A 57,671-nucleotide genomic window follows, 5' to 3' on the forward strand; every position below is an offset into this window, starting at 1 on the left:
CATAGGTCATAGCTTGGATAGTCGCGTTATCAGGATTGTACTTCTGAATCGCTTCTAACATGCTTAAACGTGCGTATGGGCCGCCGAAATCGACTGTGTGCTCGCCGTATGGCATTTGCGCACTGCCAAGCAGTTCGATAGCAATCGAGCTGAGCATTTCTTCAGTTAAGTCCATCAGATCTTTGTAGTCTGCATAAGCCATATAGAATTCCATCATAGTGAATTCTGGGTTATGACGTGGCGACAGACCTTCGTTACGGAAGTTACGGTTGATTTCGAACACACGCTCAAAACCACCTACCACTAAACGCTTCAGATATAATTCTGGCGCAATACGCAGGTACATTGGCATGTCTAAAGCGTTGTGATGAGTGATGAAAGGACGGGCCGAAGCACCACCAGGGATCACGTGCATCATAGGGGTTTCAACTTCCATGAACTCTTTTTTGATCATGAAGTTACGGATTGCAGAAACCACTTTAGAACGCATGATGAAGGCATTGCGCGAATCTTCGTTAACGATGAGATCCACGTAACGTTGACGGTAGCGCATTTCTTGATCGGCAAGACCATAATAGTCCGCAGGCAATGGGCGCAGTGCCTTGGTCAGTAGCTCGTACTGTTCCATGTTGACGTATAAGTCACCTTTGCCAGACAAATGCAACTGACCGGTTACACCGATAATGTCACCGATATCCAGACCTTGAAAACGCTCTTTCAAATCAGCTTGTACGCTTTTCTCAGCATAGGCTTGAATACGGCCAGACACGTCTTGGATCACTAAGAAAGGACCACGTTTTGCCATGATGCGGCCAGCAATGCTGGTCTTAAAACCTAAGGCTTCGAGTTCTTCTTTAGTGTTTTGACCATACTTTGCTTGCAGTTCAGCCGCTTTATGGGTGCGACGGAAGGTATTTGGATGCGCATTAGCACTACAGTTTGGGCGGATGCTTTCTAGCTTGGCACGGCGCTCGGCGATCAGTTTGTTCTCATCAATTACTTGTTCAGTCATCTTATTTCTCGTCTATACCTTGAATTAATTACAGCCCAGATTTCAAACTGGCTTCGATAAACTTATCCAGATCGCCATCGAGTACCGCTTGAGTGCTACGGTTTTCAACGCCTGTGCGTAAGTCTTTAATGCGGGCATCGTCTAATACATAAGAGCGAATTTGACTGCCCCAGCCGATATCAGACTTAGCGTCTTCAGCGGCCTGTTTGTCGGCATTTTGCTTGAGCATTTCTAACTCAAACAGTTTTGCTTTCAGCTGCTTCATCGCAGCATCTTTGTTCTTGTGCTGTGAACGGTCGTTCTGACACTGCACGACTGTGTTAGTCGGTAAGTGGGTAATACGAATCGCCGATTCTGTTTTGTTAACGTGCTGACCACCCGCGCCCGATGCGCGGTAAGTGTCGATACGCAGATCCGATGGGTTGATATCGATAGTGATATCGTCGTCGATTTCTGGGTAAACGAACACAGAGCAGAATGACGTATGACGACGACCCGATGAGTCGAATGGCGACTTACGCACTAAGCGGTGCACGCCAGTCTCGGTACGTAACCAACCGAACGCATATTCACCAGTGAACTTAATGGTCGCGCCTTTAATACCGGCCACGTCACCATCAGTCACTTCCATCAACTCTGGGCTAAAACCATGGGCTTCGCCCCAACGCAGGTACATACGCAGCACCATGTTGGCCCAATCTTGGGCTTCGGTTCCACCACTGCCAGACTGAATGTCTAAATAACAGTTTGACGCATCTTGCGGGCCGGAGAACATACGGCGGAATTCGAGATCGGCAAGTCGGCTTTCGAGATAATCCAGCTCTTTACTGGTTTCGTTGAACGTGTCTTCGTCTTCCTCTTCAATAGCCAACTCGAGTAAGCCTTCAACATCTTCAAGACCTGAGTCCATATCGTCTATGGTTTTGACCACAGCTTCTAGGCTGGCGCGCTCTTTGCCTAAGGCTTGGGCACGCTCTGGGTCATTCCACACTTCTGAACTTTCAAGCTCACGGGTAACTTCTTCTAGACGCTCATTTTTGGCATCGTAGTCAAAGATACCCCCTAAGAAGCTGCGTGCGCTCGGCAAGCTCCTTAATTTTGAATTTTACTGGATTAACTTCAAACATGAATTTTCAACTTTCTTTTATTTGGCCGCTTTAATTGATCTTCCACTAAAAGAGGCGATGATTAACAGTATTTGCAACCGCGCATTTTAACCTAACCAGGCTGGTAAACCTAGGGGGGCACTGTTCATTAAATGGGATAACAAGGATTAATTTCCGGCCTAAAAGACCACATTGCCACAGCCGAGACTAACAAAAAGCGCAGAGTTAAGACTGTGATCTTACTTAAATTTAGCCAAGCTAAGTGATTCAGTAGGCCAAACGCGACCCAAAGTACCACTTACCTGCCAAGAAAACATTCGTAATATCAATGAAATTACCACTAAAAAGCCCAAATACCGCCAACCTAATCACGGCTCAATTCGAACAAACATTCATCAGCGCACAGTCTGCACTAGGTTTGTGATTCAAGCTGCAATTCTGCTGCAAACTTCCCTCGCCCATAAGCGTCTTCTAAAGCTGTCTAGGTATACTCGAAGCAACCTAAGCCTGCAGCCCCGCGCTATAGCAGCTAAGCACCCTACATATAAAAAAGGCCATGGGATGATAGAACTTCGAATTGATGACCAAGTGTTGTCGGTTAACCCGACCGATAACCTACTGCAAGCGGCACATGCCGCGGGCATAGCCATACCCAGCTTATGTGATCCCAGCGCGGCCTCGCAGCAATTAGGCTCTCATGCACACTCTCATGCAGACGCAGATAAGCAAGCCTGCAATTTGTGTGTCATCCAAATTGAAAATGCCGACGCCAGTTTGCGCTGCGTACGCGCCTGTGAAACGTCCGTCACCGTCGGCATGCGAGTCATAACTCAGTCTGAATTCTTAAGCCAAACACGCAAACAAGCGCTGACTGAAATCTTGAGTGATCACTTCGCCGATTGCGAAGCCCCGTGCCAACAGGCATGCCCTGCGGGCGTCGATGTGCAGAGTTACCTGTATCACATCGCCCAAGGAAACCATACTGAAGCCGTTAAAGTCATTAAACAAACCTTGCCACTGCCGCTATCTATTGGCCGAGTTTGCCCTGCTTTTTGTGAGGCACAATGTCGCCGCGGACTGGTCGATGAGCCCATCGCTATTCGCCAACTCAAACGCCACGCCGCCGATCTCGATCTCGCCGATGGCGAAAAAGGCGGCACGAGTTATGTGCCGCCGCGCCAAGCCGACACGGGCAAAAAAGTCGCGATTATCGGGGCGGGCCCAGCAGGGTTAAGTGCCGGATATTACTTATCAAACCAAGGCCATAGCGTTGAGATATTCGAGGCCATGCCACTGGCGGGTGGTTGGCTGCGCTATGGCATTCCTGAATATCGTTTACCTAAGGCGATACTCGATAAAGAAATCGCACTCTTGTGCCATAACGGCTTAACCATACACACAGAAATGCGCCTCGGCCATGAGGTGCATTTAAATCAATTAGTTGAAGATTTCGATGCCGTCTGCCTTGCGATCGGCGCCCAAAAAGCCGTGCCTATGGATTATCCCGGCAGCACGCTCAAAGGTTGTTACTTAGGTGTCGATTACTTGAAAGATCATTGCCTCGACCAGACAATCGTACTGGGCAAAAAAGTCGCCGTCATTGGCGGCGGCAATACCGCTATCGATTGCGCCCGCACTGCGGTGCGTGAAGGTTGCGATGTCACCTTAATTTACCGCCGCACCCGCGCAGAAATGCCCGCCGAAGCTTACGAAGTACACGAGGCCGAAGTCGAAGGGGTGAAGTTTCATTTTTTAACCAATCCGCTTGAAAACCATAGCGATGCTCACGGCAGAGTCCATTCAGTCACCTTCGCGAAGATGGCACTCGGCGAAGCCGATGCCTCTGGCAGACGCGCTCCCGTTGATACCGGTGAAACCTTTACCCAAGATTTTGATACTGTAATAGCCGCAGTATCACAAACTCCCGACATGAGTTTTATGCAAGATCCCGCCAGTCCTTTAAGCCAAGGCACACTTGCCCTTAGCCGCTGGAATACCTTTATTGGCTGCGAGCACACTATGTCATCTGGGGTTGAAAAGCTCTTTGTGGTGGGGGATGCGCGCCGCGGTCCTGCCACCGCAGTTGCCGCCATAGGTGATGGCCATAAAGCCGCCATCGCCATAGATAAATTACTCAAACAAGGTCTAAGTTGCGAGCTGCATGCCAATGCATTTAATTCCGCTAAAGCCATCAGCAAAGCGGTAACACAAGGCTTGCCCGCAACCGATCTTTATCCCGCCGTACCGCGTAAAGCCCGTTTAACCATGCCCGAGCTGAGTGCGGTGCAGCGTTTACTGAACTACGGCGAAGTCGAGCTAGGCTTTGCTCCCGATGCCGCCATGCAAGAAGCCGCGCGCTGCCTTGAATGCGCCTGCCAAGCTAATACGGATTGTAAATTAAGGGGCTATGCGACCGACTACCATGTCGAACCTAAGTCACTCAACACTCAAAGCGCGCGTAAGTTTTCGGTCGATAAATCGAGTCCATTCATTCAATTTGATGCGAATCGCTGTATTAGCTGCGGTAATTGCGTTGATGTGTGCCAGTTGCAGAGTGGCCATTGTGCGATTCAATTTGCCCATGATTCCTATCAAGCACTGCCGCAAGACCTAAGCGAAACCATCGAACGCCGCGCACCGAGAGTCGGCTTTAGCGCCAGCATGGCCGACAGCAAATGTGTGCAATGCGGCAACTGTGTGCAGGTTTGCCCAACGGGCGCGCTCGTCGATGCGCGGGATAAACGCCAAGGCGATGAAACGCCACTCAAAACCGCCTCAACGATTTGTACCTATTGCGGCGTAGGCTGTCGGCTCGACCTTAAAATCGATACCAGCACGAATCAGATCCGACATATCGAAGGCAATAAAGAGTCTGTGGTAAATCAAGGCATGTTATGTGTGAAAGGCCGGTTTGGTTTCGATTTTATTCACAGTGAAAAACGCCTCACCACGCCACTCATTCGTAAAAATGGCCAGCTCACGCCAAGTAGTTGGCCTGAAGCCATCGCCTATGTGGCCGAACATTTACAGCAAATAAAACAGCAACATGGCAGTAATGCACTGGCAAGTTTGGCCTCGGCAAAAGCCACCAATGAAGAAAACTTCCTCCTGCAAAAATTTGTCAGAAGCATACTCGGCACCAATAACATCGACCACTGCGCCCGTCTGTGTCATTCATCTACGGTAACAGGCCTGCAGCAAAGTATTGGTAGTGGCGCTATGACCAATGACATTCCGAGCATTCAAGCATCGGATGTGATTTTTATCATAGGCTCAGACACCAGCAGTGCTCACCCGATCATCGCCTCGAAAATTAAGCAAGCCGTGGCTTTGCATGGCGCAAGATTAATGGTGGCCGACCCTAAACGTGTCACCATTGCCGACAGTGCACAGCTTTATGTCGCCCACAGACCCGGCACTGACGTCATGTTACTCAATGCGATTATGGCGGAAATCATCCGCAACGACTGGCAGGATAAAAGCTACATTACCGCACGCACCGAAGGCGTGGATGCCCTCTACGCTGAACTCGCAAAAGCAGATTACAGTCTAAAAAACGCGGCCTTGATCACTGGCGTTACAGCCGAAGATATCGCCTGTATCGCCCGCACCATAGGCACGGCTGAGAAAACCGCAATCTACTATGCCATGGGCATTACCCAGCACACGACGGGACACGACAATGTCACCGCCATATCTAATCTACAACTTCTATGCGGCAATATTGGGGTTGAAGGTGCGGGAATTAACCCGCTTCGTGGACAGAGTAATGTGCAAGGTGCCTGCGACATGGGCGCACTGCCTAACTTCTTCAGTGGCTACCAAAAAGTCACCGACATTCATGCCAGAATGCGTTTCGAGGCACACTGGCAAACGCCGTTATCGGCGGAGATTGGCGTAACCGCAACCCACATGATGCATGATATTTCCAAAGGAAAAATCAAAGCTTTGTATGTCATGGGCGAAAACCCCGTATTGAGCGATCCTGACCAAGCCCACGTACTTAGGGCGCTTAATGCAATCGACTTTTTAGTGGTGCAGGACATCTTCCTCACCGAAACCGCCGAGCTTGCCGATGTGGTTCTGCCCGCCGCCGCCTTTGTCGAAAAACGTGGTCATTTCACCAATACTGAACGACGAGTGCAGCGACTCGAACAAGCTCTGTTACCGCCAGGCGAAGCCCTGCCCGATTGGCAAATTGTCCAAGCCATTGCCAATGCGATGGGTGCCGCTTGGGATTACCCCAATGAAGAAGCGATTTGGCAGGAGATCAATGAGCTAACACCACAATATCGCGGCATTACTTGGCAACGATTAAGCACTGGAGTTGACGGTAAAATCCCCCAAGGTATTCAATGGCCATGTCCAGATGAACCCCATCCTGGTACTCCCATTATGCACCAAGGGCAATTCACCCGCGGCTTAGGTAAGTTCACGCCAGTGAGTTATCGCTTACCCGCAGAAATGCCCTGCAGTGAGTACCCGCTCACTCTCTCAACCGGACGTTTACTGGAACAGTTCCACACAGGCACCTTAACCCGTAAAACGGCCGGACTCGACTTACTCGGCTCGCCTAAGGTAATGATTTCAGTCTATGACGCCGAGCAACTCGGCATAGGCAATGGCGATAAAATCAAACTCACTACCCGTCGCGGTGAAATTGAAATCGACGCCTTTGTGACGAAAAGAGCTCAAGCTGGCGTACTATTCCTGCCCTTCCACTTTGTGGAAGCGGCGGCGAATAAACTCACCATCAATGCACTCGATCCTGTAGCTTTTATCCCAGAATATAAGGTCTGCTCTGTGAGGGCAGAACGGCTTGCCGAGAAGATGGATTAAGGTGACGTACATTGACTAGAGTGAATTGACTTACTTGAATTGTCTAAAGTGAATGAGCTTGGATGAATTCACTAAGCTGAATTAACGGTTAACGCTTTTAAAAAATATATGATCCAAATAAAACGGGAGACCTTAAGTCTCCCGTTTTTAATCAAGATTACTGCAATTAAATCCTAAACTGTCCCACTAAATCTTAAACTGGCCCACTAACTTGCCCAAGTTAATGCCTTCTTCCGAGACTGTCATACTGATCCTAGCCGCATCTTCGCTGGAATGAAGTAGCTCATTCACAATCTCTTGGATGGCATACACGTTACGGTTAATTTCTTCGGTTACTGAGCTTTGCTCTGTCGCCGCGGCCGCGATTTGGGTACTCATGTCGTTAATCGCAGTCACAGCCGAAGTCACTGAACCCAGACTGTCGGAAATCGTGCGAGAAGAATCCACCGAACGCACGCAGCTTTGTTGACTCTCTTCCATCGCTTTCACGGCTTGGGTCACTAGCTTATGTAATGCCGATAACATCTCATTGATTTCTAACGTACTGGCTTGAGTGCGGCTGGCTAAGTTACGCACCTCATCGGCGACCACAGCAAAACCTCGGCCCTGTTCACCGGCACGGGCCGCTTCGATGGCGGCGTTTAATGCCAACAGGTTGGTCTGCTCGGCAATACCACCAATCACTGACAGTACGCTGTTGATTTTCTGGGATTGCTCGCTGAGTGATTTGATACTGCCCGCCGCATTATTGATTTGCGACATTAAAGAGGCAATTTCTTCAAGTGAAGCATCAACACAGCGCTGTGCATTCGCCACATCACCAGTAGCAGCGTGAGTCGCTTCGGCTACTTGAGTGGTATTCTTAGCCACTTCGTTCGCAGTGGAGGACATCTCAGTGATTGCAGTCACCACCTGATCGGTTTCATTGTTATGACTCACCAACTGGCTCGACATGACTTTAGTTTGATCATGAATCGCATTGGCTGCCGTTTTTACTTTTGCCGTCGCTGTCGCAACATCGCCGATAATATGCTGAAGTTTATCGACAAAGAGGTTAAAGGAGCGCCCAAGTTGAGCGATTTCGTCCTCCCCTTTTACGGCGAGTCGCTTGGTTAAGTCCCCTTCGCCCTTAGCAATATCATTTAAGTTATCGGCCATATTCTTGATTGGCACGACCATACGGTGGGCGGCAATCATAATGATAAAGCCAGTAATACCCGTAAGGAAAAGCGCTATCAGCAAAATCGCGAAGGATTTTTCTGCCATTTGCTCAGTCACTGTCTCGCGATAATCTTCAACAACAGCTTCAATATCATCGATATATGCCCCAGTACCTAACATCCAGTCAGTACCAGGGATCATCATGGCGTAGCTGATCTTCTCAATCTGCTCATTGGTATTAGGTTTTTGATAGTAGTAGGAAAAACTACCATCACCACGTTTAGCTGCATCGAGCAGACCGACAATAATTTTAGTGCCTCGGGGATCTGTCATATCTATTTTATTTTGCCCTTCTAAGCTAGGAAGTAGGGCATGAAAAATATTTTTCCCTTGAGAGTCATACATGAAGAAGTAACCCGCACTGCCAAAACGTATGTCTCTTAGCGCTTGATTCACATTCCCTTGTTCTTTTAACGATAATTGATAATTCACTATGCCTGCGGCAATTTCGGTGGCTTCTTTAATTTGTTGTTTACGCTCATCGACGAGCTTAGTTTTAAAAGTGACCACTTCAGCGGCAAGTGCATCTTGTTCGACATAATAGGAAACCGACATCAATATGAGTAATGCGAGGATCAAAGGGAACAGCGATAGCAATAGTAATTTATTGCGTAAACTCAACTTAGACATGCTTGAATGCTCCAAAGGAATACAACTTGTATCTTTGGAGTATAGCTAACATTGTTATTTCTCTATGCGCTTAAAGTAACAAAATCTTAATCTTGCTCAATAAAACTTCAATTAATCGCCCCTCAGTTCACAGCAGATTTAGCAAGATCCCACACAAGCTAAAGCCTAAAACCAGCACCAGCATGGGTGGTTTAAATAACTTTAATGCACCAAAACCGAGCAATACCAAGGCCATATCTTTGCCCGAGAATACCGCCTGAGAAAAAACAGGTTGATAAAGCGCGGCCGCGAGTAAGCCAACAACGCAGGCATTGACGCCAGCAATCGCACCAGCAATTTTCGGTCTTGCCGCAATCGCATGCCAACTCTTCAGGCCCACCAGCATAAGGAGAAATCCGGGTAAAAAAATGGCAGCAGTCGCGATGCAAGCCCCCATAAAGGGCTTATCTAGCATGACTTCGGCGCCTAAAAAGGTCGCGAATGTGAACATAGGCCCAGGCACAGCTTGGGCAAAGGCATAACCCGTCAGAAAACGATCGCCGCCTATGGTATCGCCCACTGCTGTTTCTAGCAGAGGTAGTACAACATGACCGCCACCGAACACTAAACTCCCTACGCGGTAAAACTCGCTGAAGATCCAAGCCTCAGGTCCGAAATCCACCATAAAAAAACTGCCGATGAGTAACACAAAAAAGAGCAGTAAATACAGATAATTCAAGCGGATCGGTGCAAGCGGCGCAGTGTCATCTTGCGTCGCACTCAATTTATAAATACCGATAGTCGCAGCGCCGAGTAACAGGAGGATTTGCGTCCACATAAATGGCGCAATCAAAATCGCCGCAGCACTGATGAGCATTAACAAACGGGCGGATTTGCGTTGGCAGAACTGCTTAAACATGGCAAGAACGGCATCGGCAACCACAACGACGGCCATTAATTTAAGCCCATAAATCATCCCTTGAACATAATGATTCGCGAGCCATGCCGACGTTGTTACCGCCAGTAAGTACATCAAAATAAAGGAAGGTAGTGTAAAACCGGCAAAAGCTGCAAGCGCGCCAACAAGCCCGCCTCTTTGATAACCAATGGCAAAGCCCACTTGGCTCGACCCTGGCCCCGGCATAAATTGGCTTAAGGCAACCAGACTGGCGTAACGCTTATCATCGAGCCAACCGAGTTCATTTACGAAGGTCTGGCGAAAATAACCAATGTGCGCCGCAGGCCCGCCAAAACTCATCAAGCCCAAGGTAAAAAAGCGTAGGAAAATCTGTAGCATAAATCGCCGCCCATCAATGCATAAAGTGCTGAAGATTATGCCACTAAAAAGACATTATGATGAAGTTTCACGCGTGCAACGCAGATAAAAGCATAACAAGGGCTCCACACAGCAGAGTCCTTAAGATAGTTTGAGCGGATTTCAAGAATCGTAAAACGAATAAGTACAAATGCTTAGTGATAAATTGATGAGCTAAAAAATTAATCCTTCACCAACATGACTAGTACTTCGAAGTGATCCGTGTGGGGGAATAAATCAAATAGCTGCACTTTGGTTAAGTGATAGCCTTGAATATGTTCGAGATCTTTCGCTAAGGTTTGCGGATTACAGCTTGAATAGAGAATGGCCTTAGGGGCAAACTCGCTTAATGACTGGCATAAAGCCTCGCCAATACCGCGCCTCGGCGGATTAACTATGATCAAATCCGGCTTATCGGCAGCGCTTTTACCCTTAGCAAAGTCGGTGGAATCGAGCGCCATAAATTGCACGTTTTCGAGCCCCATCATCTGCGCTGACATTTGCGCGCAGGCAATCGCTTCAGCTTCAATTTCAATCCCTGTGAGGGTAATGTCATTGGATGCGCAGTGCAGTCCGAAACCGCCTACACCACAGAAGAGATCCCATAACGAATGAGGTGAAAACTCGGCAACCCATTCACGGGCGGTTTGATATAACTGAGCCGCAACGTGTGGATTGGTTTGGAAAAAGCTTTTAGGCCGAATGAACAAAGGCACATGATTAAAACGTTCTTCAAGCCTAGTATTCTCAGTTAAAAAAATCTCTTCATCACCCTCAAGTATTGCCATATGAACCGGTTGGATATTGACTGACACCACTTTTATTTGCGGATATTCCGCTAGTAATGCAGGTAATTCACGTTCGATACGTTCGATACTATTGGTGGACCGCAGTACAAACCGCAGTAGATATTCACCACGCACTTGACTGCGGGTCAGCAGAATAAATTTAAGTTCACCCTTGGCTCTATCTACCCGATAAGGAGGAAGTCCAGCCTGCTGCACAAAGCGTGTTAAGCGATGTAATAAATCTTGCATATCAGATGGATATAAAAGGCAGTCACAAAGATCTACCGCCTCGCCACTTGGGCTCATAATCCCCAGCACAGGCGCATGGGCGGCGCCTAAGGCTACCATTTTAGCTTTATTACGAAAGCCGCTGTCCTCGCCAATTACCGGCGGCTGAAAAATATCGGGTAAATTAGCTGGGATAAAAGGCGCAAGTAGTTGCTGTAAAGTTTGAGTCTTAACCGCCACTTGCTGCACCATAGGCTGTTGTATATGCCGGCAAGAAAGACACAAACCTTGGTTAAAATAACCACATTGCTTGATGGAATTTACAATAGCAGCACTCACGGCAGATCCTAGATATCAGTAAAAAAGCGCCACACTGTAGCGGTTTTACAGGTAAAAATCACCTTGAAGCATATTCAAATCAGCATCAAGTGCATAATTCACGGCGCACTCAAGATAGGGTGAGTTTATCAACATCAGCAATAGACTGCCGCTTACCGAGGGCCTTTTCAATCCATTCAAGTACTTCTGCCGAGGTACTGCGAAACGTCGTTAACTTACCGCCGTATAAACTGAGTATTCGCGGATGGGAAATTGATGTTTTCATCAAGGTATCCCGCGGTCGCTCAAAGGCTTGGCTATTTTGCTTAGGTAAAACCCGAATACCGCAGAAAGTTTTGGTTATTAGCGCCTTGAGCTCATCAATCTCCGGCGTTAGCGGGAAGTAATGCTTATAAATACCAAGCAGATAATTAATTTCAGATTCGGTCGCCTCGGGCGGCTTATCTAAAGAAGTTAATTCAGTTTCTGTGGTACCGACTAAGGTTTGTCCGTACCAAGGCATCACAAAAATTACCCGTTTATCGAAGCATGACTCTAAGTACAAGATGCCATCGGGCGCGGGAATATTCAGCAACACATGAGCACCTTGTACCCAATCGAGTTCAACACCCGCAAGTGGGGGCAAGACTTTGCTTAAAACAGCATTTACCCAAGGACCTGCAGCATTAATCACAAGCTTCGCCTCGGCTTTATGGATTTCGCCCCTGTGGCTAAAACTCAGCTCACAGGTCTCGCGCTTGTGTTCCAACTCAAGAAATTCAGCCTCGGCATACACTTCAGCGCCCAGTGCCTGCGCGCTGCGCGCCACCGCTTGAGTGAGCAATTTATCGTCGGTCTGCGCATCCCAGTACTGAAATACGGCTTTTAATCCAGAGAGTTTTAATCCCTTGAAACGATGCCAATGCACGGCAGGCACTGACACAAATTGGCCTAAAGGATCAAATTCACTCAGCAGTGCATACATGCTTAAGCCTGCGCGAATGGTCCAAGGACTGCGCTGACTGTTGTCGTACACGGGAATATAAAAAGGCACAGCTTTAACCAGAGTGGGCGCAAGATTGAGTAAATGGCGCCGTTCAAGCAAGGACTTGCGGACTAAATTGATTTGCCCGGTTTCTAAATAACGCAAGCCGCCGTGGATAAGTTTGCTGGAATTAGCCGAGGTTTGGCCGCCAATTTCCCCCTTTTCAATCAGCAAGGTGGAATAGCCCGCCGCTGCCGCATATTGGGCAATGCCGACACCGCTGATCCCACCGCCAATAATGGCTATATCGAAACTGGCCATAACTCACTCTCGCTAACCTTCCATAGACGACCGACCTACTGAGCCTCAAACATTCAATCAAGCTCAGTCGAACAGCTAATAAGCGTTAATATGTCAATAAGTTAGTCTTAGATCAAATCTCGACGATAAGAGTTTAATCAATACTGGCATGTAATTGTTTAAGTGCTTGATCACACATGGCCTTTAAGGCTTGTAACTCGCTCGCCTCACCGCCGACTTTGCAACGCATTAAATGGGGAATTTCACTGGCCTGCGCTTTAAGGGCAAGCCCTGCTGGCGTTAAGGCGAGCACTCTCACACGCTCATCCTGTTCGCTACGACCACGAGTCACTAATCCTTTAGATTCTAGCCGCTTCAGCAATGGCGTTAACGTGCCTGAATCGAGGAAAAGTTTATCGCCTAAGGTTTTGACACTAATGCCCTGCTCTTCCCATAGCACTAGCATGACCAAGTACTGCGGATAGGTTAGATCTAATTTGTCCAACAAAGGGCGATAGGCACGCACCATAGCATTTGCAGCACTATAAAGAGAGAAGCACACTTGATTCTCAAGACATAAGGCATTCTCTGTGCTGGTATTTTCGGCCATATCGACAGTATTAACACGGGTGTTGGGTTGAGTTGTTGCCATAGGAAGATCCGACAAATTAAATATATTGCGCACAATATACTTGCATTCACACCAAAGATCGAATTATAGTTTATCACAATTGAATTGCGCACAATTTAAATCGATTTACTTAATCCTTAACCTCAGAAGGTCTAATACTATGAAAACACTTTATGAAACACGTGCCACAGCAAAAGCGGGTCGTCAAGGTCAAGTCAGCACTGATGATGGTTTACTGGATGTCGCTTTAGCCTATCCAAAAGCCATGGGCGGTAGCGGTCTCGCCACGAATCCTGAACAACTGTTTGCCGCAGGTTATGCCGCCTGTTTCTCAAACGCCATTCTGCATGTCGCTAAAATCGGCAAAGTGGATATTACACAAGCGCCAGTCAGTGCGATTGTCGGCATAGGTGCCAATGATGCTGGCGGTTTTGCATTAGCGGTTGCTTTAGAAGTCAGCTTAGATTTACCGCAAGAAGCCGCAGAAGCCCTAGTGCGTCATGCGCATCAAGTTTGTCCTTACTCTAACGCCACTCGCAATAATATCGACGTGAAACTCAGCGTAAATGGTGTTGCGTTAGGCTAACCATAATCCATCATAGACACTTGTTGATAACGTCAGAAATAGAGCACCCTCGGGTGCTCTATTCTTATTAGCCATTAACGACTCAAGCTGAGAGTGAATGTGCATCACACCATTTAACAGGGAGATAAACTGGTTTCAGTTCCCAAAAAATGGTTATTCGCGAGTTAACTAACACTTCTTAATATCTAATTTAATCAAAATGATTGATTTAAGTAGAGTAAGAGCTAATCGAACCGTTTGACGATACTTAAACCCACTCTCAGTGGGAGGCGCTATGACAAAATATCTATCGAAATTATCTCTGTTTTGCTCGCTATTATTCCTCTTTGCCTTTTCAATCCCTAGCTGGGCCGAGACAACACCAGCAAGCTCAGCGGATCGAACGTGGCATTATATAAATGGTCAGGGTGAGCTCAAAATTAAGCTGTATTTCTTCTGGTCTAAAACTTGCCCACACTGTGCAGAGGCCCATCCTTTCATCGATTCATTGCCGCAAAAATACCCTTGGATAGAACTTGAATCTCATATGGTGTCCGCACCAGGTGTGCAGGATATTTGGCAAAATATCGCCGCAAAAACTAATACAGAAGCACGTTCTGTACCCTATATGGCCAGTTGTGAAAAGGCCGTGGTGGGCTATTCGAGCGAAGCGGTCACGGGCGAGTTTCTCGTTAATCGACTGAAGAATTGTTATTTATCCCTTGGCGGTCAACTCAGCGAAGCGGACATGCCCACCAAAGGCGTTATCAGTACGAGCGCGAGTACAGAAACTAATGCGCCGCTCTTTGGCACTTGTGGCACAGATACTGGCGAAGGCACCTGTGATGCCACCAACTTAAAGGAGTCCGTTGCAGAGCCAGAAGTTCAACCCGTTGAATTACCTTTAGTAGGCGTAGTGACTCCCGAGACAATGTCTTTGCCGCTGCTCACCTTAGTGCTCGCAGGCGTGGATGCCTTTAACCCCTGCGCCTTCTTCGTTTTACTGTTTTTATTGTCGATCATGGTTAATGCCAAGAGTCGCAGCCGCATGTTGCTCGTCGGCGGGATTTTCGTGTTCTTCTCTGGCTTTATCTATTTCCTATTTATGACCGCATGGCTGAACATCTTCCAGCTGTTGGGCGCAGGCAGTGATGGCGGCATGATCATCTTAGCGGCGGGTTGTTTAGCCTTAATCGCTGGAGTCATCAACATCAAAGATTACTTCTTTACTAAGGGGGAAGTGACGCTGTCGATGTCGGCGGAAAATCGGACGAGTTTGATAAAGCGCATGGGGAAACTGTCAAATTCGAGTAGCTTAGGCGCCTTACTTATTGGCTCTACCGTACTAGCAGTCCTCGCCAACGCCTATGAACTGCTCTGCACCGCGGGCTTCCCGATGATCTACACCAGCGTGCTTTCTATGCACAATCTGCCAGACATTGAACGCTATATGTATCTGGTTTTATATAACATTGTGTATGTTATCCCGCTGGCGATTATCGTTATCGTCTTCAGCGCGACCTTAGGTAAACGTAAACTGACTGAAAAAGAAGGCCAAGCCCTAAAACTCATGTCAGGGGTGATGATGTTGGGTATGGGTATCGCGCTGGTTATCGACCCTACCGCACTTCAAAATGTGGCGCTGGCACTGGGGCTGATCTTAGGCTCATTGGGGATCACAGCCATTATTATTATCGGCCGCAAACTGTTTTCGGCTAAGGCCAAGTAATTGACGAAACAATCGACTAAATAATTAACAAAATAATGGATGATTGGCAAATTCATGGCTAACGGCTAAAGTTAACCTTGGGTTTGCCGATAAAGGGATCCAGCTTACAATCGAGGTTAGTTATGTCAATTTCACTGAATACCCAAGCTATCGCACCTAATCTAGAAAATGGTGCAATTGGCGTTAAGGTTGCTCAGTTAGCCAAAGAGCAGCAAAAAGCCGAAGGTCAAATAGCGGTAGATTTAATTGCAGCTGCGGCGCCAAAACCAGTAGGTAACGCAGGCCACAACATCAACACTACGGCCTAATTGTTAGCAATACAGCATTTAAAAAAGCGCCTCTGATTATCAAGGCGCTTTTTATTTTCTGTAACGGAAACGTCAGGCGAATTTAAGAAAAAGCGTTGCCATTCACATGCATAATCGTAAATGTCCACACCACGAACGCCAGCGGGATATGCACTAAGGCATAGAAAAACTGATCGAGTCGCCCCATTCCTTTTGCTAACCAAATCAAATACAAGTGCAATCCAATCACCAAAGGGAACAAAACTAACAGCGGATACAGAGCGACAGGGCTGGCATCGGAAAACAGGCTATGACTGAATAAAGCCCAAGCCACCATGACAGCGGTCGTAAGCGGCGGTGTTGCAATGCGATATTGCTCTGGATAGGGAAACATCCTACAACCTCTTGAGTCTCAATCGATAAACTTACGTTTTAGGTTTTCGTGCAATCAACTGTGCTTTATAACTGCTTTGAGTGGATTGCGGATCACATAATCGACCTTCAAAGTAATGTAAAGGTTGCCAGTTAGCAAATGCTGATTTGAGTTCATTTTCAGTCAGCAAGAAATTGGGGTTACGCGGCCGCCCACTCTCAGCCTGTTGTGTGGTAAAGGTTTCATAGACGATAAGGCCTGTAGCCTTAACCGCCTTGGCAATTTGCGGCAATAATGGCCGATGCAGATAATTGAACACTAAGACAATGTCGTACTCTTCAATCGGTAGCGATGGCGCAGCCTCGGCTTCTAAATCCCATTGATATTTGTGGGCGTTCACATGCTCAATGTGCGACATGGCAGACAAGTCCCTGTCGATAAACGTCACCTCAGCCCCTTGCGCTAGAAACCACAAGCCATTACGCCCAGAGCCGCAGGCAAGATCGAGCACTTTAAGTCCATCGAAGCGAGAAACAGGCCAAGCAAACTCAGTGATTAAGGCTGCGGGTGTCACGATTGGCGCATGGATTACAGACATTAGCATTAGCCCTTAATTTCTTTTTTCGAGTCGATTTGCCGACGATGCACAATAGAATAATGCCTCAGTCCAGCAGGACCATGGGACACAATCACGGACAAAAAGAGTATCACGATTAACAGCTCAGGCTTGAAATTAGCCAAGGGTACAAACAGACCAAGTAAGCCTACTTTTACTAAGGTTAACACACCCTTAAGCTGAATTAACCAACGCCAATCACGCACAATTTCCCACAACATTAATATGCTGCCCGTCGTCATGGCGAGATACCAATAATTCAGCCATTGCGTTTTATCTACACTTAATAAAATGCCACCGCCAACACCGACTATTCCTAAAATATGCAATGCCCTTAAACTGGTTTTACTCAAACGTTGAATCCAAAAACGTTTTTCTGATATGCCTTGTTTCTGCATTACATCCCCTTAAGAATCAACTACGTAACATTTAGTTAAACTAACAACATAATTCCATACAATAAAGGCTGGATAAATAACATTATTTATAGAATACTCAAAAATAAATAATTGAAATTATTAATATGCAAAGTCACATTATAATATCTATAAAATACAAATAGATAAAATACCTCGCAAAACCCACAATCAATACCACTTTTATTTCATAAAGTTAAATCCAATCCATTCAACATGTTAACTCGCGCAAGTTATACCGCATTCAATCAGTGATTAGCTTCAACTTGATTCATATTTTCCGCACTATTGCACATTTTAAATATGTTATTTCCGTTGTAACAAAGGTTATGTGACCTGAACACATATATACCTCTTTAGATAGTGATAAATTTGCAAATGGAGAATGCTCTAACAGTGCGTGAATGACGTAAAAAATAAATATCACGCCACGATGAATAACCCTTATTAAGTAGATGAATGTACGGCGGAGGAACTACCATGTTCACAAGAAAGATTCAAAAAACAGCACTAGCCATGCTGATCTCTGGCGCAATGGCAGGAACTGCCTATGCTGCACCAGAAGTGCTAGCCGATTTTCACGGTGAAATGGGCAGTTGCGACAGCTGCCACGTCTCAGACAAAGGTGGCGTCAGCGATGACAACCTTAGCCATGAAAATGCCCAATGCGTTAGCTGCCACGGCGATTTAAAAGAACTGGCCGCCGCCGCACCTAAAGACAAAGTCTCACCCCATAAATCTCACTTGATTGGCGAAATTGCTTGTACAAGCTGCCATAAAGGCCATGAGAAATCAGTCACTTATTGCGATGCTTGCCACAGCTTCGGCTTCGATATGCCTTACGGCGGTAAATGGGAACGTAAGTTTGTTCCTGTTGATGCAGACAAAGCGGCACAGGATAAAGCCATTGCTGCTGGCGTAAAAGAAACCACTGATGTGGTTGTTATCGGTTCAGGTGGTGCAGGCCTTGCTGCTGCAGTATCAGCCCGTGATGCTGGCGCAAAAGTAATCCTGCTCGAAAAAGAACCTGTCCCAGGTGGTAACACTAAGTTGGCCGCTGGCGGTATGAACGCTGCCGAAACGAAGGCGCAAACTAAGTTAGGTATTGAAGATAAGAAACAAATCATGATCGACGACACCATGAAAGGTGGCCGTAACATTAACGATCCTGAATTAGTGAAAGTGCTTGCAAATAACTCATCTGACTCTATCGATTGGTTAACCTCTATGGGTGCCGACATGACTGACGTGGGCCGTATGGGTGGTGCAAGTGTTAACCGTAGTCACCGCCCAACCGGTGGTGCTGGCGTAGGTGCACACGTAGCGCAAGTACTGTGGGACAACGCAGTAAAACGTGGTACTGACATCCGCTTAAACAGCCGTGTTGTCCGTATTCTTGAAGATGCGAAAGGCAATGTGACTGGCGTACTCGTTAAAGGCGAATACACTGGTTATTACATTATTAAAGCCGATGCTGTGGTTATTGCTGCCGGTGGTTTTGCGAAAAACAACGACCGCGTTGCTAAGTACGATCCTAAGTTAAAAGGCTTTAAAGCCACTAACCACCCAGGTGCAACCGGTGACGGCTTAGACGTGGCACTGCAAGCAGGCGCAGCTACTCGCGATTTAGAGTTCATTCAAGCTCACCCAACATACTCACCAGCGGGTGGTGTAATGATCACCGAAGCGGTACGTGGCAACGGTGCTATCGTGGTTAACCGTGAAGGTAACCGCTTTATGAACGAAATCACTACCCGTGATAAAGCGTCTGCCGCGATCCTGCAACAAAAAGGCGAAAGCGCTTATTTGGTATTCGATGACTCAATCCGTAAGAGCTTAAAAGCGATTGAAGGATATGTGCATCTGAACATTGTTAAAGAAGGCAAAACCGTCGAAGAGTTAGCAAAACAAATCGATGTGCCTGCCGCTGAACTGGCGAAAACCATCACGGCATACAACGGCTTCGTGAAATCAGGTAAAGATGCGCAATTTGAACGTCCAAACCTACCACGCGAATTAGCAGTAGCGCCTTTCTACGCATTAGAAATCGCACCTGCTGTTCACCACACTATGGGTGGTGTTGTGATTGATACTAAAGCCGAAGTGAAGAGCGAAAAAACCGGTAAACCAATCCAAGGCTTATATGCTGCCGGTGAAGTGACTGGCGGGGTTCACGGTGCTAACCGCCTTGGCGGTAACGCAGTATCTGACATTGTGACCTACGGCCGTATCGCCGGTGCTGAAGCGGCTAAATTCGCTAAAGATCACTAGTCACAAACCGTATAAGGGTTAACGGACTAACCCTTGGCTCTCAAAGCACGGTTTTAAATATGAGAGCCCTAGCTTGAATAACTCAAGCACTGCTAGTCAATCCATAAGCGAGCCATCAGGGCTCGCTTTTTTTATCAAGCGTTTTAGCTAATTGATGACAAAGCTCACTCTTTTAATAGTCAATTTTCTAAGGCTAAGGACAAAAAGCCCTAACTCACTTACACTCTTTGGCTGATAACTACATCACAATCCGTTAGGTGACTGAAATGAGAATTGGATTCTTTAGCGCAAAACATTACGACATGCAGCATTTTAACCGCACAAATGCCGCGTTTGGTGCACAAATTGAGTATTTCGATTATCGCCTCTGCATGCAAACGGTGAAACTTGCTGAAGGGTTTGAAATCGTCTGCGCCTTCGTTAACGATTCACTCTGCGAAGAAGTCCTCGTTGAACTCGCCAATGGCGGTACGAAAATCATCGCCATGCGCTGCGCAGGTTTTAACAATGTCGACTTAGTCGCCGCTAAACGCTTAGGCATGCAAGTCGTTAACGTACCAGCTTATTCTCCTGAATCCGTGGCCGAACATACAGTCGCACTGATGTTGACACTGAATCGAAAAATCCACAAAGCTTACCAACGCACCCGCGATGCCAATTTCTCCCTCGAAGGTTTAGTCGGTTTTAACATGTTCGGCAAAACCGTCGGCGTGATTGGTACAGGTAAAATCGGCGTAGCCACCATTAAAGTCTTGCTCGGTTTTGGCTGTAAAGTCATCGCCTACGATCCCTTTATCAATCCAGCGGTTGTTGCGCTAGATGTTGAATATCAAGATCTCGATGCGATTTATGCCAACAGCGATATCATCAGTTTGCATTGCCCGCTCACGGCCGATAACCGCCATTTGCTCAACCAAGCCAGCTTCGCCAAGATGAAACCCGGTGTCATGGTGATCAACACCAGTCGCGGTGGCTTACTCAATGCCTTCGATGCGATGGAAGCCTTAAAACTCGGCCAAATCGGTTCACTCGGTCTCGATGTGTATGAAAACGAGAAGGGCTTATTCTTTGAAGATAAATCGAATGAGATCATTCAAGACGATGTATTCCGTCGATTATCTGCCTGCCATAACGTGATCTTTACTGGCCACCAAGCCTTCCTCACTGAAGAAGCCTTAGGCGCCATCGCCCAAACAACCTTGAACAACGTAAAAGCGTTATGTGCAGGGGAACTCTCAGGTAACGAATTGTTTTAACTGACAGATAAAATCCTGACTGCTACAGTGAGGCTTCAACGTTTGAAGCCTCACAGAGAGAACCTCAATATGCTAGTCACTCAGGAAACTCAGGATATCTCCACGCCTTCAGGGCTAATGCGCACTTATATCTACCGCCCAGAAGCACAGGGGCAATTCCCAAGCATCATCTTTTATTCCGAAATTTTTCAGCAAACGGCACCTATTGCACGCGCTGCAACAATTCTTGCTGGCCACGGTTTTGTGGTATTTGTGCCGGAAGTATTCCATGAACTCAATCCTTTAGGCACAGTGCTCGCCTACGATGAACCGGGTAAAGACAAAGGCAACGCCGATAAGTTTGCTAAACCTTTAGAACACCACGACAGCGACACCCAAGCATTAGTCGACTTTGCCCATCAACAAGCTTACTGCAATGGCAAAGTGGGCAGTATGGGCGTGTGTATCGGCGGCCACTTGGCCTACCGCGCCGCACTCAACCCCGCTATTTTAGGTGCATTTTGCCTCTATCCAACCGACATTCACTCCAACACCCTGCCCTGCGCCTACGGCAATGACTCTCTGAGCCGCAGCGGTGATATTCAAGGGGAATTAGTGTTAGTGTTTGGTAAGCAAGATCCCCATGTATCGGCGGAAGGCCGAGTGTTAATCCACCAGCAATTAATGGCGCTGAACCGTAATTTCACTTGGCTTGAAGTCAACGCTCAACACGCCTTTATGCGTGATGAAGGCGATAGATACGATCCTGCACTCGCACTGCAAATGTACTTACAAGCGACGGCATTTTTTCAGCGAGTGTTGCGATAGAAGAGTTAAATAAACAACAAGGAAGTGAATATGAGAGAGCGTATTTTTAGATGACTAGCTGGAATACTCAGTGTAAGCCTGTTGCTTGCGACTGGCCAACAAATCAATTCTGCGATGCTTTCAGCCATTGATATTGGGATATATTTCGCGATTTGTGCTGTGTTGTTATATTTTTCAATCAAAGGTAACGCTGGATTTAACTATCCAAGACTGCAATTTTTTGTCAAATCAATCGACAAAAAATAAGTCTGCTTCGTTACCGCAAACAGGTAGCACCTTAACTAAGATTTAGGTGCTACAGCTTCTGTCAAGTTGGTTCCCAGTCGGTTTACGCACCTAACAAAGGTAGATGTTTGATACTTTTGTATTTCAACGATAATTCAATACATTGAGAAATTGCGGTTATTGGCAAGGGATCATGGATACTTAACACTATGGCTCGATTCCCTTCAAACTGCAGCGCATGGGAATGTAGCTCTCGAAATGTATCAACCAGCTTGGTTTTACAATTAAAGAATAGGTAGTATTGTTCGGGATATTTTGGCTTCCAGTCAAATCTTACTGTACTGCCATTTTTAACTGAATAACTCGGCTCGCCCCATTTTAAACTCTCTTCCACCGCGCCTAAATCCTGCGCTGCGGCAATTGTAAAAATCAAGGTTCGGATCCGTAATAGCAAGGGTGTTATATGCTCAGGATAGCGTTCAAACTTGTTCTGCACTTGCGCTTGCATGCTCTTATCCTCCCATTTACACCATGCCGAATCATCATATCTGTAAAACAAAAAACCAGGCTGCGGGCCCACATGGTTGAACTTCCAAACCTTTAGTGAGCGGCGATTATATCAGCACTTTATTATAAACTGCGCATTAGGGGTGTGACACAGTGTCGCAGGTCGTTGAGTTTTTATTGAGATACCCGCTTAATCCTTTATAAAACATACCATTATTTAAACAGACCTTTCATAGGCTTATTATGACCCGCTCCGCAGTAATGACTTCAATGGCGATATCCCTAGCCAGCATGGCCACGTTTTCAGGGATAGCAGCCGAAGCCGAAACTGAAGCAATGTTTCCAGCATCTGCAATTAAACCTCAAGTATCGACTCCCACTACCATCGAAAGAATTGCCATTACAGGGAGCCGAATTCAAAGGGAAGAGATGGCCTCCACCGCGCCTATGACCGTTTTTACCGCGCAAGATATCGAGAAAACCGGTGCCACCTCAGTTGAGATATTACTGCAAAGAATGACAGCCTCTGCGGGGTTTGCGGGTAATCAAACGAATGCCTATTGGACTGAAGGTGGCTATGGTTCAACCCAAGTTAACCTGCGCGGATTAGGGGTGAATCGCACACTCGTACTGCTCAATGGTCGACGTATGCTGAACAGTGGCACAGGGGCAAACTCCTCCGTTGATCTTAATACTATTCCCATTAGCGTGGTTGAACGAATCGAGGTCTTAAAAGATGGCGCATCCGCCATTTATGGTGCCGACGCGGTTGCAGGCGTGGTCAATATTATCACTCGGCAACAAATCGAAGGGGTTGAGTTTCAAGCACGAACGGGCATAACCGAGCAAAATGATGGTGAACAGTACAAGCTCGACCTTGCCATCGGTCATATAGGTGAGCGTGGCAGTGCATATGTGGCGATGAGTTACGATAAAACCCAAGCCGTCGATATGCTGAGTCGCGCACCTTGTCCGCTTGAGGAGGTTAATGGTGAGCTAGTGTGTGGCGGTAGCTCGGCGCTGCCGGGAGGCAGAGGCCATTTCATTGATACCAATGGTAATCCAATCGGCGATCCGTTAATGCTGTTGCCAACGGGAAGCGCCCCATACACAAGTAGCCATAAAGATAATACTTATCAGTATTTTAATGCGGTTCAACCTAACGAGCGAGTCAATCTGTTTGCCTACGGTGAATATGACTTAACGGCGAGCAGCCAAGTGTTTGCTGAAGCTATGTACACTCACCGTAGCTCACAATTACCCGCTACCCCGCAATCGGTGTCTGGAATAGTCATTCCTGCTTGGCATGAGTCAAACCCGACCGATGCAGACTTTCTACTCCAGAGTCGTAGACTGGCAGAAGCGCCCCGACAATTTAATATTCAAGCGGATACTTGGCGCTTAGTGACAGGTTTTAGAGGGGATTTAGACAACGGTTGGCAATGGGATACTGCGGTTAACTTCGGCAGTAACCGTGGTTCCTATGAAGTAACCAATGTCATTAATAAGGCTCGTCTTGCCGAGGCGACAGACTATAGCAGTTGTAATATTGATCCTAATGTCCCTTGCGCAAACTTTTGGGGAGCAGGCTCACTCACACCTGAAATGCTGGACTATTTCCTGTTTAATATGCGTGATAGCGGCGGTAATGAGCAGTTTAGTCTCACAACGAATATCACAGGCGATCTATGGCAGTTACCCGCGGGCATGATGAGTTTTGCCGCAGGACTAGAACACAGAAACGAGAAAGGATGGAATAATCCTGACCCACTTAAAATCAGTGGTGAAGCAAACACTGCCCAGCAAGATCCGATTGATGGTCGTTATACTGCCGACGAAATCTATCTTGAAACCTTGTTACCTATTTTAAGCGGCCTGCCCTTTGCCAAGTCGGTCGAATTAACTGCGGCGTTGCGATATTCCTATTTTGATACCTTTGGTGGTGATACCAATTATAAAATGGGGCTGCTGTGGGTCGTCAATGACGCAGTGACGCTGCGGGCCACGCAATCTACGGCATTCAGAGTACCGAATATTCCTGAGTTGTTTGGCGGCATAGATCAAGGCTCCATGAATACCACAGATCCTTGTAGCGAGTGGGTTAAGCTCGACCCTAGCTCGAATCGATACGCTAATTGTATGGCATCAAACGTGCCAACGAATTATAAGCAAGAAGGCACAATATTAACCGACCGTGGTGGCAATGCTGAACTTGAACCAGAAGAAGCCAATACCTTTACTGCGGGTATTGTTTGGGATCTGGGGTTTATTGAAGGGCTCAATATCACGCTCGATTACTACAAAATTGAGATTGATAACGCCATTAACTCAGTCAATGGTTCGAGCAAATTAGCCGCCTGTTACGACAGCAAAGGGATGACACATCCTTTCTGTAGCGACGAACATTTTGTGCGAGACGCAATGACAGGCAACATCACCTATTTACAAACACAACTGGGCAACGCCGCCAACGAAGTGGTTTCAGGTGTTGATATGGCGATGTTTTACCAGAAAGAGATGGGCAACGTTGTGACAAATACGACTTGGGAGCTGAGCTATTTAGATCAATACGATCTGCAAACCTACGCCGGCGCCCCCGTTGAGTCTCGAGCAGGCACCATAGGTTATGATGGTAGCTACACCAAATGGCGCTCAAACCTCTATTTTGATGTCACTAATGACAATTGGCGCTTTAGCTACAACATTCAGTATATTGGCGCGGCGGATGATCAATATGCCAATGCCGCAGAGATAGGTGACTCAGTTGATGCGCTCACTTACCATAACGCACAGGTTCATTATCAAATGGACAACAATATTGCTTTCACAGCAGGTATCGATAATCTGTTCGACAAGCAAGCGCCATATCATCAAAGCTATACCGACGGTAATACCAACACTATGACGTACGACCTAATGGGACGTCGTTACTATGTCGGGATGAAATGGGTTCTGTAATGCTTTGGGCTTAAGGGGGCAATCCCCTTAAGCAAGCTGGCTAAATTAAATAAAAGGTGAGTCATCAATTTGAAGCGGGTTAACACACTTAAACGAGTCTCATCGGCACACTTTCTGCACCGATGGTTGATGCTATTGCTGGTACTGCCGATTGGGATCTGGTCAGTCACCGGCAGCTATTTTGTCTTAATGGATCTTGGGTTTATCCGTGGCGATCATATTAAAGTGCAAGACATAAAGCATATCGATCCCAGCCAGATCCATTACCCAATGGCAGCGGTTTATGAACGTTTCCCTAAGGCTCAAGCAATCGCGTTAACCTCAGTCACTGATACCCTATACTACCGGATTAAACTGAGCGATAAGTCCATTCTCGTGAACGCAGATTCGGGTGAGTTATTGCCTTCAATAACGGAGAAACAAGCCCGAATGATAGCTTCAAACTATCAGCATCACGGGTCTTTAGCCGTCGAGGCTAAGCTTATTAGTGCAACCCTGTACACCGATATCGCCCCTGCGGAATTAGCGCCGCGATACTTGCCCGTTTGGAGAATGGATTTTAACGATAGCGCAGCTACAAGCCTTTACCTATCAGCGACAACGGGAGAGTTAGTCACGCGTAGACATGACTATTGGCGTTTATTCGATCTCTTTTGGAAATGGCACATTATGGATTACGACGAAGGTGAAGCCATCGACAATCTTCTGCTGCTGACCACGGCTCTAATCTCTATTGTGGCTGTGTTAGCCGGCTTTGTTTTACTGTGGCAACGCAGAAGGAAGTATCTGAGATGATGCCGAAACTTAAATCTAAACATAAACCTAAACCTCAAAGCAAACGCTTCAAACGCTGGGTCAAAATCGCCCACTATTGGCTCGGTGCCATAGTTAGCATTCAACTGCTACTTTGGCTGGTTACTGGGGTCTATTTCAATTTAACGCCCCATGATGAACTCAAGGGAATGGAGTACCAGCTGAGCCATCATCCTGAGCCGCAAAGGCAAGCGTTTGAGACACAAAAGCTCGTGGATATCGCCCCCTTGCTGGCGAAGCACACTCAGGTTGAAAGCCTGACATTAGTGGCGCTCGCAGGTCAACCCGTATATGTACTCGATGCCAAGGTGCAGCGCTATGCACACCAGTGCCAGCAGCAAACCTTGATTGATGCTTATACAGGCAATGTCTTACTCATTGATAAACAAAGCGCACAACAACTGGCGCTTGAAAGTTACACAGGGCCAGGCAAGATTACCCAAGTTAAGCAAATCTCAGCCCCCATTAGCGAGTGGCCAACTCAGTGCAATTCACTGTGGCAAATAGGTATGGATGATGAGCTGTCGACGCGGATTTACATCAATGCGGTTAATGGTGAATTAGTTGGCCATAAAAATGACCACACAGACATCGCCGACTTGATGTTTAAATTGCACTTTATGGATTACCTCAATCAAGGCAGCTTCAACAACCCCTTTAGCTGGCTGTTTGGCATACTGACCTTATTGTTATCCCTATCAGGCCTGTATTGGGTTGTTGAGAATCTGGTACTCAAGCGCTATCGAATTAGTATTGGTTAAATGGCTAAATACGGTCTTACATCGGCCTATGGAGAATAAAGCCCCTATTGAGGGGCTGGAATAAATTCGCTAATTTTGATACCCAATAACAAATTGGGCTTCAGCTAATCGCCTTATGCTGCAGGGTTTACCTCAGCATCCAGCAAACGACTTTCGCTATAGGCAACTAATTCTTGATTGCTAACACGGGCAATAAAAATATCATCAAGAAAGAAATCTACATCATCACCGGATTTACGGCCCGCTAATAACTGGGTGCTGCCGTCTTCATAGGCTAAGGTCATAACGACGGTTTGTTCATCAGGATAGGTAATTTGTGCCTGTGTGAGTTTTACAGGGGCTGACTTTAGCTCATCACTTACATGGGAGTTAAGCTTGAAAATAGCATCGACGGGCATATCTACCACGGCAGGAGATTTATCGGTAATGGGATTTTTACCCGTCCAAAACTCGATAGTATTCACGATAAACAAATCGCCTGTAGCCGCAATGCCATAAATCGGGCTCAATAGAATAAACAGCCCAGCACGACCATAACGGTTATCCACTGCACTTAAATTTCCCTTAGTCACCATTTGGCTTAAACCCATTTGCCCCATACAGGCCGTTAATTGAGTCGTTAACACCGCCGCGATAGTCACAGCTAGAAGTTTAGATTTCATTGAATTATCCCTTAAAAACAAAAGGGCGAAGTCTAAGCAGAGTGAATAACTAAACCGTGCGTTCAAGCACAGTATGAGGTAAAAAAACAGCGTGGCATGTAATAAAACCCCCTGTATTTGTTAGTAAACACTCAGTAAGCAAGCAAACATAATGAGAAGATAATAGGATTAAGAGCCCCGGCAATCACTCACAACAGTTTGATAATCAATGTAGCGCTGCGCAGCTAGCCAAACTACTCAGGATCAAACTTCTTCTTGCCTTCGAGTAACGCCTGACGTTCGGCTAAGGGCGTTTGATCGGCCAGCTTTAACACTGCCTTTTGCAGCATTAAGTTATTGGGATAAGTAATGGTATCGCCGTTATCGCGGTGGATTAGCACATGGAATAACGCGATTTCGATAATCACACCGCTAATATCTTCATCCTTATCCACGACTCGAATGCGCTCGCCGATACGATAAGGAAACACGAAAAAGATCAGCACGCCTGCAGTTAAGTTACTCAATATCGACCACTGAGCCACTAATGCTACACCCATCACAGCGAAGGCGGATGACACAAATAGCGACACATCCTGATAGCCCAGCCCGAGCGAGACCGCCATCAATGACAGAGTAATAAAAAACATCACATAAGAGATAAAACGAGTGACTAAACTGGTCCGCGCCACACTCACTTGCTTCATTTGCGCCAGTTTTCTCACCCAATGGGTTAAGGCGCGCTGTAAAAAGAGAAACACTGCAAGATAAATACAGGCAAGCAGGATTTGATTTGTCATAATAGCGGCTCAATTAACTAAAACTGTCTGAATTCTAACTTTTTTGCGCGAGCAGTTATAGCCTGTGCAAGCGAGCCAAGCAGCGAAACCGAGTAATAAACCCAATATGGCCGATTCTACCCTCTTACATGAAACCCAAGACGCACTAGGCCCAATCCGCGTAATCGATTACGACGACTCACGGATCCTGTCCTTTGGGGATAACGACGAGCAGAGTAAAATCCTCAAGGCTGCGCCCCATATTCCCCAGCACACTTATGTGCAAGCCATGTTGTTGGTTTTGCTGTTTTGTAAGCCAAAGAGCGCCATCGTTTTAGGTTTAGGTGGCGGCTCGATTATTCACTCTCTACGTAATTTCGACGCGGCAATAAAGTTAACGGCAGTGGAATTACGCCCCGCGGTGATTGAGTTAGCTAAGCGCTATTTTCAGCTACCGATAGGTAAAAAGCTCAATCTTATCAATGATGATGCCATCGCCTTTTTGGCCGCAGGCGATCATAAAAAAGTCGATGTAATTTTTGCCGATATCTACACAGCCAAAGGTGTTGAAACCGGGCAGCTTTCACCAGTATTCCTTGAGCAATGCACTAACCTTATCAAACCCAACGGTTATTTAGTGCTGAACTGCTGGAAAGAACATAGCCAAAATCGCGAGTTGTTGGCTGACTTACAACAGCACTTTGCCCATGTGAATGCTTGCCTCACTGGTGGCGGTAATTGGGTGATATTTGCCAGCCAATCGCCACAACTTTTAGGCACCTCGGCCCTTAAAAGTCAGGCTCAAACTTTGTCGCAACAATTGGATTTTGCCCTTGAGCGATCACTGACACGCTTTGGGCCTTGGATTTAATATTAATATCAGCAAAATAGCTTAAATTAGTTAACCCTAAGGCTGAGCTTTGATATTCTTCTCACACTCCCATGATATGAGCTGTCACCATGAAAAATAAGCACAAATTTATGTTAAGCGTTATGGCTCTGGCGTGCCTTAACTCTCTCAATGCTAACGCCGAGATTTTTAGTTTTGACACTCGTAGCTCACTGAATTCAGATACATTAGTGCTATTCCAAAGCGCTGATGCTACCACCTATGGGATCGATTTTTTACCTCAGTCGACCCAAGACCAGTTAAACCTTGCGACGGCTGATAACAGCTTTTCCGGTAAGCAAGGTGAAATCCTTGAGATTTTAGTACCCAGCGAAATCGATGCTAAGCGGGTTTTATTGGTCGGTATTGGCGATGCAAAAACCTTAACACCCGGCGACATTAATACAATCGGTGGCAATGTTGCAGCCAAACTCGATACGGTTCCCCAAGCCACAGTGCGTGTGCTTACCCAAGGTTTAACGGCCGCGCCGTTATTTGCCTCAGAGCTAGCCCACGGTATTGAACTGCGCAGCTATCGTTACACTCAGTTCAAGGCGAATACCCGCACCGAGAAGAACTACCAAATCGCCGTTGATGATTTAAGTGGCAACCAGAAACATCATAAAAATCTGCAAGCGGTTGAAGCAGGTGTGTTTTTAGCACGCGATCTCACCAATGCGCCCGCGGGCATTATGTATCCCGACAGCTTTGCCAATGAGGCGAGAAAACTCAAATCCCTCGGCGTTAAAGTCACAGTATTAGAAGCCAAAGATATTGAACGCCTACAACTTGGCGCCTTAGCAGCAGTCGGTAAAGGCAGCGAACGCCCACCTAAATTAGTGGTGGCCCATTGGCCGGGCAGCAAAGACGCGCCAATCGCACTGGTCGGTAAAGGTATCACCTTCGACTCAGGCGGTTACAACATTAAGGCGACGGGCACTTCAATCGCGCGAATGAAGTCAGATATGGCGGGCGCAGCCACTGTGCTTGGCACAGTTAAAGCCATGGCACTGCAAAAGGCGCCAATCAACCTAGTGGCGATTATGCCGATGGCGGAGAACATGGTCTCTGGCCACGCGATGATCCCAGGGGATGTGATTAAAACAGCCCAAGGGCTCACCGTTGAAGTGCTTAATACCGATGCCGAAGGTCGCTTAGTGCTGGCCGATGGGCTCTGGTACGCCAGAGAAAACTATAAACCTTCTATTATTGTCGATGTCGCGACCTTAACGGGCTCCAAAGTCGGTGCACTCGGCAGCGTGTATGCGGGATTATTTACCGACTCTGAGACCTTGGTTCAACAGTTAACCTATGCGGGACAACAAGTTGGCGAGAAAGTGTGGCGTCTTCCCTTAGATCAAGCCTACGATGATGAGCTTAAGTCTACGATCGCGGATCTGAAAAATACGGGTAAAGAAGGTAGCGCAGGCGCTTCCTCTGCGGCCATGTTCCTAAAACGCTTTGCGGGCGAACAGCCTTGGGCGCATCTCGATATCGCGGGTAATGCCTTAACCGCCACCGATACCGCCGTTGTGCCTGCGGGCGCCACAGGTTACGGCGTGCGCTTGCTCAGCACTTGGTTAACTCAGCCTAAGAAAAACTAGGTTCTAGGTTCTAGGTTCTAGGTTCTAGGTTCTAGGTTCTAGGTTCTAGGTTCTAGGTTCTCTAAAATTTTGTTTTAACTGAGTTTATGCTTAAAGGGATATCACTGATATCCCTTTTTTATGCCCGAAATTTAGCTCAATCCATTCACCGAAAAGTCATCACCTACAATCCAGCCCCAATCCCAATCACGCCAAACCCGCAGCTGCCGTGGAAAAAACGATTGGGTCTGATCTTCTCGCATTACAGTTCGATTAAATCGATTAGGATAATAGTTTTTATCCGTTATCTTAATTTAATGCGAATCGGTAATATGCTTCACATCGACAGGACGCAAGCAAATGTCCTGTTATGAACTTAAGCAATCATCAACTCAATGGAAGCATAAAATGACTCAATCAATTATCAACAGCACAATCAGACCATTCAAAGCCACTGCCTATCACAATGGTGAGTTCGTTCCAGTAACGGAACAAGACCTGTTAGGTAAATGGTCAGTTGTGTTCTTCTACCCAGCAGATTTTACCTTTGTTTGCCCAACTGAATTAGGCGACATGGCTGATCACTATGAAAAACTGCAAGGTATGGGCGTTGAAGTTTACTCAGTATCAACTGACACACACTTCACTCACAAAGCATGGCATGACACGTCAGACACCATCAAGAAGATCAACTTCCCAATGCTGGCTGACCCAACAGGCACTATCAGCCGTAACTTCGGCGTGATGATTGAAGAAGACGGTTTAGCACTGCGTGGTACTTTCGTGATTAACCCAGAAGGCCAAATCAAGGTCAGCGAAGTTCACGATTTAGGCATCGGCCGTAGCGCTCAAGAGCTAGTTCGTAAAATTCAAGCAGCTCAATATGTTGCTACTCACGATGGCGAAGTTTGCCCAGCTAAATGGCAACCAGGTGACGAAACATTAGCACCGTCTTTAGACCTCGTTGGCAAAATCTAATTTAGCCTGCAAAGCGTCAACCCCGCCAGTCTAGCGTCCCAAGCTGATTGGCGTTACAGCCAACACAGTTGTAGCGCCACGCAGCAAAGGATTAAGCCCGCCCCTGCAAGGGCCTAGACTGGCCCCCTTTTTCTCCCTTTTAAGCTATTTTGGAGTCATCACATGTTAGATGCGAATTTAAAAAATCAACTGCAAACCTATCTGCAAAACCTCAAGAGACCAGTTGAACTTGTCGTGTCTGCAGATGAGAGTAGAAAGTCTCAAGAATTAAAAAGCTTAGCGCAAGATATTGTCAGCCTATCTTCTCTGGTGAGCCTGAAAGAAGTTCAGGGCGAACGCACCCCGGCAATGACAGTGATTAACCCAGAGCTTAATACGCAAATCAGCTTTGCTGGTCTGCCTATGGGTCACGAATTTACCTCACTCGTGCTGGCATTACTGCACACGGGTGGACACCCAATCAAACTCAGCGATGATATTATTGAGCAGATCCGCAATCTGCCAGGCAAATATGCCTTTGAAACTTACGTCTCACTGACCTGCCAAAACTGCCCAGACGTAGTACAGGCACTGAACATGATGGCGGCTATTAACCCGAATATCACCAACGTGATGATCGACGGTGCCCTGTTCCAAGAAGAAGTAACCAGCAAAAACATTATGGCTGTGCCTTCTGTCTACTTAAATGGCGAAGTGTTTGCAGCCGGCCGTATCAGCATTGGCGAGATCCTCAATAAACTGGATACCAATGCCGCAAGCCGTAAGGCCGATGAAATTAATGAAAAAGCGCCATTCGAAGTCTTAGTCGTTGGCGGTGGCCCAGCCGGCGCAGCAGCAGCCATTTATGCAGCACGTAAAGGACTTCGCACCGGTATTGTTGCCGACAAGTTTGGCGGACAAGTGGCTGAAACCGTTGGTATCGAGAACTTTATTTCGGTCAAAGCGACCGAAGGTCCAAAGCTAGTGGCAAACCTTGAAGCCCATGTACGAGACTACGAAGTTGACATCATGGACAACCAAAAAGCCGTGTCATTGACGACTGACGGTTTATTCGAGCTTGAACTGGCAAGCGGCGCTAAATTACGTAGCCGTACCGTATTGTTAGCCACAGGTGCCCGCTGGCGTGAAATGAACGTCCCCGGCGAGAAAGAATACCGCGGCAAAGGCGTCGCATACTGCCCACATTGTGATGGCCCGTTATTTAAGGGCAAGCGTGTGGCGGTGATCGGCGGCGGTAACTCAGGTATCGAAGCGGCTATCGATCTTGCGAACATAGTAGAACATGTGACTGTGCTGGAATTTGATAAAACCCTGCGCGCTGACGATGTACTGCAACGTAAAGCAGCTTCTATGGGTAACATTAAAATCATTACCCAAGCCATGACCACTGAAGTCACTGGCGATGGTACTCGGGTTAATGGCCTGAACTACACAGACAGAGCCACTGGCGAGAGTCACCATGTCGCACTTGCAGGTATCTTCGTGCAGATTGGGCTAGTACCGAATGCGGAATGGTTAAAGGGCACTATCGATTTAACCCCAAGGGGCGAGATCATAGTCGATGAGCGAGGCCAAACCTCAGTCCCTGGTATTTTTGCCGCAGGTGATGTCACTAACTCACCTTTCAAGCAAATTATCATTGCCATGGGCAGCGGCGCGACCGCATCACTGGGCGCATTTGATTACTTAATTCGCCACAGCGATGAAGAAACCGCCGCGACCAAAGCAGCTTAAGGCTTAACTCGTCAACAGACATCAAAGCTAACGCAAAAAAATAGCCAGCATTTGCTGGCTATTTTTTAGATGTTAACTAAGGCATTGATAAGGCTTAGCGGGCCTAATTTGCATGAGCATTTCAGGGGTGTCGACCGCTTTAAATCCAAACTGCGCATAGAGTCCATGGGCATCGCGGGTGGCTAACATTATCCGTCTTAAACCTTGTAATTCAGGATGTTCAAGAATCGCTGTTATCATCAACTTGCTTAAACCTAAGCCACGGTGCGACTCAAGTACAAACACATCGGCAAGATAGGCAAAAGTGGCTTTATCTGTGATTAAGCGGCCAAAAGCCACTTGTTGATTGTCCTTATCAAATACCCCAAAACACAGGCTATTGGCTAACGCATTTTGTAGCAGCGCCTTTGGCATGCCCTGCGCCCAATAGCTATTACTAATAAAGCCATGGATAACCTCAAGATTCATTTCAGCTTGATCTGTACTGACTCTGTATCCTGTTTCCTGCTGCATTTCCTTTCTCCGAAATTTTCCGTTAACGTCAGTTCAGGTGTTATTGGCACTCATAAATATCATAAATGCCATCGCCAATAACACCACTTTAGCTAACGAATACAAAGCCCCCGCTAAAGTGCCACCGCCATGATAACTAAAGGCTAAGTGGCGATTGATTTCATACTTAAAGGATTTAGCTAAATAACGGTAAGTGAGAAAGTAAAACAAGGAGGCTGCGGGCCAAATCCCCATAAGTAGCATTTGCCCCTGAGCCTTAGTAGTGAGTAAGGTTGAGATAAACGGAATGCTTAAGCAGACAACATATATCCAAGCAAAACGTTTAAGTAGCTGGCGGATTTTTTTATCGGATAATGATTTCAACTTCACTCCTTGTCATCTTACATAGCTTCGATTTGCTCAACCATAAGTTGCAGCGAAAAATTGCCGCGATACTCATTCACATCGAGTTTATACACAACACGAGCATGATTAATCGTCGCATCTGGCCAAGTGTGCAAATCCACATTAAAGGCAATGGCATCGAGCATCACAGTGCCGCATTGGGTTTCGAGTACGAGCTTAAGGTGGCGCTCACCGACAAGACGTTGTTGCACTATCGTAAAGTAACCATCGAATAACGGCTCTTCGAAAGCTTGTCCCCAAGGTCCCGCATTACGCAGTAACTGAGCCATTTCAAGATTCAACTCTGCTGGAGTGAGTTCGCCATCGGACCAAAGCTCGCCCGTTAACAACTCAGGTTTAAGCTGCTCACGCACTGCATCATCATAGGCTTTAGCAAATATCGCAAAACTGCCCGCTTTGAGCGATAAACCCGCCGCCATTGCATGACCACCAAATTTGATAATCAGTCCCGGATGGCGCGTGTTGACCAGCTCGAGCAAGTCGCGCATGTGCAAGCCTTTGATTGAACGCGCCGAGCCTTTAATTTGACCATTGCCGGCATCGGCAAAGGCGATCACGGGTCTGTGGTATTTGTCTTTAATGCGCGAGGCCAAAATACCAATGACGCCTTGGTGCCAATCTTCTTGAAATAGCGCGATACCCCAAGGTAACTCGTCTTCGTTGAGCTTTAAGTGCTCAAGGCTTTTTAAGGCTTCCTGCTGCATGCCGACTTCCAGCTCACGGCGCTCTTGGTTTAACCCATCGAGCTCGGCCGCCATACGCCGCGCGTACATCATGTCTTCACAGAGTAAGGTTTCGACCCCAAGCGCCATTTCATCCAGCCGGCCTGCGGCGTTGAGCCTTGGGCCCACCGCAAAACCAAAGTCTGATGCAACGATACGCGCCGGATTTCGCTTCGCCACTTCAAGCAGTGCGGTAATGCCCACACGGCAGCGGCCCGCTCGCACGCGCTGCAAACCCGCTTCGACTAAAATGCGGTTATTAGCATCCAGCGATACCACATCGGCAACGGTGCCGAGGGCGACGATATCGAGCAGCGTCCCTAGATTAGGCTCAGCAATACCGCGCGTTTGATACCAGTTTCGCGTTCGCAGTTCAGCCCTTAATGCTGTCATCAAATAAAAGGCGACACCGACACCGGCAATCGATTTACTCGCGAATGGGCAATCGGGTTGATTCGGGTTCACTATCGCATCGGCAGCAGGCAATTCGTGTCCTGGTAAATGGTGGTCAGTAATCACCACTTGCATACCAAAGGCTTTGGCTGCGGCAACGCCATCAATCGATGAAATGCCATTATCGACAGTGATCAGCATTTCAGCCTGTTTAGAGGCCGCAACCGCAACAATTTCAGGGCTTAAGCCGTAGCCGTAATCGAAGCGATTGGGGATCAAATAATCCACTTTTACCGCCCCCATCATCCGTAGCGCCAGCATACATACGCTGGTCGATGTGGCGCCGTCTGCGTCAAAATCACCGACGATCAGAATCGACTTATTCGCCTGCATGGCATCGGCAATAAGCGCCGCAGCTTCGGGCAAGCCTTTCATGGTTTCAGGCCTTAATAGACCCTTAAGGACAAGTTCGCATTCGTGGGTGAGCGCACCGCGGCGAGCGTAAAGCTGCTTCAATAGCGGCGAAAGATGAGCAGGTAAATGGCTATCATCAACGGTTGGGCGACGGACTATCTTATGGATCAAGGGACTCAAACTCTCATGAAATCGTGGCGATAAGATAACAAAAAGGTGAGCCTTAAGCTCACCTTTAGTGGGATAAATTTGATTATTTTGACTGTTACTGACGTGCTTCTAAGGTGCGTAATAAGTCCGCAGGAGGTTGATAACCTGGGATCATATTGCCATCTTCTAACACGATTGCCGGCGTACCATTCACCCCAAAGGTGGTGCCTAAAGCATATTGCTCAGCAATTTTTGCATCACAGGTGGCGGCAGATACTTTTTGGCCAGCTTTAGCTTCTGTCATGGCTTTTAATGGATCTTTAGCACACCAGATGGCTTGCATTTCGTCGGCATTGGCTGACGGCACGCCCGCACGTGGGAAGGCTAAGTAACGCACGGTAATGCCAAGCTTGTTGTAATCGGCCATTTGGCTGTGCAATTTACGGCAATAACCACAGCTGACATCGGTAAATACAGTGACCACGTGTTTTTCATTTTTGGCTTTGTAAACCAACATATGGTCTTCAAGCGGCTTCATCATTTCTAAACGTGGGCCAGCTAATGCCGCTTCCGTTAAGTTTTTCATGCCTTTATCTAGGTCATACAAACTGCCGTGGAACAGTTTTGAACCATCACGACTAATATAGAGCACGCCGCGGTTGGTCATGGCTTGATACAAACCCTCAATCGGCGAATCCTGCATAGAAATGACTTCAACATCCAACATCTCAGTCAGTTTTTGCTTAATAGCAGCGGTATCTGGCGAGGTCGCTGTTGCGGCGTGAGCAAGAGGAGCTACAACAAGGGCAAAAATTAAAGATAATGCTCGGGTTAACTTCATGGGACATCCTATAAATTGGGTCTCGACGAGGAGATTTTGAGGTCGTTCAAACGCGATATACTTAATAGACCCCGTATGGTGGCAAAAAGTTACAGACAAGCCGCGCGGAAAGCAAATTTATGCTGTAACTAAATCCTTTTTCAGCCTCTTGGATGATGCTGTTGATGCAATTCCTGCAACCTTGCCCGCGCCACATGGGTATAAATCTGCGTGGTCGACAGATCGCTATGGCCTAACAGCAATTGCACCACCCGCAGATCGGCACCGTGATTGAGCAAATGGGTAGCAAAAGCATGGCGCAATGTGTGCGGTGATAATGCGATTTCAATCCCCGCACGCAGGGCATACAACTTAATTCGATGCCAAAAGGTTTGCCGCGTCATCATCTGCCCGCGCTTTGACGGAAACACCACATCGGATTGCTTATTACCTAGCAGCTCTTGGCGGGCAAACTTCAAATAGCTCTCGACCTCAGTAACGGCTAATTCACCCAGCGGCACAAGGCGTTCTTTGCCGCCCTTACCCACAATGCGCACTAAGCCTTGGCGCAGGCTCATCTGCTCCATCGTTAGGCCAACGAGTTCACTCACCCGTAAACCTGTGGCGTACAAAAGCTCTAGCATGGCTTTGTCGCGACATTCGACCGCATCTTCCACATTGGGCTCAGACAATAAGCGATCGACCTGTGATTCACTCAATGAATCGGGTAAATGGCGGGTTAATTTGGGCGACTCAACTAGGGCCATTGGATCGGCTGAAATCTGTTTGGTCTGCACTAAATAGGTATAGAAACGCCGTAAACTGCTGAGCAGCCGAGCGCTACTGGTGCGCGCAAAATCCTGCTCGACTCTAAAGGCTAAGTACGCTCTGACATCGGCCTGTGAAACCGCGAGCAGCGTTACCCCTTGCTGAGCTTGATAACGATCAAAATGGCGCAGATCGGTGCGATAGGCCGATAAGGTGTTGTCACTCAGTCCCTTGCTCGACCAGAGATCATCAAGAAAAACATCAATGAGCGGATCGGGCTGATATGTCTTAGGCACAAATACTCCATAAAAAAACGGCGTCATCAAATGATACGCCGTTGATATTAACTTAACTAAACGTAAGCCTACATCAGCTTAGCTGAGTCCAGCGTAAATACGCGAGCACAGGACTTAGGCCGCCGCAGTTTTACCGCGGCCACCGCCAAACACTAAACACAGTACTATGGTTGCAATCGTTGGCAGTAACCAAGCCATGCCTTCTTCATAGAGTGGCAGCTTAGATAACACGGGAGACATCACATCTACGACATGGATAAAGCCCTGCGCTATGCCATTCACCGCTTGACCATCAGCGCCAGTCAAACTTTTCGCTGCCACTTTAAGACCATCGAAGATACCGAAAAACAGTGCCACACTCAGTACTGCACGGTGTGCAAACTGCGGATTGGCAAAATAAGCGGTCAGGAAAGTCACAACCACTAAAGCGATTGCCACAGGATAAATTGTCATCAACACAGGAATACTGATGGCGATAAGCTGCGTAAGGCCCACGTTCGCAATCACAGCGCATATCAAGCTTAAAAAGATCACCAGGAAACGGTAAGACAGTTTAGGCATTAGCTCATTAAAGAACTCAGAACATGCACTCACCAGTCCAACAGCAGTGGTTAAACAAGCTAAAGTCACGACCGATGACAGTAAGACTGAGCCTAAATCACCAAATTCACGGGTCACATAGTTTGTTAAGATCTCGCCGCCATTTTTAGCACCGATGGCGATATCGCCTGCGGTCGCACCTAAAAAGAACAGCGACACATACACAAAGGCTAAACCAGCGGCAGCAATAAAGGCGGCGCGGATCAGATATTTAGTTTGAGCACTCGGTTGATCAATCCCCTTTTTGCGCAGGATATCGATAATCAGCATACCAAACATCAAGGACGCTAACGTATCCATAGTGTTGTAGCCTTCCAAAATACCTTTGGTCAGCGGATGGTTTTGATAATCGCCTACGGCTTGGCCCACTTCGGATGCGGGTAAAAACATCACAGATGCAGCCAATCCAACTAACAAGATCAATAAAATAGGCGTTAATACTTTACCTACGCTATCGAGCAGCTTGCCAGGGAAAAGCGCCAATAACATAGTGACGGTAAAGAAACACATGGTGTATAGCAGTTGCGACAGATTCAGTTCTAAACTGCCCAGTAAAAATGTGGCCGTGGTGTCATCGATAAAGGGCTTAGCGCCAATCTCGTAAGCCACTAAACCGGTACGCGGCGCAGCAAACGCAGGGCCGATAATGATATAAATCGCGATAGCCAATGTCGTTGCTGCAAATACTGGCAGCATAGCCATAACCTTACCTTGAGCCTTAGCGACAGCAATCAGTCCAACTAAAGGTAAACCTACGGCGGTAATCAAAAAACCCAACATGGCGAGGGGCATATTACCGCCCGCTAACATTCCCGCGAACGGTGGAAAAATTAGGTTACCTGCCCCTAAAAAGAATGCGAAGGTCATAAAACCTAAGCCCAATGTATCTGCGATACTCATCTGATTGTCTTGCACTGGAAGCCCCATCTTGTCTTATTGTTTTTTTACAAACTTAAGTGATTATGTGTCGATTAGCCATAGCTAAAACAAAGCCCATCCGGAGTGCAAATCTTTGTTTACACAATTCCGTGGTAAATATGTTCGATATCTGTCGAGTTTATAATCTATGACAAACTTTTGCGCAGCTGCACTGACTACTAATTCACCACTAAACTCGTTTACCTATCCGTTAATCATAAAAGTGATTAAAAATGGGGGCGAAACTAATACCAGACTTAAAGCACCAATACAAGACAACAAGACCGTTAGGATAAAAAAAGCGAAATAATGCTAATTAACTGCTAAGAAAAGGTTTCTAAGGCAATAAAATAAAGCGTTAATTAAGTAAAATCTGTATTGCGCCTTAAAAAATAAAATCTTATGCCGACACAAATTCATACATCTAGCGCAACATCTTCTGTTTAAAAGCATTGGCTAAAAACGAGGGCTAGAATTAGAATAATGCCCGCCCAATATTGGGCCTAACCACCTTAGAACGGCAAAAATTAACTCTCCATGGCATTCACTTTTAAACAATTTCATATCGATGATATGAATTGCGGCATGGCCGTAGGCACAGACAGTGTCGTCCTAGGCGCGTGGGCTCAACTGACCGCAGCAAAAACAGTGTTAGATATTGGTGCTGGCAGCGGCTTACTCAGTTTAATGGCAGCGCAGCGCAGCCAAGCACACATTACCAGTGTCGAGTTAGACACCAGTGCAGCCGAGGCTTGCCAGCATAACTTCCACAATAGTCCGTGGGCGAATCGACTCACCTTAGTCAACAGCAGCATCCAAGACTTTTGTCAACATATTGAGTATCAAGAGTATTTTGATCACATCATTTGTAATCCGCCCTATTTTGAGCAAGGCACACAAGCGATACAATCCCAGCGCGCTATGGCCCGTCACACAGATAGCTTAAGTTTTACCGCGCTACTCGATGCCATTCATGTCTGCCTAGCACCGCAAGGAAACGCAAGCCTCATATTACCCATGCAGAGCATGGCGCGTTTCAATGAGATTTTGGCGCATTCACAGCTTAGTTTGATAGAAATAACTAACCTTATCAGTATTGTAGGAAAAAGCGCCAATCGAGTACTCTGCGTACTCGCACACAAGACTCACCCTCAAATTGCCCCTAAGAGCAGTGATATCACTATTCGAGAACTTTCAGGCCAATACACCCAAACCATGGTGCAATTGATCCGAGATTTTTACCTTAAATACTGATATCGAGTCCAGCCCTGACACGTTAAGTAAAGGCCACTAAGTTTGGCAAAGGTAACGAAGGGGCTAATTCTCCCAAAATTAAATGCTAATACATTGAGTTTAAAGTAATTAACTTATGCCTATCACCATAAAACTTTACCGACTAAGAAGATAAACACCGGAGATCTAGATAAGTTATTTAAGTTAACCGCCATAACCTTTATAATGCTTCGCTATTATCCGTCGAGACGCTGCGCATGCAATTTGAAGATTTCCAGCTTGACCCTAGCTTATTAGAGTCGCTTAATGCCATGGGGCATCATTCACCCACCACTATTCAGCAAGAAACTATCCCTTATGCCCTAGAGCAAAGAGATATTCTCGCGCGCGCCCCGACAGGAACAGGTAAAACAGCGAGCTTTTTACTGCCATCGCTGCAACATTTAATCGACTTCCCCCGCCGTTTCGCAGGGCAAGCACGTATCCTGATCCTCACGCCAACCCGTGAGTTAGCCAGCCAAATCCACCGTTATGCGTGTCACTTAGCCACAGGCCAAGGTTTAGACATAGCAATAGTGACTGGTGGTGTGCCTTACGGACCACAAGAAGAAGCCTTAGCGGGCAACGTCGATATTCTGGTCGCGACCCCTGGCCGCCTGATGGAATATTTAGACAAAGGCAATTTCAACGCCCAAGAAGTCGATATCTTAATTATCGACGAAGCAGACCGCATGCTAGACATGGGCTTCTCTTCTGTGGTGCAAGCGATTGCTATCGAAGCCCAAGGCCGCAAGCAGAACATGCTGTTCTCTGCCACTTTAGAAGGCGGCGGCGTGCAACGTTTTGCCCGCGAAGTGTTAAACGACCCGATTGAAATCGATGTTGAAGCCCCTCGCAGTGAAAAAGCCAAGATCCACCAATGGCTCCACTTAGCCGATGATAAAGAGCATAAATTTGCCCTGCTATGTCATCTGCTGCGCCAAGAAGATGTGAAACGGACTATCGTGTTCGTAAAAACCCGCGACATCGTTTCTAGCTTAGAAGGCCAGTTACTGAAAGTTGGCATTCCCTGCGCATTCATGCGTGGCGATATGGAACAGAAAAAACGTTTCCAAGCCTTAAGTCGTTTTACTAAAGGTGAAGTGAACGTCTTGTTGGCAACCGATGTGGCTGCACGCGGTATCGATATCGATGATATTACCCATGTGATCAACTTCGACATGCCACGCTCTGCCGATACCTATATTCACCGTATCGGTCGTACTGGCCGCGCTGGCGCCAAAGGCACTGCGATTTCGTTGGCCGAAGCCCACGATATGCGTATCGTCGGTAAAATCGAGCGTTATATCGAGCAACCGTTGAAACGCCGCGTGATCGAAGAGCTGCGTCCAAAGAACAAAGAAGCGCGGACTCCAGGTAAGAAAAAAGCCAAAGTGAAAGCCAAAGAAGCAGCGAAGAAAACCAGCAAGAAAGAAGCGGCGAAGAAAGCGAGTAAAATCGCCCGCAAGAAGAAGTAACCTCTGCTTGAAATCATCCAACTAAAGCCGCTATATGCGGCTTTTTTATTACCTAAATTTAACTCAATGCAATAAATCAACTGGCGAGTAAAAGCTAATCACAAAATATAGAGCATGAAATACGGCCCATTTAGATTTGCAAATCCGCAAGCGTATTCATTCTTATTTCAATATATTCCAATCACCTAAGTGAACCTTTCATCATTCCCCTGCTCTAATTTTCGCCAAAGCATCGGTACCTATTGAGCACATGTGTCAAAACATCACTTTTAGACACATTTAATTTACAAAAATAAATTTATTGGCGCGGCCGACTCTGCTACTTTAACCCCATTACGCGATTAGCATGGATGTAACAATAATATGATGAAGACTCTACTGAGGAGAACATCTCCTTTATTAATTTTGCTGCTATTTGGCTTAGGCGCAAAAATATTAATGCAAACCAAGGAAGCGCCAGAACAAAAACCTGAAGAGATGCCCATTCCTATCGTTGATGTGACGCAAGTGACTCAGCAAACGGTATCGCTAAACTTACCTTCCTACGGTGTGGTTAATCCAAAATATAAAACCCAACTGGTAACCGAAGTTCAGGGCAGAATGCTGACCATTTCCCCTAATTTTGTGGCGGGCGGCATAGTCAAGAAAGGCGAACAACTCGCGCAAATAGAGCCCTCAGATTACGAGGCTGATTTGATGCAAGCCGAAGCGACACTGGCCCAAGCCACCGCGGCACTGAACGAAGAAATTGCCCGCGGTGAAGTCGCTAAAATCGAATTCAAAGGCTACGACAAGGGCTTACCCCCAGAGTTAGGTCTGCGTATTCCACAGCTTAAAAAAGAGCAAGCCAACGTTAAATATGCGCAAGCAGCACTGGCGCGTGCCCAACGTAACCTTGAGCGCACGGTTATCCGCGCGCCGTTCGATGGCATAATCAAAGCGCGCAATGTCGATTTAGGTCAGTATGTTAGCTTAGGTACAAATCTAGGAGAACTCTACGACACTAGTGTTGCTGAAATCCGCTTACCGATTTCCAATGACGATCTAGCCTATTTAGAATCGGTTGATAATCCCGATACTCAAGTGACGCTGAGCGCCTCTTTGGCGGGTAAAGAAAATACTTGGGATGGCAATATTATCCGCAGCGAAGGCGTGATCGATGCTGAAAATCGCATGGTGTATTTAGTCGCTGAAATCAAAGACCCTTACCTGCGCGCCAATAAAGTTGCTGGCAGCTTACCGCTTAAATATGGCAGCTTCGTCAATGCGGTCATCAAAGGTCGCACCGTCGATGGCATAGTTAAACTACCTCGGCATGTGGTTCGTAACGATCACGTCGCCTTAGTTAACGACAAAAATATTGTTGAAATGCGCCATGTGAATATCGTTCGTAGCGATCTCGACAATGTGTATATCAAGGACAGTCTAAAAACGGGCGAGCGCGTCGCCACCACTCACTTCAACAGCATGGCAAACGGTCAACTGGTCAAGGTCTTAGGTGAAGCGGCATTGCCGACTGAGACGCCAAAAGAAGACACGCCTGAGTCGAGTCTTGCGGCCACTGGAGTGAAATAATGGACACTCAAAAAGGGATCTTAGCCTGGTTTGCCCGCAACAGTGTGGCCGCGAACCTGTTAATGTGGGCATTGCTCGTCGGCGGCTTGTTTAGCACTGTCTTGATCAATAAAGAGGTTTTTCCTTCTTTTGAACTCAATTTACTGAATATTTCCGTCGCCTATCCGGGCGCGGCGCCACAGGAAATCGAAGAAGGCATCAACATCAAGATTGAAGAAGCCATCCAAGATATCAACGGTATCAAGAAGGTCACGTCAGTGGCGAGCGAAGGGGTTGGCTCAATAACAGTAGAAGTTGAAGACGGTTACGAAGTGCAAACCGTGCTCGATGAAGCCAAGCTAAGGTTAGACGCGATTTCGACCTTCCCTGTGAACATCGAAAAACCCAATATCTATCAGATTAAACCTGAAAATAACGTCATTTGGGTGTCCGTCTATGGTGATATGACACTGCACGATATGAAAGAGTTGGCTAAGTCAGTACGTGACGATTTAACCCAACTGCCAGCCGTGACCCGTGCCAAAGTGACAGGGGTACGCGATTATGAAATCGGCATCGAAGTCTCTGAGAATAAATTACGTGAATACGGCCTGACTTTCTCGCAGGTTGCATTAGCAGTGCAAAACTCTTCCTTTGACTTACCCGGCGGTTCGATTCGTGCCCAAGATGGCGACATCCTGCTGCGCACTAAAGGCCAAGCCTACACGGGGGATGACTTTGCCAATATCGTCGTCACCACTCGCCCCGACGGTAGCCGGGTGATGTTGCCGCAAGTGGCGACTATCAAAGATGATTTTGAAGAACGTTTGGAATACACCCGCTTTAACGGTAAACCGGCCGCGATTATCGAAGTCACCAGTGTTGATGATCAAAATGCCTTATACATTGCCGCTCAAGTAAAACAATACGTCGAGGATCGCCGTGCGACGCTTCCCGCCAACGCGCAACTCGATACTTGGGGTGATATGACGCACTACCTCAAAGGCCGCTTAAACATGATGATGTCGAACATGTTTTACGGTGCCTTGTTGGTGTTTATCATCCTAGCTATGTTCCTCGATCTTAAGTTGGCGTTTTGGGTCATGATGGGTCTGCCGGTGTGCTTCCTCGGCACTATGCTGATCATGCCGCTCGAACCTTTCTCAATGACGATCAACATGTTAACCCTGTTCGCCTTTATCTTAGTGCTCGGGATAGTGGTGGACGATGCGATTGTCATCGGCGAGAGCGCCTACACAGAAGTCGAACGCCACGGTCACTCGGTTGAAAACGTGATCCGCGGCGCGCAAAAAGTGGCAATGCCCGCGACCTTCGGGGTATTAACCACGATTGCGGCCTTTATTCCCATGTTAATGGTTTCTGGCCCTATGGGGATTATCTGGAAATCCATCGGCATGGTGGTCATCCTCTGTTTGGCCTTCTCGCTGGTCGAATCTAAGTTCATCCTGCCAGCGCATTTAGCGCACATGAAGTTTAAAAAGCCCAGCGCGCCAAGGGGATTCTTTGGTCGCCTTAAAGCCAACTTTAACGACAGAGTGCAGCACTTTATTCACCACAGTTATCGTAATTTCCTCGAGCGCTGTATCAAACAAAGATACAACGTGGTCGCGGCTTTTATCGGTGTGTTGGTCCTGTCGATTGCCTTAGTCGCCAGTGGTAAAGTGCGTTGGGTATTCTTCCCAGATATTCCATCGGACTTTATCCAAGTTCAGTTGGAAATGGACGAAGGCAGCTCGGAAGATAACACTTTGAAAGTGGTGCAGAGCATAGAAGAAGCCCTGTACAAGATGAATGACAAAATGGAGCAAGATAACGGCTATCAAGTGGTGAAACACAGCTTTATCAATATGAGCTCCCGCACCTCTGCCTTTATTTTTGCCGAACTGACGAAAGGTGAAGACCGCGAAGTCGATGGTGTGACGATTGCTGCCGCATGGCGTGAACAATTGCCCGAGCTTCTATCGGTCAAAAAACTCAGCTTTAACGCGAGCACTAACGATGCCGGTGGCGATATTTCCTTCAGGTTGACCTCAAGTGATCTCGATGAACTGTCCGCGGCCTCTAAAGAGTTGAAGCAAAAACTCGCCAGCTATGAAGGCGTATACGATATTGCCGACAACTTTTCCTCGGGTAGCCATGAAATTCGCCTGAAGATACGTCCAGAGGCGGAAGCCCTTGGCCTGACCCTTTCCGATTTAGCTCGCCAAGTGCGTTATGGTTTCTATGGTTATGAAGCCCAACGTATTTTGCGTAATAAAGAAGAGATCAAGGTAATGGTGCGCTATCCATTAGAGCAGCGCCGCACTGTGGGTTATCTGGAAAACATGCTGATCCGCACGCCAACGGGCACCTCGGTTCCCTTCTCGACCGTGGCACAAATTGAGAAAGGCGAATCCTACGCCTCAATTACCCGTGTTGACGGTAAGCGGGCGATCACCATCACGGCAAATGCCAACAAAAACATAGTTGAACCTTCAAAAGTGGTACAGGAAATCCAAAAAGATTACCTGCCACAATTACAGGCCAAGTATCCTAAAATCCAAACCGCGTTAGATGGCGGCAGTTTAGATGAACAGAATGCTATGGTCGGTTTGATGCAAGGTTTCTTCTTTGCGCTGTTTACCATTTATGCACTGATGGCAATCCCGCTAAAATCCTACAGTCAGCCGTTGATCATCATGTCGGTGATCCCCTTCGGGATTATCGGCGCCCTGTTCGGTCACTTGATTCAGGGACTCGCGATGAGCGTATTAAGTCTCTGCGGCATAGTGGCACTCGCGGGTGTGGTGGTGAACGACTCTTTGATTTTGGTCGACTTTGTTAACCGTGCGCGGGAGCAAGGTCAATCGGTTAGACAGGCGGCAGTGGATTCCGGCTGTTATCGCTTTAGGGCGATCATCTTAACGTCACTCACTACCTTTGTCGGCTTAGTGCCTATTATTCTCGAGCGCAGTTTGCAGGCGCAAATTGTGATCCCTATGGCGACGTCCCTCGCCTTCGGTATCCTGTTCTCGACCGTAGTAACGCTGATCTTAGTGCCGCTGCTGTACATCATACTCGACGATGTTAGCCGCTCTAGCAGCCGCTTCTTCAACTGGTGGTGGCAGCCTAAAAAAACCAATGATGAAGACGTTAAGCATCCGGATTTTGAGCAAGCTGTCACGACTGACTATAAGAAAGACTATTTATAGGCTGTTAACGACAGACAGTTAGCGATAGACAGTTAATCAATGTCTTGGACCTTAAAAAGAGAGCTTAGGCTCTCTTTTTTATTGCCTGTGCTCACTCAATTCCACATCAGCATCAAAGTCACTATGCCGTGAGTGGGTTTGAGCTTTCAAGTTGGGATCTAGCTGACAGTTATGCCATCGGGCTTTCGCTACACTGTGCTCAAGTCGTCAGTTATCGTTAGAATGAAGCCATCATTATGTCTGAGCATCTGCATAAGCAACACCTTGATAACCCGCACGTTGTCACTACTGAAACCCTAGCGAACGGTCACATTACAGATGAAGTTTGCACAAATGAAACCTGTGCGACCGAAACGCTAGTCTATGACATTCGCCGCAGTCGTTACCTCAATATCACTGGTCGCTGCACCCTGCGCTGCGCTTTCTGCCCAAAACATAATGGAAGTAAACAAATCCACGAATACCAACTCGCCCTGTGCCATCAACCTAAGCCAGAGGAAATTATCCCTCTGCTTGGCGATGTTAAAGACTTCGAAGAATACGTGTTTTGCGGTTATGGCGAGCCAACCTTAAATCTTCCAACGCTACTCACTGTGGCAAAAGAGATCAAACGCAGGGGCGGACGAGTACGGATTAATACCGATGGTTTAGGCAATCTGGTCCATAGACGCAATATTCTACCAGAACTTGCCGACTGCGTTGATAGCTTATCGATTTCACTCAATGCGGATAATGAAGCTGCCTATATTGAACATTGCCGCCCAAAACTCGCCGGTTCCTACGCCGCCGTGCATGCCTTTATTGCCTTAGCGCCACACTATATTGAAACGGTGCAAGTCTCCGCCATCGAAGGATTAACGGGCGTCGATATCGATATCTGCCGTGAACAAGTGGAGTCCTACGGCTGTGAATTTAAACATAGGGTGCTTGGCGCTTTAGGCTAAACGGCATTCTAAAAAGCCATAATCGACTGAAATACCCAAGCAAATAACACTGTCGATGACGTGAGTGGTACATGTGTGATCGTCTTAACTTTTACTCAAGAAATCTTGCTGAGTAACTTGGCACTGTCGTAACAATTCTTTCGTGTTAACATAGCGAAATTAACAGATCACCCACTCATTATCGGTTCATGCTGAAGAATAACCCAAGCACGTATCCCCTAGCGCCACTGCTCTCTTTGACTCAAGGGATCCATTGGTCGCATCAACGCTTATTAGCCGTTGCAAGCCAGCTCTCTATGCTGGTAATTGGCATGATCATTTTAACTAACTTAATCATTACCTTAGGTGAACGCCGCCTACAGGAAGAATGGGCGACACAGAGATACAGTGAACTGCAAACCATAGGCACACTGATCACTGATAAAGTGTCTTTTCAGCAATTTCGCACCCAAATTTTTGCCAATGGTGAGCTGCTAAAGCAGTACTTAAGCAATCCTACCGCCAAGCAACAACTCAAATTACAGGAAGCCTGGCTAGATCTAGTGAAGCATATTCCTGAACTGCTCGGTATTGCGCTGTACGATCCCCAAGGCAATTATAAGTTCTCTACTCCTTCCAATTTCAGTAAAGATGCCTTACCGCCAACCTTGCTTGGCGCGAGTCGTAACATGGGTGGCAAGGAGGTTTACACTTCGCCACTGGAGTTTGTTCCGATTGAAGGCATGCTAGAACCCTATATGTATCAAATGGCTTGGCTCGAAAAGCCCGATCAAAGTTCTATGGGTTATCTGGTGACGTACAACTCTATGGTGCAAATGCTCGAAGCCATAAAACCGGCTTTTTCGAGTAACAAATCGCCTATGTTAGTGCTCGACACCCAGGGATTACTCTATGCTGGCGCGAGCGCTCTCGCCCCGTTAAGTAATATGCCTGAAACCTTAGGGGCAAGTTTGAGACAAAGTTATCCCGCTCTGTGGCGTGATATGTCCATGAGTAATTTTGGCCAGTTCCACGGTGAAGAAGCCACCTTTGTTTACCTTAAGATCGAGCTTACCGCCCAGCCAGAAACCCGCAGAGAATACTTTTTACTCTCCTATGTGCGTAACTCCGACATAGCCGCACGTTTTTCCCAGTGGCAAAACATTGTCATAGTGGCATCGCTAATCTTAACCGTACTCGCCGCTTGGGTTGTGCTGCTCAGTCACATGTATCGCTTACAACAGCGTTCACGCCAATACAGTATCGATGTCGCCAATGGCTTATTTAACAGTGACATTGGCTTTATGATGGTCAACGAAAACGCCAGGGTGATCAGCGCCAACACTAAGGCGGCAGAAGCGACCTTAGTGCCACTCGATGAACTCACAGACCGTAATCTACAACGTACCTTGTGCCTCGATGATAAAACCTATGCCGAGCTGATGGAGCAAGTGCATAAAACCGGTCAATGGTCTGGTGAAATCAGCCTAGAAAGTATCAACGGCCCCACACTGCGAGTGCATATCCGCCAAGCACCAAGGGTGAGCCGAGGTTCACCACATCTATTGATCACCCTTGAAGACATCAGTGAATTAGTCAGTAGTAAAGAACAAGCATTTCTCAGTGAGCTTTTATGCGATAGCACAGTCGCAACAGCGCTAACAGATGCCAATGGTAAACTGATTAAAATCAACCCCGTATTCGATGCACTAATGCAACTCAATGGCGATTTAAATCAAGATTTAGCCTCGCTGCTCGCCAACGATTTAGGTAATCAATGGCAAAGAATTAGCGCTCAAATCGCCATGCAAGGTCAGTGGCAGGGGCAAATTCTATGCTCACCTAAACAGGCGCACTCCAATTGTTTACAGGCGACCTTGAAGGGCCATGTGGCCGCCGATGGTGAGATTGATTATATCGTCTGTACCTTAGAGCAAGCTGCCGAACGTGGCCGAGGCACAGAGAAGCGCAGCCTTGTGCCCCATCGCAGTACTATTCTGCTGAGCTTAGTTGATTTAGAACGTTATTTTAACTCGCTGCCGCCGCCAAGCCGCCTGAGTTCAAGCTTACTGCTAATGGATATCAATCCCGAAGGTATGCTGAGCCACATGAGTGACATAGACCAACTGGCGAACCGTCAGCAAGAAGTTGAGGTTCAATTACTGCTTGAAATCCCAGCTAATTATCAGATTTTACATTGGCAATTAGGCAAACTACTGGTGATGCTACCCGATACAGATGCCACCCAAGCGCATAACTTTGCCCTCAATATGATGGAAAAGCTCAACAGCAATGGCTTAGGTGAAGGGATCAGTATCGGGATTGCTGGTTATCAAGAAGGTCAGACACTTGAGCAGTATCTGAATAATGCCGAAATCGCCCTAAAACGGGCGAAACAGAATAACGATCAAAATATCGGTCAGGCCTTTACTCGTCATCAATCGTAGATTCGGGCATGTTAACCGAATCGGGCAATTGGCTCTGAGTAATTTCAATAATGGCCGAACGGTTCATGGTGATTTTGTAGCGAATATACTGCGGGGCCTCGCGACCATCGCGCAGCACTAAAATCAAGTTGACTTGATAACGCCGCTCAACCGATTCATGGCTGATTTTGCCTTCAACTTCTTTATAAATCTTCGCCTTACCCCGCTCTAAGTAGCGGGCAAAGGGCACTAAGCTAAAGTTCACTTGCTCTTGAATAGTAGAGTATCCCGCTTGGAACTCATGCTGATTCACCTTAGTGGCGATTTTATAGTGCAGGATTTCCGCATCGACCTTATTTTGGCTATGCCTGTGTTTTAGGATTTCGCTGACTTTATCGGGCAGATCTTGCTGACGCATAAACTCAAGCCATACCAACTGCTTAGCGATTACCGCCTGACTGGTGGTATCGCGCAAAATCCGGCTCCAGCGTGGCCTGCCCCGCTGAATAAAACGCCACATGGCATTACGTACGTCATCTTTAAAGATTTCCCTGAAGCCGTAAATCACCGCCAAAGTCAGCACTAAGGCAATGGTAAAGCCGCTAAAGGCGCCCTGCGCTTGAATTATCAACGCCGACACCACCAACATGACTAACGCCGTTGCCAGTCCCGTTGTGAACTTTTTAAGGCCAATTCCTAAGGGCTTTAACTCTTCTTTTAGCACCACACCTTGCTGGATTAAACGTCGTAACAACAACATCTTGTTTGAGATACGGTTAGGATCTTGCTTAGTTTGCGCCGAGTTGTAGTTATGCTCATCCCGATAGGCGCACTCATTGCGACACAGTGTTAGCACCCGTTCTTGGATATCATTGAAATCGCTGGTCCGTGTTGCATGGGCGAGCACCTTTAGCAACTGCTGCTCGCAAAACCAAGACAGATAGTTGTCGGCATTTTCAAAGTAGGATTTCCATTTAGGATCGCCTGGTTCGTTACGGCGAAACTTTTTCAGCAACTGGCCGACTTGTTCGCGTAATTCGTCGAGGGCAAAATAGAAATGGGTCACATCTGTGATTTGATTGAGTTCTTTAACGTCGTTTTCGACTGCAACGGCAAACTGATAGGCGAACAGATTCAAGTACAATCTGAATTCTTCAACGGTGCGGCGATTTAAACTGGCAAAGCGGCCCTGTACCAAAGGTAAGTGTAAGCCTTCTGAATAGTAAGAACGACGACCGACAATCGCGCTGTAGTAGTACTCTTCTTCATTGAGCGTGTGCGAGCCTATGCCCATTTCCTTTGGTAAAAAGAAATAGAGATCGAGCTGACGATTATCGCCCTTTTCCATCTGGTGGCTGAACTTAATCGACAGGGATTCTTCTTGCTTTACACGTATCTTAGACACAACACCCTTTTCATGAGCCCTCACAGAGACTCATCGCAGTAGACATAAATCAATGAGCACTAATCTTAACTGAAATAAACTCAAATTCACTGATTAAATTCGGCTATTTACGATTCGGCATCCACAAATCGTATTGCTGGGTTGGAATAACACCACGGCATAATCCTTAGTGTCATCCATATCTAACACTTCAATACTGAAATTATTCACCCCAGAATCGCGAAACGGTAAACTGCTGATGTTAGAAAGGTATTTCATATGTTCTGGCCAATTTTTTTGCTTTTCCATTTCCGATTCAGTTTTCGTCTCCACTGCAACCCTATAAGTCATGCTATTGGCCTCAATGCTGTCGACCTTGCCACGCATCGAAATATGGCCCGCACTGGTGCCATCAAAATTAAAATAACGGTAGTTGATTTGCGCTTTGTCGGCGGCAATCAATACGTCCACAAGCAGGTAAAATTTATTGTCACTGCTGGCGCTGATACTGGGATTCGCACTCGAATGGCGATCAAACAGTTCTGAACTGCAACTCAACATCATGGTCCGGCTCGTTGCCGACTGTTTATAAATCACCCCGCAAGCCGCAATCAAGGCCGACAAAATAACAATATTGATGGTCCACTTGAGCCATTTAGCCACAGATATCCACCTCGCGTAGCCAGGCAGAGTCGATGAATGCTTTGGGGCGAGAAAAATCGCTGATGCTAATATTGCGGAGCACTGACTGGTCGAGTTTTTCACCGCGAAACGTCATATTAAGCACCTGTTTGTCATGGGATAAAGACGCATAAACATCCGCCCAATCGCTCTTGCCACAGGCAATGAGGCCCGCACTTAAGCGCTCGCCCATTTCGAACAGTAAGGTGTTACTCGCACTGGAGTCGGCATATAAGTTCAAGCGCACTTGCTGACCCGAGGCTAACGACAGTATCGACGTCATCAAAGCTTGGGTCGGCTTGCTGTGATCTGTGTGTTTCAGATAAAACACCGAAAACGCCAACATCACCCCGAATAACACTAAGGCACTCCACAAAGGCACAGTGTGTAGTCTGAGGTAATTGACGCCTCGATATTCGCTGCCGTTTGATGGCCGCAACAAATAACCTTGGCCTTTAACGGTTTCGATCAAGCCCTCGTGCTGAGGGCCAAGAAAGGAGCGGAGCGTGGATATGGCGCGGGACACAGAGGCATCGGTTAATGGCGGACCTTGTCCATCCCCCGTTTTTAGCATGTGCTTTGAAACTAACTGACCTTGGTGTTCAAGCAATAACGTGATCACTTGTAACTCGGCCCGAGAAAGATGCCAAGATTCATCGCGAGACAACTCAATCAGCATGCCTCGTTCTCGATCAAACCTGCAGTCTCCCAATTGCATACACATTAACTCAACTCCATAAAAACACGGAGTTAAGTCTATGCAAGCCAACCAATGATTAATGTGATCTTGCTAACCCAAGCCAGCAAATAGTTAATTTTCGTGAGACAAACCGCAAGCCTGTCTCGATAAACGATAATCAAGCTAACGCAGTGTTAGAACATCGCGGCGTTTAACCACATGTGCACTAAAATGCTCGCCACATAACCTAAAGCTATCACAGGCGTCCACCGCAGATGTGCCCCAAAGGTGTAAATGCCGCGCGCTTGCCCCATCAGGGCAACTCCTGCCGCACTGCCAATCGAGAGCAAACTTCCACCTACCCCAGCGGTCAGCGTTACCAGTAACCACTGTCCCAATGCCATATCGGGATTCATGGTCAATACCGCAAACATCACAGGAATATTATCAATCACAGACGAAAGTAAACCCACGGCAACGTTGGCATAGGTGACATCCCAATGTGAGTACATGGCCTCAGACACTAAGCTCAAATATCCCATAAAACCTAGGCCGCCGACGCATAACACTACGCCATAAAAGAACAGCAAAGTATCCCACTCGGCGCGGGAAATGCGGCTGAACACATCAAATGGCACCACACTGCCAAGTTGCTGCAGGCGTAATTTGTCTTGTCTTAATTCCGCCTTTTCACGTTCGCGAGCAACGGAACGATTGAAGGTTTTACGCAGGTAAAAACCAAAGAATTGCAGAAAGCCTAATCCCGTCATCATGCCCAGTACAGGCGGCATACCTAAGAAGGAATGGGCACACACTGCCGTAGCAATAGTGAGTAAAAACAGCCCCACAATGCGTTTAGCACCGGGCTTAGTGTACACATGCTCTTTTTCAGGCTCAGGCACAAAATGCGGGATGAACACACTCATAATGGCGGCGGGTAAGGCAAAGTTAACGAGGGCGGGAATGAACAGATTAAAGAAATCGCCAAAGTGCACTAGGCCCTTTTGCCATACCATTAAGGTCGTGATGTCACCAAAGGGGCTAAACGCGCCACCCGCGTTGGCGGCAACGACAATGTTGATACAGGCAAGGGTAATAAACTTGCGTTGCCCTGCCCCAACCTTCATCACCACAGCGCACATCAGTAAAGCTGTGGTTAAGTTATCGGCCACAGGCGAGATGAAAAACGCCATAAAGCCCGTTAACCAAAACACAGTTCGCAGGCTAAAACCACGACCCACCAGCCAGCCGCGGATCGCATCGAACAGATTACGTTCTTCCATGGCATTGATATAGGTCATCGCCACCAGCAAGAAGAGCAGTAGCTCGGCGTATTCGAGCAAGTTTTGCTTGAATGCCGCTTCCGACACTTCGGACATGCCGTTTTGCATATAGACAAAACCTATCATGCCCCAGATGATCCCTGCCGCAACGAGCACAGGTTTCGACTTGCGTAAATGTAATGTCTCCTCGGCCATCACAAGTATATAAGCCAGCACAAACACACAGACGGCGACATAACCCACGCTCGCGGCGGTTAAATTAAGCCGATCTGCCCCTTCTGTCATAGCCCATGCTGCAGGTGAGAATCCGCTCAATATTGCAACGCAGAATAGACTCCACAACGCCATTCCACTGCCTTTAAACAACCGCTGTAATTTCATTAAAGTTCATCTCTACGTAGGAAATTACGTCGAAAATTACCATAGCTTCGGCATAGCAAATGTTGATAAAACGCAACTTTCTATGCATTACCCTATAACCAAAGGCATTTAAAACATTAATTTTTGTATAACTACAGATATTGCTAATAAAGAAAAGCTTAACGTATATTCAACTTAGTCTAAAAACAGCCAATAAAAAAGCACCTCGAAGGTGCTTTTTTGTTTTAAATCAGTGTCACAGCATTAGAAAGCATACAACAAGGTCATATTGGTTTCGGTATCTGTGCTTTTCTTATCATCCAGCGGCTCGCTGTTGTAACGCACAATAATGGCAAACTTCATCGCCAATGCGCCGATAATATTTGCCGTTAATGAGGTTTCAGAACGGGCATCTAACTTGTCACCGTAATCGGCAACGAAACGCTGTTGGAATTTAGAGGTTTCAGTGATTTCAGTTTCGAAGTTGATCACGCCGTGGGCAACAACGCTGTCGTTGGTGTCATAACCTTCGATAAGCGCTTGCTCAGTATCGAGACGTTGATAGATATAACCCGGACCCACTTCAACATCTAAAAAGGTCTTGCTGGTGTCATACAGTCTATGACCATAACCCGCTGCGCCAGATAGGGTGTAGTCATAACCGGTAAACGGGTCGACTTCATAACTGGCATTAGCAAACAGGTAGCTACGGTCTGTCATCATGTAGTTACCCTGTGCGCCCGCTAAATAGCGTTTCGCGGTGACAGAACCGGTATCTTCTTTGTATAAACCTTCTAGTAAGTACTGATTTTCCCAATCGCCAAGCTCATGCTTAAGATTTAAACGTCCCTTAAATGATGAGGTTTCAGTGTTACCTGTGGTTAAGGTGGCACCTAACTCAGCTTCACCAGCGAATGTCTTGTCGCCTTTTACAAAATCGGCCCCTGCAGTCGCCATAAAAGGTGCAGTCATTAATATCGCTGCGGTCAGTACTTTTTTCATGTTTATCCGTTCCTGTTCCGTTAAATCCAATCCCTATAAATATCTGTTCTTCCAGCAAAGCTGGATAAGCACATATTAATATGGGTTAGTTTTTTCCCCTGAAAATCTGCGCAATATTAGCATTGACGATTAAAAAATGAAAATTGCATCTATTTTAAGCATAAAAAAACCCGCATTAGCGGGTTTTTGTCCTAGCGATAACGCTTACATGTTGATCTTAGGATCTAACGCGCCAGACTGATACGCTTTATACATTGCTTGTAAAGACAATGGCTTAATCTTAGATGCTTGACCAGCACAACCGAAAGCTTCGTAGCGAACAGTACAGATGTCTGCCATGGCTTCCATTGACGCTTTCAAGAATTTACGTGGGTCAAATTCACTTGGGTGTTCCGCTAAGAACTTACGTACCGCACCCGTTGATGCTAAACGTAAGTCAGTATCGATATTCACCTTACGCACACCGTGCTTGATACCTTCAACGATTTCTTCTAATGGCACGCCGTAGGTTTCTGGGATCTGACCACCGTATTGGTTGATGATCTGTAACCATTCTTGTGGCACTGAAGATGAACCGTGCATCACTAAGTGAGTATTAGGAATACGCGCATGGATTTCTTTGATGCGGTCGATACGCAGTACATCGCCCGTAGGTTTACGACTGAACTTGTAAGCACCGTGGCTAGTACCGATAGCGATGGCTAATGCATCAACATGGGTATCTGCAACGAAACGCGCCGCTTCATCAGGAGTGGTCAGCATTTGATCCATGCTTAATGTACCCACTGCACCAATACCGTCTTCTTCGCCTGCTTGGCCAGTTTCTAAACTGCCTAAACAGCCGATTTCGCCTTCAACTGACACACCACACGCATGGGCAAATGCCACTGTGCGACGGGTGACATCGACGTTGTAGTCATAAGATGCAGGGGTTTTGCCATCAGCCATCAAAGAGCCATCCATCATCACTGATGACATGCCTAATTGGATAGAACGCTGACAGATATCAGGATCGGTACCGTGGTCTTGGTGGATACACACAGGAATATCTGGATACTGCTCAAGGGCTGCAGCCATCAAATATTTTAAGAACTGTGGGCGAGCATATTTACGCGCGCCAGCAGAAGCTTGCACAATAACAGGGCTGTCTGTTGCTTCAGCGGCCTGCATGATGGCACGCATCTGCTCTAAGTTGTTAACGTTGAACGCAGGCACACCGTATCCATGTTCTGCCGCGTGGTCGAGTAGTTGTCGTAGGGAAATTAACGCCATTTTTTAACTCCAATAATAGGGTGACTGTCACATTCTGCAACGCTTGGTCACCGAGGTCACTATCGTTTGGATGGATTTTTATACCCGTATTCAGATAGATACCTTAAACAAGCACCTAAAATAAGTACCTGAAAAAAATATCTAAAATAAACACGGGCGGTTTTTTTTATAATTCTTTTATTTATTATCAAGCTTTGATGATATCAGAGCTTATCGCGGCGTCTTATGCGCCGCGTATTTTAACTTAATAATCAAGCGCCGCGCTTTTCTAACATAGCCACAGCCGGTAATTCTTTACCTTCGAGGAACTCGAGGAAAGCGCCGCCGCCAGTCGAAATGTAAGACACTTTATCGGCAATACCGTACTTATCAACCGCAGCCAAAGTGTCACCACCGCCTGCGATAGAGAAGGCTTTTGAATCGGCAATCGCTTGGGCGATACGCTTAGTACCTTCACCAAATTGGTCGAATTCGAACACGCCCACAGGGCCGTTCCACACGATAGTGCCTGCAGATTCGATGATTTTAGCCAGTGCTTCAGCGCTATCTGGACCAATATCAAAAATCATTTCGCCATCAGCGACTTCGCTAACTGATTTTAAGGTT

46 protein-coding genes (2 of these 46 running past the window's edge) are annotated in these 57,671 nt (G+C 47.0%); 20 read left to right on the top strand and 26 right to left on the bottom strand.

Annotation, left to right across the window (positions count from 1 at the left end; genetic code table 11):
• Both lysS and prfB read right to left on the bottom strand, forming a co-directional pair.
• A protein-coding gene (gene lysS / locus Q4Q46_RS03065; protein ID WP_259582186.1) for a lysine--tRNA ligase crosses the window boundary here: on the bottom strand, positions 1-1,012 show its 5' portion. Its footprint begins 491 nt before the window's first position; 1,012 of the gene's 1,503 nt are visible here — the first part of the coding sequence; the start codon lies at positions 1,010-1,012; the stop codon falls past the left edge of the window.
• Between the two features lie 28 nt (positions 1,013-1,040).
• A protein-coding gene (prfB, locus tag Q4Q46_RS03070) for a peptide chain release factor 2 (RefSeq protein WP_006080387.1) occupies positions 1,041-2,139 on the bottom strand; the annotation gives its coding sequence in 2 pieces (ribosomal slippage) (positions 1,041-2,063 and positions 2,065-2,139; 1,098 coding nt in all).
• Positions 2,140-2,679: 540 nt separating this feature from the next.
• On the opposite strand from prfB, the gene fdhF reads away from it, so the two are divergent.
• A complete protein-coding gene (fdhF, locus tag Q4Q46_RS03075; RefSeq protein WP_311905190.1) occupies positions 2,680-6,957 on the top strand; it encodes a formate dehydrogenase subunit alpha in 4,278 nt (1,425 codons plus the stop codon).
• Positions 6,958-7,143: 186 nt separating this feature from the next.
• Here fdhF and Q4Q46_RS03080 read toward each other — a convergent pair whose 3' ends face one another.
• The 5 genes from Q4Q46_RS03080 to ohrR all read right to left on the bottom strand — a co-directional run bounded on the left by Q4Q46_RS03080 (position 7,144) and on the right by ohrR (position 13,373).
• Entirely contained in the window at positions 7,144-8,808 is a 1,665-nt protein-coding gene (locus Q4Q46_RS03080) for a methyl-accepting chemotaxis protein (RefSeq protein WP_311905191.1), read from the bottom strand.
• Between the two features lie 127 nt (positions 8,809-8,935).
• Complete coding sequence (chrA, locus tag Q4Q46_RS03085) at positions 8,936-10,084, bottom strand: chromate efflux transporter (RefSeq protein ID WP_311905192.1); 1,149 nt, start codon at positions 10,082-10,084, stop codon at positions 8,936-8,938.
• 200 nt (positions 10,085-10,284) lie between these two features.
• Positions 10,285-11,457 carry a 23S rRNA (uracil(747)-C(5))-methyltransferase RlmC gene (rlmC, locus tag Q4Q46_RS03090; RefSeq protein WP_311905193.1) on the bottom strand — a complete coding sequence of 391 codons (1,173 nt, stop codon included), beginning with the start codon at positions 11,455-11,457 and terminating at the stop codon, positions 10,285-10,287.
• 109 nt (positions 11,458-11,566) lie between these two features.
• Positions 11,567-12,742: a glycerol-3-phosphate dehydrogenase/oxidase gene (locus tag Q4Q46_RS03095; protein ID WP_311905194.1), complete on the bottom strand. Its 1,176-nt coding sequence runs from the start codon at positions 12,740-12,742 to the stop codon at positions 11,567-11,569.
• A 133-nt stretch (positions 12,743-12,875) separates the two neighbouring features.
• Positions 12,876-13,373 carry a transcriptional regulator OhrR gene (ohrR, locus tag Q4Q46_RS03100; RefSeq protein WP_311899790.1) on the bottom strand — a complete coding sequence of 166 codons (498 nt, stop codon included), beginning with the start codon at positions 13,371-13,373 and terminating at the stop codon, positions 12,876-12,878.
• A 139-nt stretch (positions 13,374-13,512) separates the two neighbouring features.
• Here ohrR and ohr point away from each other — a divergent pair, with 139 nt between their 5' ends.
• From ohr to Q4Q46_RS03115, 3 genes are all read left to right on the top strand, one after another.
• Positions 13,513-13,938 (top strand): organic hydroperoxide reductase Ohr, encoded by a 426-nt coding sequence (gene ohr / locus Q4Q46_RS03105; RefSeq protein WP_311899791.1) that lies wholly within the window; start codon positions 13,513-13,515, stop codon positions 13,936-13,938.
• A 274-nt stretch (positions 13,939-14,212) separates the two neighbouring features.
• A complete protein-coding gene (locus Q4Q46_RS03110; RefSeq protein WP_311905195.1) occupies positions 14,213-15,646 on the top strand; it encodes a cytochrome C biosynthesis protein in 1,434 nt (477 codons plus the stop codon).
• A 122-nt stretch (positions 15,647-15,768) separates the two neighbouring features.
• Entirely contained in the window at positions 15,769-15,954 is a 186-nt protein-coding gene (locus Q4Q46_RS03115; RefSeq protein WP_106651481.1) for a cytoplasmic protein, read from the top strand.
• 82 nt (positions 15,955-16,036) lie between these two features.
• On the opposite strand, the gene Q4Q46_RS03120 is transcribed toward Q4Q46_RS03115, so the two are convergent.
• The 3 genes from Q4Q46_RS03120 to Q4Q46_RS03130 are packed head-to-tail and all read right to left on the bottom strand — an operon-like array spanning position 16,037 to position 17,320.
• Positions 16,037-16,327, bottom strand: a complete 291-nt coding sequence (locus Q4Q46_RS03120; protein WP_311905196.1) for a hypothetical protein — start codon at positions 16,325-16,327, stop codon at positions 16,037-16,039.
• A gap of 31 nt (positions 16,328-16,358) precedes the next feature.
• Positions 16,359-16,904, bottom strand: coding sequence for a class I SAM-dependent methyltransferase (locus tag Q4Q46_RS03125; RefSeq protein WP_311905197.1), 546 nt, complete (start codon positions 16,902-16,904; stop codon positions 16,359-16,361).
• A gap of 5 nt (positions 16,905-16,909) precedes the next feature.
• Entirely contained in the window at positions 16,910-17,320 is a 411-nt protein-coding gene (locus Q4Q46_RS03130; protein WP_006080374.1) for a hypothetical protein, read from the bottom strand.
• A 498-nt stretch (positions 17,321-17,818) separates the two neighbouring features.
• On the opposite strand from Q4Q46_RS03130, the gene fccA reads away from it, so the two are divergent.
• The 3 genes from fccA to Q4Q46_RS03145 all read left to right on the top strand — a co-directional run bounded on the left by fccA (position 17,819) and on the right by Q4Q46_RS03145 (position 21,672).
• Positions 17,819-19,609, top strand: coding sequence for a fumarate reductase flavoprotein subunit FccA (gene fccA / locus Q4Q46_RS03135; protein ID WP_107948940.1), 1,791 nt, complete (start codon positions 17,819-17,821; stop codon positions 19,607-19,609).
• Positions 19,610-19,875: 266 nt separating this feature from the next.
• Complete coding sequence (locus tag Q4Q46_RS03140; RefSeq protein ID WP_259483104.1) at positions 19,876-20,865, top strand: 2-hydroxyacid dehydrogenase; 990 nt, start codon at positions 19,876-19,878, stop codon at positions 20,863-20,865.
• Positions 20,866-20,934: 69 nt separating this feature from the next.
• Positions 20,935-21,672: a dienelactone hydrolase family protein gene (locus tag Q4Q46_RS03145; RefSeq protein WP_311905198.1), complete on the top strand. Its 738-nt coding sequence runs from the start codon at positions 20,935-20,937 to the stop codon at positions 21,670-21,672.
• Positions 21,673-22,000: 328 nt separating this feature from the next.
• Here the strand turns inward: Q4Q46_RS03145 and Q4Q46_RS03150 are convergent, their stop codons facing one another.
• Complete coding sequence (locus tag Q4Q46_RS03150) at positions 22,001-22,405, bottom strand: DUF1801 domain-containing protein (RefSeq protein ID WP_107948946.1); 405 nt, start codon at positions 22,403-22,405, stop codon at positions 22,001-22,003.
• A gap of 242 nt (positions 22,406-22,647) precedes the next feature.
• Here Q4Q46_RS03150 and Q4Q46_RS03155 point away from each other — a divergent pair, with 242 nt between their 5' ends.
• The 3 genes from Q4Q46_RS03155 to Q4Q46_RS03165 all read left to right on the top strand — a co-directional run bounded on the left by Q4Q46_RS03155 (position 22,648) and on the right by Q4Q46_RS03165 (position 26,936).
• The gene (locus tag Q4Q46_RS03155; RefSeq protein WP_311905199.1) at positions 22,648-25,362 is read left to right on the top strand and encodes a TonB-dependent receptor; all 2,715 of its coding nucleotides are present in this window, start codon (positions 22,648-22,650) and stop codon (positions 25,360-25,362) included.
• Between the two features lie 129 nt (positions 25,363-25,491).
• Positions 25,492-26,157, top strand: coding sequence for a peptidase (locus tag Q4Q46_RS03160; RefSeq protein ID WP_311905253.1), 666 nt, complete (start codon positions 25,492-25,494; stop codon positions 26,155-26,157).
• Positions 26,154-26,936 carry a PepSY domain-containing protein gene (locus Q4Q46_RS03165; RefSeq protein WP_311905200.1) on the top strand — a complete coding sequence of 261 codons (783 nt, stop codon included), beginning with the start codon at positions 26,154-26,156 and terminating at the stop codon, positions 26,934-26,936. The genes Q4Q46_RS03160 and Q4Q46_RS03165 overlap by 4 nt, the downstream gene beginning before the upstream one ends.
• A gap of 113 nt (positions 26,937-27,049) precedes the next feature.
• Here Q4Q46_RS03165 and Q4Q46_RS03170 read toward each other — a convergent pair whose 3' ends face one another.
• Together Q4Q46_RS03170 and Q4Q46_RS03175 are read right to left on the bottom strand one after the other, a co-directional pair.
• Positions 27,050-27,598, bottom strand: a complete 549-nt coding sequence (locus Q4Q46_RS03170) for a DUF3332 domain-containing protein (protein WP_311905201.1) — start codon at positions 27,596-27,598, stop codon at positions 27,050-27,052.
• A gap of 233 nt (positions 27,599-27,831) precedes the next feature.
• Positions 27,832-28,377, bottom strand: a complete 546-nt coding sequence (locus Q4Q46_RS03175; RefSeq protein ID WP_006080363.1) for a mechanosensitive ion channel family protein — start codon at positions 28,375-28,377, stop codon at positions 27,832-27,834.
• A 106-nt stretch (positions 28,378-28,483) separates the two neighbouring features.
• Here Q4Q46_RS03175 and Q4Q46_RS03180 point away from each other — a divergent pair, with 106 nt between their 5' ends.
• The 4 genes from Q4Q46_RS03180 to ahpF all read left to right on the top strand — a co-directional run bounded on the left by Q4Q46_RS03180 (position 28,484) and on the right by ahpF (position 33,540).
• Positions 28,484-29,227: a spermidine synthase gene (locus tag Q4Q46_RS03180; protein WP_107950309.1), complete on the top strand. Its 744-nt coding sequence runs from the start codon at positions 28,484-28,486 to the stop codon at positions 29,225-29,227.
• An 89-nt stretch (positions 29,228-29,316) separates the two neighbouring features.
• Positions 29,317-30,849 carry a leucyl aminopeptidase gene (locus Q4Q46_RS03185; RefSeq protein ID WP_311905202.1) on the top strand — a complete coding sequence of 511 codons (1,533 nt, stop codon included), beginning with the start codon at positions 29,317-29,319 and terminating at the stop codon, positions 30,847-30,849.
• 387 nt (positions 30,850-31,236) lie between these two features.
• Entirely contained in the window at positions 31,237-31,806 is a 570-nt protein-coding gene (ahpC, locus tag Q4Q46_RS03190; RefSeq protein ID WP_311905203.1) for an alkyl hydroperoxide reductase subunit C, read from the top strand.
• A gap of 162 nt (positions 31,807-31,968) precedes the next feature.
• Positions 31,969-33,540 (top strand): alkyl hydroperoxide reductase subunit F, encoded by a 1,572-nt coding sequence (ahpF, locus tag Q4Q46_RS03195; protein ID WP_311905204.1) that lies wholly within the window; start codon positions 31,969-31,971, stop codon positions 33,538-33,540.
• Positions 33,541-33,612: 72 nt separating this feature from the next.
• On the opposite strand, the gene Q4Q46_RS03200 is transcribed toward ahpF, so the two are convergent.
• The 6 genes from Q4Q46_RS03200 to brnQ all read right to left on the bottom strand — a co-directional run bounded on the left by Q4Q46_RS03200 (position 33,613) and on the right by brnQ (position 39,548).
• The gene (locus Q4Q46_RS03200) at positions 33,613-34,053 is read right to left on the bottom strand and encodes a GNAT family N-acetyltransferase (RefSeq protein WP_311905206.1); all 441 of its coding nucleotides are present in this window, start codon (positions 34,051-34,053) and stop codon (positions 33,613-33,615) included.
• 33 nt (positions 34,054-34,086) lie between these two features.
• Positions 34,087-34,416: a hypothetical protein gene (locus Q4Q46_RS03205; RefSeq protein ID WP_219234420.1), complete on the bottom strand. Its 330-nt coding sequence runs from the start codon at positions 34,414-34,416 to the stop codon at positions 34,087-34,089.
• Between the two features lie 17 nt (positions 34,417-34,433).
• The gene (gene recJ, locus Q4Q46_RS03210) at positions 34,434-36,158 is read right to left on the bottom strand and encodes a single-stranded-DNA-specific exonuclease RecJ (protein ID WP_311905207.1); all 1,725 of its coding nucleotides are present in this window, start codon (positions 36,156-36,158) and stop codon (positions 34,434-34,436) included.
• Between the two features lie 94 nt (positions 36,159-36,252).
• Positions 36,253-36,978: a bifunctional protein-disulfide isomerase/oxidoreductase DsbC gene (dsbC, locus tag Q4Q46_RS03215; protein WP_311905208.1), complete on the bottom strand. Its 726-nt coding sequence runs from the start codon at positions 36,976-36,978 to the stop codon at positions 36,253-36,255.
• A gap of 140 nt (positions 36,979-37,118) precedes the next feature.
• Positions 37,119-38,021 carry a site-specific tyrosine recombinase XerD gene (gene xerD / locus Q4Q46_RS03220; protein ID WP_311905209.1) on the bottom strand — a complete coding sequence of 301 codons (903 nt, stop codon included), beginning with the start codon at positions 38,019-38,021 and terminating at the stop codon, positions 37,119-37,121.
• A 114-nt stretch (positions 38,022-38,135) separates the two neighbouring features.
• Positions 38,136-39,548, bottom strand: coding sequence for a branched-chain amino acid transport system II carrier protein (brnQ, locus tag Q4Q46_RS03225; protein ID WP_311905210.1), 1,413 nt, complete (start codon positions 39,546-39,548; stop codon positions 38,136-38,138).
• Positions 39,549-40,076: 528 nt separating this feature from the next.
• Between brnQ and Q4Q46_RS03230 the strand changes: the two genes are divergently transcribed.
• From Q4Q46_RS03230 to Q4Q46_RS03255, 6 genes are all read left to right on the top strand, one after another.
• On the top strand, positions 40,077-40,793 hold the full coding sequence (locus tag Q4Q46_RS03230) for a tRNA1(Val) (adenine(37)-N6)-methyltransferase (RefSeq protein WP_311905212.1): 717 nt from the start codon (positions 40,077-40,079) through the stop codon (positions 40,791-40,793).
• A 236-nt stretch (positions 40,794-41,029) separates the two neighbouring features.
• Positions 41,030-42,289, top strand: coding sequence for an ATP-dependent RNA helicase SrmB (gene srmB / locus Q4Q46_RS03235; RefSeq protein ID WP_311905213.1), 1,260 nt, complete (start codon positions 41,030-41,032; stop codon positions 42,287-42,289).
• Positions 42,290-42,652: 363 nt separating this feature from the next.
• Complete coding sequence (locus tag Q4Q46_RS03240) at positions 42,653-43,864, top strand: efflux RND transporter periplasmic adaptor subunit (protein WP_107948970.1); 1,212 nt, start codon at positions 42,653-42,655, stop codon at positions 43,862-43,864.
• The gene (locus Q4Q46_RS03245; RefSeq protein ID WP_311905214.1) at positions 43,864-47,055 is read left to right on the top strand and encodes an efflux RND transporter permease subunit; all 3,192 of its coding nucleotides are present in this window, start codon (positions 43,864-43,866) and stop codon (positions 47,053-47,055) included. Before Q4Q46_RS03240 ends, Q4Q46_RS03245 begins: the two co-directional genes overlap by 1 nt.
• 236 nt (positions 47,056-47,291) lie before the next feature.
• Positions 47,292-47,999 carry a TatD family nuclease-associated radical SAM protein gene (locus Q4Q46_RS03250; protein ID WP_311905215.1) on the top strand — a complete coding sequence of 236 codons (708 nt, stop codon included), beginning with the start codon at positions 47,292-47,294 and terminating at the stop codon, positions 47,997-47,999.
• Between the two features lie 188 nt (positions 48,000-48,187).
• The gene (locus Q4Q46_RS03255; RefSeq protein WP_311905216.1) at positions 48,188-50,425 is read left to right on the top strand and encodes a PAS domain-containing protein; all 2,238 of its coding nucleotides are present in this window, start codon (positions 48,188-48,190) and stop codon (positions 50,423-50,425) included.
• Here the strand turns inward: Q4Q46_RS03255 and Q4Q46_RS03260 are convergent.
• The 7 genes from Q4Q46_RS03260 to Q4Q46_RS03290 all read right to left on the bottom strand — a co-directional run.
• The gene (locus Q4Q46_RS03260; RefSeq protein WP_311905217.1) at positions 50,406-51,809 is read right to left on the bottom strand and encodes a hypothetical protein; all 1,404 of its coding nucleotides are present in this window, start codon (positions 51,807-51,809) and stop codon (positions 50,406-50,408) included. The genes Q4Q46_RS03255 and Q4Q46_RS03260 overlap by 20 nt on opposite strands.
• A 93-nt stretch (positions 51,810-51,902) precedes the next feature.
• On the bottom strand, positions 51,903-52,451 hold the full coding sequence (locus Q4Q46_RS03265) for a hypothetical protein (RefSeq protein ID WP_011845924.1): 549 nt from the start codon (positions 52,449-52,451) through the stop codon (positions 51,903-51,905).
• Positions 52,444-53,193 carry a winged helix-turn-helix domain-containing protein gene (locus tag Q4Q46_RS03270; protein ID WP_071938515.1) on the bottom strand — a complete coding sequence of 250 codons (750 nt, stop codon included), beginning with the start codon at positions 53,191-53,193 and terminating at the stop codon, positions 52,444-52,446. Before Q4Q46_RS03270 ends, Q4Q46_RS03265 begins: the two co-directional genes overlap by 8 nt.
• A 149-nt stretch (positions 53,194-53,342) precedes the next feature.
• Positions 53,343-54,812 carry a sodium:proton antiporter NhaD gene (nhaD, locus tag Q4Q46_RS03275; RefSeq protein ID WP_226059532.1) on the bottom strand — a complete coding sequence of 490 codons (1,470 nt, stop codon included), beginning with the start codon at positions 54,810-54,812 and terminating at the stop codon, positions 53,343-53,345.
• A gap of 243 nt (positions 54,813-55,055) precedes the next feature.
• A complete protein-coding gene (locus Q4Q46_RS03280; protein ID WP_006080338.1) occupies positions 55,056-55,793 on the bottom strand; it encodes a DUF481 domain-containing protein in 738 nt (245 codons plus the stop codon).
• A gap of 204 nt (positions 55,794-55,997) precedes the next feature.
• On the bottom strand, positions 55,998-57,065 hold the full coding sequence (gene fba / locus Q4Q46_RS03285) for a class II fructose-bisphosphate aldolase (RefSeq protein ID WP_006084020.1): 1,068 nt from the start codon (positions 57,063-57,065) through the stop codon (positions 55,998-56,000).
• A 251-nt stretch (positions 57,066-57,316) separates the two neighbouring features.
• Positions 57,317-57,671 carry the final stretch of a phosphoglycerate kinase gene (locus tag Q4Q46_RS03290; RefSeq protein WP_311905218.1) on the bottom strand. The gene runs 821 nt beyond the window's last position, so only the last 355 of its 1,176 coding nucleotides appear in the window; the start codon falls outside the window, past its right edge; the stop codon is at positions 57,317-57,319.

Origin of the sequence: Shewanella vaxholmensis, from assembly GCF_031932135.1 — a bacterium.
GTDB classification, from domain to species: domain Bacteria; phylum Pseudomonadota; class Gammaproteobacteria; order Enterobacterales; family Shewanellaceae; genus Shewanella; species Shewanella hafniensis.

Bases quoted from the DNA above. Each gene is read 5' to 3' on its own strand.
- Q4Q46_RS03230 (WP_311905212.1), top strand. From the start codon at position 40,077: ATGGCATTCACTTTTAAACAATTTCATATCGATGATATGAATTGCGGC.
- Q4Q46_RS03280 (WP_006080338.1), bottom strand. From the start codon at position 55,793: ATGAAAAAAGTACTGACCGCAGCGATATTAATGACTGCACCTTTTATG.
- nhaD (WP_226059532.1), bottom strand. From the start codon at position 54,812: ATGAAATTACAGCGGTTGTTTAAAGGCAGTGGAATGGCGTTGTGGAGT.
- ohr (WP_311899791.1), top strand. From the start codon at position 13,513: ATGAAAACACTTTATGAAACACGTGCCACAGCAAAAGCGGGTCGTCAA.
- ahpC (WP_311905203.1), top strand. From the start codon at position 31,237: ATGACTCAATCAATTATCAACAGCACAATCAGACCATTCAAAGCCACT.
- Q4Q46_RS03140 (WP_259483104.1), top strand. From the start codon at position 19,876: ATGAGAATTGGATTCTTTAGCGCAAAACATTACGACATGCAGCATTTT.
- ahpF (WP_311905204.1), top strand. From the start codon at position 31,969: ATGTTAGATGCGAATTTAAAAAATCAACTGCAAACCTATCTGCAAAAC.
- Q4Q46_RS03180 (WP_107950309.1), top strand. From the start codon at position 28,484: ATGGCCGATTCTACCCTCTTACATGAAACCCAAGACGCACTAGGCCCA.
- Q4Q46_RS03080 (WP_311905191.1), bottom strand. From the start codon at position 8,808: ATGTCTAAGTTGAGTTTACGCAATAAATTACTATTGCTATCGCTGTTC.
- ohrR (WP_311899790.1), bottom strand. From the start codon at position 13,373: ATGGCAACAACTCAACCCAACACCCGTGTTAATACTGTCGATATGGCC.
- Q4Q46_RS03175 (WP_006080363.1), bottom strand. From the start codon at position 28,377: ATGACAAATCAAATCCTGCTTGCCTGTATTTATCTTGCAGTGTTTCTC.
- dsbC (WP_311905208.1), bottom strand. From the start codon at position 36,978: ATGAAGTTAACCCGAGCATTATCTTTAATTTTTGCCCTTGTTGTAGCT.
- Q4Q46_RS03095 (WP_311905194.1), bottom strand. From the start codon at position 12,742: ATGGCCAGTTTCGATATAGCCATTATTGGCGGTGGGATCAGCGGTGTC.
- Q4Q46_RS03150 (WP_107948946.1), bottom strand. From the start codon at position 22,405: ATGCAAGCGCAAGTGCAGAACAAGTTTGAACGCTATCCTGAGCATATA.
- Q4Q46_RS03255 (WP_311905216.1), top strand. From the start codon at position 48,188: ATGCTGAAGAATAACCCAAGCACGTATCCCCTAGCGCCACTGCTCTCT.
- srmB (WP_311905213.1), top strand. From the start codon at position 41,030: ATGCAATTTGAAGATTTCCAGCTTGACCCTAGCTTATTAGAGTCGCTT.
- fccA (WP_107948940.1), top strand. From the start codon at position 17,819: ATGTTCACAAGAAAGATTCAAAAAACAGCACTAGCCATGCTGATCTCT.
- Q4Q46_RS03125 (WP_311905197.1), bottom strand. From the start codon at position 16,904: ATGTCTGTAATCCATGCGCCAATCGTGACACCCGCAGCCTTAATCACT.
- Q4Q46_RS03170 (WP_311905201.1), bottom strand. From the start codon at position 27,598: ATGAAATCTAAACTTCTAGCTGTGACTATCGCGGCGGTGTTAACGACT.
- brnQ (WP_311905210.1), bottom strand. From the start codon at position 39,548: ATGGGGCTTCCAGTGCAAGACAATCAGATGAGTATCGCAGATACATTG.
- Q4Q46_RS03240 (WP_107948970.1), top strand. From the start codon at position 42,653: ATGATGAAGACTCTACTGAGGAGAACATCTCCTTTATTAATTTTGCTG.
- Q4Q46_RS03250 (WP_311905215.1), top strand. From the start codon at position 47,292: ATGTCTGAGCATCTGCATAAGCAACACCTTGATAACCCGCACGTTGTC.
- fba (WP_006084020.1), bottom strand. From the start codon at position 57,065: ATGGCGTTAATTTCCCTACGACAACTACTCGACCACGCGGCAGAACAT.
- Q4Q46_RS03270 (WP_071938515.1), bottom strand. From the start codon at position 53,193: ATGTGTATGCAATTGGGAGACTGCAGGTTTGATCGAGAACGAGGCATG.
- Q4Q46_RS03185 (WP_311905202.1), top strand. From the start codon at position 29,317: ATGAAAAATAAGCACAAATTTATGTTAAGCGTTATGGCTCTGGCGTGC.
- Q4Q46_RS03120 (WP_311905196.1), bottom strand. From the start codon at position 16,327: ATGTTTCCCTATCCAGAGCAATATCGCATTGCAACACCGCCGCTTACG.
- fdhF (WP_311905190.1), top strand. From the start codon at position 2,680: ATGATAGAACTTCGAATTGATGACCAAGTGTTGTCGGTTAACCCGACC.
- Q4Q46_RS03160 (WP_311905253.1), top strand. From the start codon at position 25,492: ATGCTATTGCTGGTACTGCCGATTGGGATCTGGTCAGTCACCGGCAGC.
- Q4Q46_RS03165 (WP_311905200.1), top strand. From the start codon at position 26,154: ATGATGCCGAAACTTAAATCTAAACATAAACCTAAACCTCAAAGCAAA.
- Q4Q46_RS03245 (WP_311905214.1), top strand. From the start codon at position 43,864: ATGGACACTCAAAAAGGGATCTTAGCCTGGTTTGCCCGCAACAGTGTG.
- chrA (WP_311905192.1), bottom strand. From the start codon at position 10,084: ATGCTACAGATTTTCCTACGCTTTTTTACCTTGGGCTTGATGAGTTTT.
- Q4Q46_RS03145 (WP_311905198.1), top strand. From the start codon at position 20,935: ATGCTAGTCACTCAGGAAACTCAGGATATCTCCACGCCTTCAGGGCTA.
- Q4Q46_RS03130 (WP_006080374.1), bottom strand. From the start codon at position 17,320: ATGCAGAAACAAGGCATATCAGAAAAACGTTTTTGGATTCAACGTTTG.
- Q4Q46_RS03115 (WP_106651481.1), top strand. From the start codon at position 15,769: ATGTCAATTTCACTGAATACCCAAGCTATCGCACCTAATCTAGAAAAT.
- Q4Q46_RS03110 (WP_311905195.1), top strand. From the start codon at position 14,213: ATGACAAAATATCTATCGAAATTATCTCTGTTTTGCTCGCTATTATTC.
- Q4Q46_RS03200 (WP_311905206.1), bottom strand. From the start codon at position 34,053: ATGCAGCAGGAAACAGGATACAGAGTCAGTACAGATCAAGCTGAAATG.
- Q4Q46_RS03155 (WP_311905199.1), top strand. From the start codon at position 22,648: ATGACCCGCTCCGCAGTAATGACTTCAATGGCGATATCCCTAGCCAGC.